This is a genomic window from Nonomuraea sp. NPDC049129, from assembly GCF_040648495.1.
Taxonomy (GTDB): domain Bacteria; phylum Actinomycetota; class Actinomycetes; order Streptosporangiales; family Streptosporangiaceae; genus Nonomuraea.
The window spans coordinates 1-56,352 of sequence record NZ_JBEZDU010000041.1 but is presented as its reverse complement, the minus strand read 5'-3'; the positions used below and the strand labels follow the sequence as shown (position 1 = coordinate 56,352).

Sequence of the window (56,352 nt, the reverse complement as noted above, 5' to 3'; positions counted from 1 at the left end):
ATTTCTGGCGGCCCATGCGCACGTAGTCGTCGCTGTCCGTACGCGAGCGGCCGAACCAGAGCGCTTCCTGGCCCGAGAGCTTGCGGGTGCCGGGGCTCAACAGGCCCTCGCGGTACTTGCCGTAGACGATCGGGTCCTTGATGGTGACCGTCACCCCGCCCATCGCATCGATGATCTGCGCGAAACCCCTCATATCCACCAGGGCGTAGTAAGTGACGGGGATGCCGAGAATTTCGCTGATCGTCTTCTTGAGCAGGGCCGGGCCGCGCTGCCCCTTGCGTACGCCCGGCTCCATCTCGGGATAGTCCTCGGCGTACTGGAAGATCTCGTTGAGCAGGCCGGGAGTGTCGGGGCCCGCGCCGGTGAAGCCGTCAGGGAAGCGGTCCCTGGGCGGGCCTTCCGGAAGTCGTACCCGCTGCAGGTTGCGCGGCAGGCCGAGCAGGGTCGTCGCTCCGGTGGCGACGTCGACGCTGGCCACGGTGATGCTGTCGGTACGCACACCGGGACGGCCGGGGGCGGCGTCGCCGCCGAGGAGCAGGAGGTTGATCCGCCTCGCGCCGTTCCACGGGTCCTGCGACACGATGGGGGAGACGTTGGCGGTGAACAGGGTGTTGACCACGTCCCGCGACACGTAGGCCACGCGGGCCGCGTACACGGCCGGGGCCAGGATGAGCCCGCACAGGGCGATGGTCAGGACGGTGGTCACCGCGCGGCCCACGCGGTTCGCGGGCGCCGGACGTACGAGTAGGTACGACCAGATGATCACGCCCGTCCAGACGACCCCGAGCGTGGCCACCATGATGGTGAGAGCGGTGAGCCAGGCGGGCTGGACGGCCAGCGAGAGCAGCCTGCTGCTGAACACGGTGAGCACGGTGAGGATCGACGCGAGCATCAGCACGTACGTCACCATGAGGGCGAAGCCGGTCTTCCGGCGGTCGGCGGCCAGGTGGGCCACCCCCCACAGCAGGGCTGAGGCCAGGGTGAGCGCGATGCTGAAGCCGAGGCCGAACCCGCGTGTTCTGACTGTCATCCCTGGTCAACCCCTCGTTCTACGAACTATGGCCAAGGTTAGTAACGGTTTGGAGGCGGGCGATTTGGTGAAAAGGCAGTGTCGCGGCAAGTTTCGGTGAAGTCCATCTTGAGATATAACGTGTGTGTGAGACGCGGAAGCTATGGATTCGACGCACCATGGGCCCTCGCCGGACTCTTCTTCGGGGCGGTGGTGCAGCTGGCCCTGGTAGCGGTCTCCTTCGCCTTCGACGTACCGGCGGCTGGGATCGCGTTCCTGCTCGGCGCGCTCTACACGCTGGCCAGCGCGGGGAGTTACCTCTACACGACCCGGCGGGGGAAGTTCGTCGTGTGGGGCGAGGAGCTCGGCCGGATCGAGGGCGACGAGCAGGTGCTCGACCTCGGCTGCGGGCGCGGGATGGTGCTGCTGCTCGCGGCCCAGCGGCTGCGCGGCGGCCGGGCCACCGGCATCGACTTGTGGAGCGGCAAGGACCAGTCGGGCAACGCCGAGAGCGTCACCAGGGCCAACGCCGAGGCCGAAGGGGTGTCGGACCGGGTCGATCTGGTCACGGGGGATATGCGCGAGCTGCCGTTCGAGGACGGGCGGTTCGACGTGATCGTGTCCAGCCTGGCCATTCACAACATTCCGACCGCCGAAGGCCGCGACCAGGCCGTCAAGGAGGCGCATCGGGTGCTGCGTCCGGGCGGGCTGATGCTGATCGCCGATTTCCAGCACACGTCGCGCTACGAGGACGTGCTGCGTGAGCTCGGCGTGGTCGATGTGCGCAGGCGCGATCTGGGGTGGCGGTTCTGGTACGGCGGGCCGTGGTTCAAGTCGGAGATGCTGGAGGCCCGCAAACCAGGTCCGGACGGTGTTGAGTCGCGCTCGGCCGATAGTGAGTCGCGCTCAGCCGACGGTGAAGGCGCGGTGGTGTCGGCGGTGCCGGAGGTAGGGCGGGTTCACCAGGATGCGGCGCCCGTGAAAGACGTCGGCGACGGCGCGTAGCCCAGTCGCTCGCGGGCCGCGGTGATGTCCAGCGTGCGCTCGACGGCCAGATGGCCGACGGCGTAGCGGGTCAGGCGCGGTTCTCGGGCGAGCTTCTCGGAAATCGCGGCCAGGCCGTGGGCGAGATGCCGGGGCAGGTAGAGCGGGGTCGCGTCGATGCCCTTCTCCCTCAGTACGGCCCGGAGCGCGTCGTCCAGGACGACCGGCTCGGCGTCGGTCACGTTGTACGTCCCGAGCGGACCCGTGACGGCCAGCAGGCAGGCCATGGCCAGGTTGGACACCGACGTCAGGCTGACAAGCTGCCGCCCGTCGCCGACCGCGACCAGTCTGCGGCCTCTGACCGCCCGCAGCACCCGGGGGAGCAGCGTGGTGTCGCCCGGACCGTAGACGGCGTGCGGGCGCAGGATCACCGCCCGTCCCTCGACCAGGCGTTCGGCCGCCGCCTTGGACGCGCCGTAGGCGTTGACGTACCGGCTCACCGGGGCCTCGTGCTCGCGGGCCATGATCGTCGGCCGTCGCGGGTCGTACACGCTGGCCGTGCTGACGTGCACGAACCGGGCGTGCGGGAAGGCGGCCATGGCGTTCGCGGTTCCGGTGTGGTTGGCCCGCCAGATCCCGGCCGGCGGGCCCCAGTCGGTGACACTCCCCGCGCAGTGGATCAGCGCGTCGAGGTCCGGCTCTGGACGCTCGTCGCCGGTCAGGTCCCACGTCTGGTACGTCACTCCGGGGATCTCCGCGGGCCGGCGCCCGAAGCCGTACACCTGCCAGCCCCTGGCCACGGCCGCCCGGCAGACCGCGCCACCCACGAAACCGGACGCCCCGGTCACCCCGACCCTCATGCGGCCCTGATCAGCAGGTGCTTGTAGGTCGGGAGGAGCACGCCCCTGGCGGCCCGCCGCGCCACCACCTTGACCGGGCGGGCGAGCACGACCCCGGCCACCGCGCGGATCTCGGCCAGCGCCAGCGGATAGCCGATGCAGAAGTGCGGCCCGGCGCCGAACCACAGGCGGCGCAGCTCGGGCGGGTGCGGGCGAGACGGGTCGAACGGGCCGTACGCGCGGGCGCAGTTGTGCGTCACGATCACCACGCGGTCACCGGGCCGGGCCAGGACCTTGCCCAGGCGTACGGGCTCGGCGACGGAACGCAGCATGACCGGAGTCGGTGTGGTGATCCGCATCGCCTCCTCGATCGCCAGATCCAGGTCGGCGCCGAAGGCGTCGTGGTCGTGCAGCAACGCGACCAGCCTGGGTACGAACGTGGCGACCGTCTCCGTCCCGGTGAGGAAGAACGCCCCGGCCGCCCCGCGGGCCTCCGCCGCCGACAGCCCGAGCTCGCGCATCCGGCCCATCACCGTGGCGGGATCCCCCGCGTCGTAGGCGGCCTGCGCTATGTCGCCGATCCCGTCGAGCACCTCGCGGGCCACGGTGAGCTGGCGGGCGTTCAGTCCCCTGGTACGCAGCGAGACCATCGACACCACCCGCTCCCCATCGGCGAACAACCGCCTGGCCCTGGCGGCCGGCACCTCGCCGAGTCCGATCACCCGGCAGATCACCGCCCCGGCCAGCAGCCGCATCTCGTCCACCAGGTCGACCGTGTCGCCTTTCGCCAGGCGTACACGGAGATCGTCCAGCGGGCCGGCCAGCACGTCGGCGACCAGCGTGGCGACGGACGACGGCGTGAACAGCGGCGCCAGCTTGGCGCGGAGCGCGGCGTGCGGCTCGCCCTCCATGTTGAGCAGCACCGACGGGCCGAGCACGGGCGTCCACAGATCACCGGGCGAGCCGGGGCCGTCCTTGCGGAAGCGGCCGTCCATGAGCACGCGCCGGACCAGGGCCGCGTCGTTCACCACCACACCCAGACCCGGCACCCGCACCACCGGACCCAGCCGGGCCAGCAGGCGCATCAGCGGGTAGGCGAAGGGGTGGGCGGCGAGGTAGAGACGCGTCTCGTGCCGCCGCCGACGCCGGACAGGCCGCTCGTGGCGCTCGGGCGGATCGTCGTGGCTGTTCACAAATCCGCCAGCATGATGCCCAGGCTGATGCCGCCGCCGAGGCCGAGCAGCGCCACGCGGTCGCCGCTGCGGGCGTGGGCGAGTTGGAGCGGGAGCGTGACCGACGCACAGTTTCCGTGCTCGGGCAGCGTGATCACCAGCCGGTCCTCGGGGAGGTCGAGCGCTCGCGACAGTACGTTCAGGTACGGCAACGCCACCTGATGCACCGCGATCACCGCGAAATCATCCCAGGTCAGGCCGGTGCGTTTGAGGGCGTTGAGGAAGAGGTCGGGGCCGACGAGCTGGAACGCCTCCTTCAGCCGGCGACCGTCGCCGCGGAAGTAGGAGTACTCCGGGTCGCGCGGATGCATGGACCCACCACCCGGAAGGGTGCCGATACCCCACGCCGTACTATCCGCCGAAAAATCGCGATAAAAGATGCCACGGAGCGGGTCGGCCTCCACGAGCACCGCCGCGCCCGCGTCCGACAGCGTGTATCCCGCGAACGCGTCCACGAACTGCGCCCGATCCCGCACCCGCCAGCGGATCGCCCGCGACGGCGTCTCGCCCGAGCACACCAGCACCCTGCGGTACGACCCGGAGACGATCAGGCCCTCGGCCACCTGGATCCCGTTGAGCAGGCTGTTGCAGGCGTTCTTGACGTCGAACACCGGGCACGACAGGCCGAGCTTGGCGGCCACGATGTGCGCGGTCGCGGGCTCGACCAGGTCCTGCGAGGCCGAGGCGAAGATCAGCAGATCGACGTCGGCCGCCAGCCCCTTGGCGGCCTCGACGGCCAGGTCCGAGGCCTGCTGATCGTCGGCGGCCACGTGGCGGCGCTCGATGCCGGTCATCCGCTCGATGATCCCGGTCGGCGGCCGGTAGCCCTCGATGCGTCGCTCGACCTCGTCGCTGGTCAGCGTGGCTGCGGGAAGGTACGTGGAGATCTGGGTGATGCGGGCCTTCATCTGCCGAAACCTAGCGGGTCGGCCTTGCAGAACGTTTGCGAGCCGTTCACCGGGCCTGTCAGCCGCGCTCGTCCACCGGGCCCATTTGGCGGGCGTCGCGGCGTGCCGGTGGGCGACCGCTAATCATTTCAATGAATCTCAATTAACGGTGGCCAGGAGAGTTATTTGCGAAACCTGCTCGATGTATGCCGTGGGCAAGGCGTACAGGATGCCGGCTGTTTCGGAATCGTTAATCACCGGCAGGGCGGCGAGCGCGTCGGCGGCCAGCCCGCGGCAGTATTCCAGAGTTTTGTGCACCATGTCACCGGCACGCAGCCGACGCAGGACTTCCGCCACCTGGTCGTCGGTCATATTCCTGCCCAGCAATTCCGACACGTCCTCGCCGGCCATCAGCAGGGGCAGGCTGTAGACGCCCTGGCGCAGGTCGTTGCCCGCGGGTTTGCCGAGTTGCCGGCTGGAGGCGGTCAGGTCGAGCAGGTCGTCGAGCACCTGGAAGATCAGCCCGAACCGCTCGCCGTACGCCGCCATCCTGGCCCGGTCCTCCGGCGAGGCGCCCGCGCACACGGCGGCCACCAGGCACCCGGCCCGGAACAGCGCGGCGGTCTTACCGGTGACGGATCGCAGCGCGCTCTCCACGGTCCGGTGCGGGTCGAACAGGTCGGTGGTCTCCAGATACTGGCCCTCCGCCAGTTCGACGACGGTCGCGGCCAGCACCTCGGCCACCGGTCTCGACACGGCCGTGATGGCCGCCAAACCCGCCCTGGCCAGCATGAAGTCGCCGATCACCAGAGCCTTGCCGGCGCCGAGCTCGGCGTTCAGCGTTCGGGTGCCGCGCCGCTCGGTGGCGTTGTCCATCAGATCGTCGTGTACGAGGGAACCGGCGTGAATCAACTCCACACACGCCGCGGCCGTGATCACCCTGCGGTCGGGCTGCTTGCCCAAGGCGATCGCCGTGGCCAGGGTCATGGCGGGGCGCAGCCGCTTCCCGCCGGCGCTGATGATCCGCTCGGCGCCCGCGTTGATACCCGGCAGTGTGGACGATCCGCTGAGACGGCGGATCCTGGCTTCGACCTTGCGCAGTCCTTGGGCGATGGCGGGGGAGTTCAGCAGTCGGTCCATGGTCACCAGCCTGCTCCGCGGCGGCTGAGCCATCCCTGAGAAACGCTGAGGAAATTCTCAGCCGACTGCCCGAATTGCCGTCGATTACTCGTAAGTACGGTGACTTGGAGAAAGATCTGGGATCTAAAAGTAATTGCGGGAAATGGCAGATCGTCCCACTGGTTAAAATCCTCGAGTGTAAAGAAATCCAGATCGTTCTGGGAGATAGATGCTCCATTGTTGGGGGGTAAGCTCCAGCGGGCCGAAACAACAGCGCATCCATTTCTGGGGGACAGACCTTGTACAAGCACGCGATCACCGCTCTAGCTCTAACCGCCTCCGGCCTTCTGCTGGTGGCGGGGCCAGCGGTCGCCGACGACGAGTTCGACAGCGGCTTCACCAGCTCCCCGAGCAGTGCGATCGGGGCGCGGAACGACAAGGCAGAAGGCCACTTCTTCGCCACCGACTACTGGCGCGGTGTCCAGGCAGGCACGTTCGACCTCAGCCGCTCCAGCCTGACCGGCGTCCGCACCGCCCCCACGGCCGCCTCCACCGCGAACGCGGCCTGCCCCGCCAAGGTGAGCGTGGCCTGCCCCGACTCGGTGACCACGGTCCGGCCGTCCGCCACGACCAGCTCGCCCTGCGCCGCCGCGGTGACCATGGTCCGGCCCATCGCCACGGCCGGCACGCCCTGCGCCGCCGCGGTGAGCAGCGTCCGCCCGGTGGAGGTGACCACGGTCCGCCCGATCGAGGTGACCACGGTCCGGCCCTCCGCCACGACCAGCTCGCCCTGCGCCGCCGCGGTGGCCACGGTCCGGCCGTCCGCCACTAGCAGCACGGCCTGCCCCGCCGCGGTGACCACGGTCCAGCAGGCTCCGATCCAGCAGGCTCCGATCCAGCAGGCCCCGGTCCAGCAGGCCCCGGTCCAGCAGGCCCCGGTCCAGCAGGCTCCGGTTCTGCAGGCTCCGGTTCGGCCGGCCGCCGTTAGCTCGGCGTGCCCCGCCGTGGTGACCATGGCCTGCCCCTCCAGCACGACCACCGTCCGGCCGGCGAACGTGAGCACGACCTGGGCCGCCAACACGACGACCACCATCCGTCCCGTCATCGTGGGCACGCTCTGGGCCGCTAACACGACCACGGTCCGTCCGGTGAACGTGAGCACGACCTGGGCCGCCAACACGACGGCCACGGTCCGTCCCGCCGTCGTGGGTACGGCCTGGACCGCCAACGCGATCACGGTCCGCCCCTCCATCGTGGGTACGGCCTGGGCTTCCGTGTCGACCGCGGTCCGGCCCTCGGTCGCCATCGCCGTGAACACCGGCCGCGCCGAGGACTGCAAGCCGGCCCAGTCCTCTTCTCAGTCCACCGCCTGGAACGGCATCCGTACCGCCGGCTGGAGCGGTTGGATGGCATCGTCGGAGCGCGACTCGGCGCGCGGATCCGAGCGCGCGTGGGCGATCGCCACGAGGTAACTCCGCTGTGAGATGAGCACGGGCGCGGGTCCATCGTCCCTGGTGACGGTCCGAACCGCGACCCCGACGGAACCGCTCCGGGCCTGACCTGGCGCCCGGCGCGGTTCCGGCTCCCACTCTCTCGAGCCGTCTGCTCGCCGCTGAAGCGAGCAGACGGCTCGACTGCGTTGGAAGGTGCCTGGCAGTCCGGAACGATCACAGAGCGCCAAAACTATGATCCGATCAAACTATGACGCGATCATAGTTTCCGAGCCGTGAGCGGACGGCTCGTTGGGGGTGAGGTCCTGGACGGTCTGGCACCATGAGCGCGGTTGACTCTCACACGGTGTCAGGTCATAGACCGGGAAGCCCCAGCGAAGAGGAGGTCGTCATGGCATTGGCGGATCGAGTGGACGCCGTCCTACGGGAGGGCAAGGCGCCGAATCTGCACGGGCTCGTGGTCGTCGAGAACGGGCAGATCATCCTCGAACGCTACGGCGCGGGCCAGGACGTCAAGCTCAACGAACCCCTCGGGCACGTCACGTTCGGGCCGGACACGCTGCACGACGTCCGATCCGTCACCAAGAGTGTGGTCTCGCTCCTGTACGGCATCGCGTTGGCCGAGAAGCTGGTGGCGCCCCCGGCGGAGGGATTACTCGCGCAATTCCCGGAATATCAGGATCTTGCGGCTGATCCCCAGCGGGCCCGCCTCACCATCGAGCATGCCCTGACGATGACGCTCGGCATGGAGTGGGACGAGAGCGTTCCGTACACCAGCACCGCCAACAGCGAGCTCGCGATGGAGTACGCGCCCGACCGCTACCGCTTCGTGCTGGAGCGGCCCATCGTGGAGGAGCCGGGGCGGCGGCGGATTTACTCCGGCGGAGCGACTGCGCTGATCGGGCGGATCATCGTCAAGGGGACCGGCCGGTCGCTCGCCGAGTTCGCCAGGAACGCGCTGTTCGAGCCGCTGGGCATCGGCGCGTTCGAGTGGTCGCAGGGTGACGACGGGGACGAGATGGCGGCGGCGGGCCTGCGGCTGACGCCGCGCGACCTGGCCGCCATCGGCACGCTCGTGCTCGACGGCGGGCGTGGGATCGTGCCGCGGAGCTGGATCGAGGAGCTGTCGCGACCCCGGGTGAAGATCGACGACAGGTCCCACTACAGCTACCAGTGGTACGTCGGCACCGGCGAGCGCCCCTCGATCGCCGCACATGGCAACGGAGGCCAGGTGATCCACGTGGCACCCGAGCGCGGGCTGGTCGTGGCCGTGACGGCGGGCGAGTACAACCTCGAACAGCTCAGCTCCGCGGCCGTGCTCGACGCGGTCCTCGAGGGGGTCTGACCCCGGGCCTGACCCTCGGTGGTTCTCCGAGCGGCCCTGACCCTCAGCGGCCCTCGGAGGGACCTGGCCGACAGTGGTCCTCCGAGGGCCCGACCCGTCTGACCCGTTTGACCGGTTTGAGCGTCAGGGTGTCAGGATCAGCCTGCCCAGTGCCGTGCGGCCTTCCAGGCGGCGGTGGGCCTCGGCGGCCGACTCCAGCGGCAGGGTGGCCTCGACGTACGCGCGGCTGCGTCCGTCGGCCACCCTGGCCAGCATCTCCGGGTAGCTGACGCTGAACACCCCGGCGCCCCACGCGGGCCCGCCGCATCCGATGACCGTCACACCGCTGGCAAGCAGATCGGCGGCGCCCACCGCGGCGGGCGCGCCGCTCAGCAGGCCGTAGCAGAGCATGCGTCCAGAGCCGGGCGTGAGGTGATCGAGCACCTGCCTGGCCGACGGCCCGCCGATCGAGTCGAAGACCACGTCCACGTCGGGCAACTGGCCGGGCCAGTCCGGCTCCCGGTGGTCGATGACCTCGTCGGCCCCCATCTGCCGGGCTCGCTCCCGCTTCGGCTCGGCGCCCGCGGTGGCGATCACCCGTTCCGCGCCGAACTCCTTGGCGTGGCGCAGCAAGTACGTCCCGACGGAGCTCGCCCCGGCCTCCACCAAGACGGTCTCCCCGCCCTTGAGCCCGGCCCGGTGCAGCAGCGCCAGCGCGATGGCGCCCGGCGCGGCGGCGGCGACGGCGTCGACCGGCGACACACCGTCGGGCACCGGGCAGCTCAGTGACGCCTGCACCGCCACGTACTCGGCGTAGGAGCCGACCCCGCCGGTCACGGCGGCGACCGTGGTGCCCAGCAGGGCCTCGTCGACTCCGGCCCCGACCTCGGTGACCACCCCGGCCACCTCGGCGCCGAACACCGCGGGCAGGGGCACTGGCACCGGCATCGGCATCGTGCCCGCCCGCAGCTGGGTCTCGGCGTAGCTGACGCCGATGGCCTGCGAACGGATGACCAGTTGCCCTTCTCCCGCCTTCGGCTCCGGCCAGTCCTCGGCCTTGAGCACCTCGGGACCGCCCAGTTCGTGGACAACGATCGCGCGCATGGGACACACTCCTCGTAAGTGAACCTGTGGTCCAGTTAATATATGGACCAGCGGTCAAGTTTGTCTATGGGGGACAATGATCCGATGGAACGGCGGGAGCGGGCCGACGCGGCACGCAACAGGCGGGCGATCCTGGCGGCCGCCGAGGAGCTGCTGCGGGAGCATCCGCCGGAGGAGGTCTCCGTCGAGCGGGTCGCCGTCGCGGCGGGGGTGGGCAAGGGGACGGTGTTCCACCGGTTCGGCAGCCGCGTCGGGCTCATGCAGGAGCTGATGTCGGAGCGGGCGCACGCGTTGGAGCAGGCCGTCGTGGACGGGCCGCCGCCGCTGGGGCCGGGCGCGCCGGCCGGCGAACGGCTGGTGGCCTTCCTGGACGCGGTGGTCGCGATGGCCACCCGAAACGCGGGACTGATCGCCGCGCACGAGCACGCCCGGCTGACCCAGAAGGCCGGGGGCGGGACGCGGCTGGCCAACCCGATCTACGTGGCGTGGCACCAGCACGTCTCGACCCTGATCGCCGAGGCGCGGCCGGATGTCGACGCCGACCTGGCCGGGCACGTCCTGCTCGGCACGCTGCACACAGAGCCGATCGGCAGCCTGCTGCTCGCCGGGGAGTCGGCCAGGGTCGCCGCCACTCTGGGCGACCTGGCCAGGGGTCTACTCGGCGACGCAGGGGGTCCGCTCAGAAGGACGTAGGAGGCCCGCTCAGAAGAGGGGGCGGGTGACGGCCGCTCAGAGTGGGAGGTGGGTGATCGCTGTGTGGAAGGCCGCGACGGCCGCCTTGATCGCGGGGTGCTCCCCGTACCCCCTGCGAAAGGCGGCCAGGGTGCGGCGGCTGAGCGGCAGTCCGGTCAGCGTCACCCCGTGCGGCGGCGCCAGCGCGGCCAGGCGTGGGACGAGCGCCACGCCCTGACCGGCGGCGACGAAGGCGAGCACGGTGTCGAAGTCGTCGATCCGGTGACGGACCCGCGGCTCGAAACCGGCCGCCTGGCAGGCCCGGATCGCCATCGCGTGGCACAGGGTCCCCGGCTTGCCGACGATCCAGGCGTCATCGCGCGCGTCGGCGATCGTGGCCCGGTCCGTGAGGTACATCTGCTCCCCGAACAGCGGCTCCGTCTCCAGCGACGCGTCCGTGACCGGGGGGACGAAGTCGTACTCGTGCACGAGCGCGACGTCCAGCTCGCCCGCCCGCAGCGCGGCGGACACGTCGGCGGGGTCGATCTCGGAGACCATCGGCCGCAGCCCCGGATGCGCGCGGGACAGCTCGGCGAGCGCGGGCGGCAGCAGCACGCGGGCCGCCGTGGGGAACGCGCCGATCCGCAGCGGCCCCGACGGGCCGCCGCGCACCGCGGCGAGCGCCGCGGACGCCCTTTCCAGCTGTTCGAGTACGTCCTGCGCGTGCTCGACGAGCAGATGGCCGGCGGGTGTCAGGGTGACCGTCCGGCCCGTACGCTCCAGCAGCGGTACGCCCGCCTCCCGTTCCAGGGCGCTGAGCTGCTGGGAGACCGCCGACGGGGTGAAGCTGAGCGCCTCGGCGACGGCGGCGATGGTGCCGCGCTGGGCGAGTTCACGCAGGAGGTGGAGCTTGCGAGGGTCGAGCATCAGACAAGCTTAAGCTCGTCAGCAGAAATCCGCGCTGGACCTAACGTATTGATCCAAGCCAGGCTGAGAGCATGTTGACAGGAATCCATGTGCCGCTGGTCACGCCGTTCACCCAGGAGGGTGAGGTGGCCGTCGAGGCGATCGACAAGCTCGCCCGCCACGTGCTCGACCAGGGCGCCGCCGGGCTGGTCGCGCTGGGCACCACCGGAGAGGTCGCGGCGCTGACGCCCGCCGAGCGGGCTCGGGTGATCGAGGTCTGCGTCGCGGTCTGCGCGGAACGCGAGGTGCCGCTGACCGTCGGCATCACCGGCAACGACACACGCTCAACGGCCGCGGCGTTGAAGGAGCTGCCTTCGGGAGTCTCCGCCGCGCTGCTGACCGTGCCGTACTTCCTGCGTCCTTCGGAGCGCGGTGTCATCGCGCACTTCGAGGCGTTGGCGGAGCAGACGCCGGTGCCGCTGGTGATGTACCACATTCCCTATCGGACCGGGCAGGCCGTCAGTGCCGCGACCCTGCGCCACCTGGGTGGGCACCCGATGATCGCCGGAGTGAAGTACGCGACGGGCGGGATCGACCAGGACGCCGTTGACCTGCTCGGGGACCTGCCCGAGGGGTTCAAGGTGCTCGGGGGCGACGACCTGTTCATCTCGCCGCTGCTGGCGCTGGGCGCCGCGGGCGGCATCCTGGCCTCGGCGCACCTGGCCACCGACCGGTTCGTCGAGCTGGCGGCGGCGTGGCGCGCGGGTGACGTGGCCAGGGCCCGGGCGCTGGGTCATCGGCTCGCCCGGCTGTCGGCCGCGCTGTTCGCCGAGCCGAACCCGACCGTCATCAAGGGCGTCCTGCACGCCAGGGGCCTGATCCCGACCCCCGACGTGCGCCTGCCGCTGCTCCCCGCCAGAGCGGAGACGGTGTCACAGGCTGACCTGGTGGCGGTACATCCAGGACAGTGACTCCTGGCTGGCCAGCTTCTTCAGGAAGATCGGCATCATCAGGTCGCGGAACACCCGGGCGACCGGGCCCGCGGCCTTGTTGTTGCTGATCGTCCGCGAATAGGCGACGACCTTCTCCACCCGCCCGCGCCGCTCACTCTCGAACCGCTCGAACGCCGCCCGGTGGTCCTTGGTCTCACGCAGACACTTGGCCAGCACGACGGCGTCCTCGATGGCCAGCGAGGCGCCCTGCCCGGCGCTCGGCGAGGTGGCGTGCGCGGCGTCGCCGGTGAGCACCACCCGTCCCTTGTGCCAGGTCGGCAGGGGCGGCAGGTCGTGAATCGGTAGCGCCAGCGCCACCTCGCTCCGCTCGATCACCTCGGCGGAGAAGTTCGCGTCGTCCCGGAACGCCGCAACCAGCACCGGCTTCCAGTCCGCGGGAACGTCGCCCAGCTCGCGGGGCAGGTTGGCGAACCACCAGGTCTCGCCGGAGGCGGCCACGGTATAGCCGAAGAAGGCGCGCTTGCCGAAGACCATGTTGTAGACGCCCGGCTCGCCGGTGAACTTCGGGTCGTGGATGAGTCCGCCGAAGCTGTAGAGGCCGCTGTAGCGCGGCTTCGGGGCGCTCGGGTCGAGCTGGGCGCGGGTCCGCGAGTGGACGCCGTCGGCGGCGATCAGTATGTCGCCCGTCTCCTCCGTGCCGTCCTCGAAACGGGCCGTCACCTGGTCGCCCGTGTCGTCGAAGGAGACCAGGCGCTTGCTGTACGAGATCTTGATGCCACGGGAGAGGGCCTCGTCGCGGACGACGCGGTAGAGGTCGGCGCGCAGGATCGTGTGGCTCACCGTGCCGTCGTCCAGGGCCAGGCCGTTGGCCACTTCGCCGAGGCGCTTGCCGGAGCCGCTCCACATGACCATCCGCGGGGTGGGGATGCCGGCGGACAGCACCCGGCGGTGCGCACCCAGTACGCGCAGGGCGTCCAAGCCGTTCGAGGCGACGTTGAGAAACGAGCCGACACTCTCGGCCGTGTCCGGGTAGGCCTCGAAGATCTCGGCGTCGAAACCGGCCTCGCGCAGGGCCATCGCGGTGGCGGGGCCGCCGATGCCGCATCCTATGATCAGAGCTTTCATGGTGATAACCTTTCGTTCGGTCGAACGAAATATATGCCGGGAGGGAGGGCTGTGTCCAGAGATATTTCGGAACACCGAAAGAATTTGCTCGAAGCCCTGTTCGTGGCCGGGCGGGACAACAGCAACGCCGCCGTGATGTTCCACAGCGCCGTCGGCGAGCTGCTGGGGGTGGGGATGACCGAGGAGAAGGCGCTCGACCTCCTGCAACGGCTGGGCCCGCTGACGGCGGGGGAGCTGGCGCAGCACACCGGCCTCGCGCCCGCCTCGGTGAGCGGGCTGATCGACCGGTTGGAGAGCAAGTGGCTGGTGCGCCGCACCCGCGACACCAAGGACCGGCGGCGGGTGATCGTCGAGGTCAACCACGAGGCGCTGGCCGGCGGCGCCGAGGTCTTCGAGCCGCTGGTGACCGGGCTGTCCGAGCTCTACGCCGGCTACTCGGACGAGCAGTTGGAGCTGATCCTCGACTTCCTCACCCGGGCCACGGCCATCCAGCGAGAGTGCACGACACAGCTGACCTCGCCGCGGTGACCCGTGGTGACGCGAGTCAGTCCGTCGTGTTCTCCCTGATGGCCGTGCCGACCTCGCCCACCCGGTCCGCGAGCAGGCCGATGGCGCCCACGGCCCTGGTCATCGGGTCGTCCTCGGCGCCGCCGAGCGCCTTGGCGCGCAGGTAGGCCGCCTTGAGGTCGCTCCAGCGAGCGGCCTGGGCGGGGGTCAGCCGGCCGCGCAGCTCGGCGAGCTTGAGCAGGTTGGCCTCCGCGTCGCTCGTCAGGGTCTGCGCCTCGCCGAGGTAGTGGTCGTCGATGACCGCCTCCAGCTCGGCCTCGTTCATGGCGGGCACGATCCGCTCGGCCAGCTTGTTCATGTTCCGGTACGAGCCCTGCAGGCGGAACGGCGGCTCTGTGCGGGCGGCGTCCGACTGCCCGGCCGAGGCGATGTACGCCTGGTTGTTGGCCAGCACGACCTCCTGCACCCGCACCAGCTTGCGCAGCACGCTGAGGATCTGGTCCAGCTCGGTCTTGGCGTACGGGTGCCGGAGCTGGTCCGGCCGGGCGCTCTGGTCGCCGCGCGCCAGCCGTACCAGGAGCTCGACGTCGGCCCGATCACGGGCGGAGAGCGGCGCGAGCACCGGGTTGGAGGTGAGCGCGTTGTCGATGTAGCTCAGCGCGAACAGCTCGTCCTTGCCCGACAGCACGTCGCCGAGGTTCCAGACGTCGGCGCGGTTGGCGAGCATGTCGGGGATGCGGAAGCGCTGCCCCGACTCGGTGTACGGATTGCCCGCCATGCACACCGCGAACCGCTTGCCGCGCAGGTCGTAGGTGCGGGTGCGGCCGTTCCAGACGCCCTCGATCCGACGCTGGGCGTCGCACAGCGAGATGAACTTCTGCAGCAGCTCGGGCGAGGTGTGCTGGATGTCGTCCAGGTACAGCAGTGTGTTGTTGCCGGTCTCCAGGGCGAAGGAGATCTTCTCGACCTCCTGCCTGGCCGTCGCGTCGGGCGCCTCCGCCGGGTCGAGCGAGGTGACGGCGTGGCCGAGCGCCGGGCCGTTCACCTTGACGAAGACCAGGCCGAGCCGGCTGGCGACGTACTCCATCAGCGTCGTCTTGCCGTAGCCCGGCGGCGAGATGAGCAGCAGCAGGCCCATCTGGTCGGTCCGCTTGTCCCCTCCGGCGGCGCCGAGCTGCTTGGCCAGGTTGTCGCCGATCAGCGGCAGGTACACCTCGTCGAGCAACCTGTTGCGGACGAACGCGCTCATGACCTTGGGCCGGTATTCGTCCAGCCGCAGCCGGGCCCGCTCGGCGGTCACCAGCTCGGTGCGCCGCTTCTGGTAGGCCCGGTAGGCGGGGACGCGTTCGGTGCGGAAGCGGCGGGTCCTGGCCAGGGTCTCGTCCAGGCGCAGCTCCAGCTTGCGGTCGGCGACGCGCGGGTGGGTGCCCAGCAGGCCCTCCACCGTGGCGGTCAGTGTGGCGCTGGAGTCGTGGCGGGGCAGGTCGCAGAGCTGTACGGCGATGGACTCGGGCACCTCGGGGCCCTTGCCGAAGGCGCCGATCCAGGCCCGGGCCAGCTCCAGCCGCTCGGGCAGCGCCACGGCCTTAAGATCCTCCTCGAACTCGCGTGACCTGGCCGGGCCGAGCGTCTGGTGGAAGCCTTGAAGGAGGGCGCGGGCCGCCGCGCTGGTCACGAAGCCGGTGGGTTGAGTGGCGAGCTCCTCGACGAGGTACTCCCCGGCGAGCGCGGCCGTTTCGCCGGGCCCATGGTGGAATGCGGCGATGTTCGAGCCCAGTTCCGTTGCCAGAGCGGCAATCTCCGGTGTGGGGCCGAAGACCGTGCGGGCGCGCACCAGCGACACGGCCCGTGTGGCCAATGTTTTACGTGAAACCTCGTCCACCCCGAACGCCCAGTACAGCTGTGCCGCCGCCCGAGAGTCCGGCGGATACCGCAGCAGCCCCGCTCCCTCCCGGAGCCGCAGCAGCGTGTCGAGGATGGCGGTCGCGTCATGGTCGTGGACGCCGCGTTCGTACCCCTCGTCGTAGCGCTGTTCGGCCGCCTGTCGTACGAGGTCCTGGAGCGGCCCGCCCGGCACGGCCACGTCGAGCAGCGAGGCGGCCAGGTGCTCGGCGCGGTAGACCTCCGGGGTCTCCGAGGCGAGCAGCTGGTCCCAGAAGGGGCGGGTGTCGGCGAACGCGGCGGGGGCGGGCGAGCGGTAGTCGGTCCCGGTGATGGCGAAGTGCATGTCGCCGTCGTGCGGCACCAGCGTGAGGTCGATCGGCTGGGTGTTGACCGCGAACCGGTGCCGCCCCAGACGCAGCGTCTCGCCGCCGTCGGAGAACAGGTCGAGGCGGTCGCGCAGGGCCCGGCCCGCCTCCTGCTGCGCGGCCTTGACCCTGCCGTCGAGCTCCTCGGCCCGTACCGCGTCGCCGAGCCCGCGCAGCTCGGTGGCGACCGAGCGGAGCTTGGCCACCATCGGGTCGGTGGCGAAGAAGGTGTTGACCTCGTCGAGCGAGCCCAGCGACGGCAGCCGCCTGGTGATGCTGCCCAGGATGCGCTCGGCCGAGGCGAAGATCCGGTCGGCCCGGCGGGCGAGCTCGTCCAGCTGCGTCTGCTTGCGGGCCGAGAACGCCTCGTAGACGTCGTCCCGCTTGGCCGCGAGCCGGGTGGCGAAGTCGTCGAACTCGCCGAAGCGCGTCTCCAGCGCCTCCAGTCGCAGCATCAGCCTGCCGAGCTGCTCGTCGCACCGCTCAGGCGTGTCCGCCACCGCAAGCGCGCCGGTGATGGCCTGCCCGAGCAGCGCGAACTCGGCCGCGAACGCCGCCCGCCCCTCGGCTCCGAGCAGTTCTCGTCGGCGGCCGTCCAGGAGGGCCCGCGCCCGGTTCACCCCGCCGAGCACCTCGGCGATGCGCTCCAGGATGGAGGTGCGTACGGTGGCGTCGGCGATCTCCAGCGAGCCCACGACCTCGGTGACGACCTCCAGCCCCTCGGACTGGGTGGCCAGGCGTTCCGTGACCGGCTCGGCCTCGGCGACGGTGGTGATCGCGGCGGCCTCGGCGGCCAGACGCTCGACCGCCTCGTGGTAGCCGGTGAACGCCTCGGCCCCCTGGAGGAACCCGACGGCCCGCTGCCCCACCGAGACCAGCTCGTCGGCCAGCGATTTGGTCAGCGTGTCCAGCTGGGCGAGGTCGAGGTAGCGGACCTCGCGCAGCGTCACCAGGCGGCCCTGGGCCCGGCGCAACGTGGCCAGCAGCGTCACCCAGGCGTCGGCGGTGGCGGGGGTGTCGCCCCGGGCCTGCCGGACGAGCCGGGTGGTCTCCTCCGTGGCCTCGGCGAGAGTACGGGCGGCCTGGCGGGTGAGCGCCTCCACGTGCTCGTACTCGTCGAGCACCTGCTCAGCCGTGGCCCGTACCTCGGAGAGCGGGGCGCGCAGGCCCTGCTCGCCGAGCCAGTGGTAGTGGTCGAAGGCTCGTGTGCAGGCGGCGATCAGCGCCTCGAACGTGGCGGCCGACGGCGCCATCTCGCCGATCATGCGGGCCACCGACAGGCAGTCGGAGATGCCGCGCACCAGCTCGGCGTTGCCGATGCGCTCCAGGGGGCCGTTGCCGGTGGGCTGGGCGGCGGCGTAGGTGTCGGAGACGTACGGCGTCTGCCAGACCTGCATGGGGTGGACCCGCGTCGGCTCCTCGGAGGTGGCGCGGAAGACCACCATCGTGCCGTCGTCGAACAGGGAGTAGCCGTGGCAGACGATGGGGTTGGCCACCTCCTTCCTGATGACGTTGTACGGCAGGAGCAGGGAGCGGCCGTCGCCCCTGGCGTGGAAGACGTACAGGACGTCCTCGCCGTTGGGGGAGCGGACCACGCGGTCGAACTCCAGGTCCGTGACGTCCGTGTCGAACGTCTTGCTGACCCCGGTGGCCAGGTAATAGCCGCCAGGGAAGATCAACCCCTGGTCCTCGGGGAGGCGCTGACAGGCTTGGCCGATGCCGTCGAGCCTGGTCACGGCCTTGGTGCGGGTGTTGAAGACCAGGTGGCGCCAGTCGGGCTCCTTGTACGGCCGGATCCTGATCAGGATGAGCGGGCCGATGACGGCGTGCTCGACGTCGGCGTCGGCCAGGCTCTGGAGGGGCTCGGCCACGGGCTCGGCGTAGATGCCCTCGCCGGTCTCGGTGTTGTTCTCGATCTTGATGGTGAGGTCGCCGCCGACCGTTTCGACGAACACCTCGTCGCGGATGGAGATGTGCGGGTGACGGCCGAGCACGTGGTCGTCGCGGGTGGCCGGGGTCCAGACGAAGTCGTGCGAGGGCGGGAAGGCATGGTCCCGCTCACCCCTGTTGTCCTGATATTTCGTGACTCCTTGGGAGTCGACCGTCCATCTGAAGACCCGGGTGTCGGCCGGGCCGGTCTGGAAGACGGCCAGCAGCTTGCCCTCGACGCGTCTCAGGTGGTGGAGCCTGGACTCCTTGTAGTAGCGGTACAGCTCGGCGAAGTCCTTCTGGAACGCCGGCTCCTCCAGGGCGGGGAGACGGTCGGGGTCGAACCTGAAGACGTCGCCGTCCCTGGTGAAGCGGTGCACGGAGAAGACGTCGGCGACCGTGGTCTCCGGCTTCAGCCCGATGAAGACGTTGTAGCCGAACAGCATGACGCCGCCCAGCGAGACGATGTCCCGGGGAACGCAGTTGTTGTCCGTACGGATGCGCTCGGTGCCGAGCAGGCGGAGCTCCGTGCCGCCGAAGACGGTCAGGCGCTGCGCGTTGACCCCTTCAGTGGCCGCGGCGAGGGCCTTGGCCTGGGCTTCCAGCCGGGACTTGAGCACCTCGTAAGTCCCGGCCTCGAGCCCGCTGGTTTCAGGTTCTGCCGTCTGTACGTCGTCGGTCACGCGCGATCAGACCTTCGCGGCGGTGAGCGCGGCCACCGGCGAGTCGGCCACGCCCAGGCGGCGGGCCGTCTCCAGGAGCTCGCCCAGCGGGCCCGAGTCGGGCCCGCCGTTCTGGATGAGCCGCAGCAGCAGCGCCGACACGGTCAGGTTCTTCAGGTCCTCGGTGCTCACCCCGTTGACCAGCGCGCTGAGGTCACCCGCGAGACTGGCCGACCCGTTGAGGTACGGCGCCGCCAGCGTGCCCGCCACCTGCGAGTGCTCCACGAACCCGTCCACCACCTTGCCCGCGGTGATCGAGCCCACGACCTTGTCGAAGAACATCGTGTCGCCGCCGACGATGTCGATGTTCGCCTTGGCCAGACCGGCGGCCAGCACGCTCGCCTGCGACTCCGCCACCTGCCGCGTGACGTCGATCTGCTTGAGGCGTACGTCCTTGTCGGCCTCCAGCCGCAGGCGGAACTCCTCGTGGCCCCGGCTCGCGTCGTCGAGCGCGGCCATCGCGGCGGCCTTCTCGGTCAGACCCTCGGCCTCGGCCTTGAGCTTCTCGCCCACCGCCGTCGCGGCGGCCAGGGCCATCGCCTGCTCGCCCTCCGCCTGCGCCTTGAGCCGGTCGCCCTCGACCATGGCCATGGACCTGGCGCCCTCCGCCTCGGCCCGCAGCCTCTCGGCCAGGACCGCCGCCTCCGCGCGGCCGACCTTCTCGATCGCCTCCGCGTCCCGCTCCTTGACCTGGACCTCGGCCAGCCCGGCAGCCGCCGACTCGGCCTGGATACCCTCGGCCAGCCTGATCTTGGCTCGGGTGTCGAGCTCGGCGGCCTGCTGCCTGGCCTCGGCCAGCGTCAGCTCCTCGCGGGCCTTGAACTTCGCGGCCGCTTCCGCGGCCTCGGCCGCCTTGATGCCCTTGACCAGGTTCTCCTGCGCCTCGGCCTCGGCGGCGATGATCACGCTCTGGCGGGTACGCTCGGCCTCCTCGACCACGCGCAGCCGCTTGATGCTCTCCTCCTGCTCGGCCACCGTCTTGTCGACGGCGATCCGCTCGCGCACCACCTCGGCGATCGACCGCTTCTCGGTCTCGACCTCTTTGTCCTTGGCGATGCGCGACAGCTCGGTCTCCCGCTCGCGGGCGATGATCTCCAGCATGCGGTCCTTCTCGATCCGCTCGGTCTCGATCGCGATCACCCGCTCGCGGTTCTTCTCCGCGACGGCGACCTCACGGGCCCGGTTCTCGTGCTGTACGCCGAGCTGCTCGTCGGTCTTGATGTTGGCCGACTGCGACTTCAGCCGCTCCTCGGCCGCCACGCGGGCGATCTCCGCCTCCTCGCGGGCCTTCATCGTCTCGATCTCGCGCCGCTGCTTGACCTCGGCGTCGGCCTGCCGGCGCTGCAGCTCCAGGATCGCCTCGCGGGCGTCCACGTTCTGGCGGGTGATCTCCTTCTCCTCGCGGCGCTGGAACTCGTTGGTCCGTACGTGCTCGATCGCCGTCAGCTCGGTGATCTTGCGAATGCCCTGCGCGTCGAGGATGTTGCTCTTGTCCAGCGCGGCCAGCGAGGTCTGCTCCAGGTAGTCGATGGCCGCGTCCTCCAGGCTGTAGCCGTTGAGGTCGGTGCCGATGAGCCGGACGATCTGGTCACGGAACTCGTCACGCTTGGTGTAGAGATCGACGAAGTCGAGCTGCTTGCCGGCGGTCTTGAGCGCCTCCGAGAACTTCGCGTTGAACAGCGCCTGCAGGGTCGACTCGTCGCTGGCCCGGACGGTGCCGATGGCCTGGGCGACCTTGATGACGTCCTCGGCGGTCTTGTTGACGCGTACGAAGAAGGTGATCTTGATGTCGGCCCGGATGTTGTCCCGGCAGATCAGCCCCTCGCGGCCGGTCCGTTCGATCTCGATGGTCTTCACCGAGATGTCCATGATCTCGGCCTTGTGAAAGACGGGGAGCACGGTGGCCCCGGTGAACGTCACGTCGACCTTGTTGACCTTCGAGATGATCAGGGCCTTGCCCTGTTCGACCTTCCGGAAAAGGCGGCTGATGACGGCAAGCAGGCCGATCACGATGACCAGCACGACGGCGAGGAATATGCCGAATCCGGTGGAGATGACGTCCATCAGTGCTCGCTTTCGTAAGGCATGACCCAGAAGAATTCGCCGTTGGCGTCGTATTCGAAGATGAGCGCGTTGTCGCCGCGCGCGAGCCGGTCCTGGCCCGTCGTCCTGACCTGGACGACGGCCGAAGAGCCGTCGGGCGCGGTGACCTCGGCCTGGCCGAAGTCGGCGGTCGCCTGGCCGGTGCGGATCACGCACATCTGGCCGACGAAGTCACCGCGCGACGGGCGCCGCGCGTCAGGGAGAAGCCGCCGCAGCGGGCTGAGCAGTGCCCGCGTGCCCAACCAGGCCCCGATCAGGGCGAGGATGGGTACGACCGGCAGCGCGATCCCCGGCGCCACCTGACTGCCGATCAAGGCGAGCAGCCACGCGAACGCGATCAGTAGTGACAGTGCGATCCCGGCGGGCACTCCGCCCAGTCCCAGCCAGGGCGCCTCGCCGTCTTCGAAGTCGAAGAGGCCGGTTATGACAATGAACCAGTAGCCGGCGACCACGACGAGAAGGAAGGTGAATACCACCGTCGGGAAGCTCAGCACGACATGTAAGAACTCGGTCATCGAACCCCGGATACCCCGTCCCCCTGTGATGTCCGTCGGACTCTATACAGATAAAGCGGGACTAAAGCCGAAAGTTCCCGAAATGCGATCTGGTTTGACCTCAAGTGCGGTTGAGGGTGCACAGTCGTCCCCATGAGTGGAAATTTCATGAAAGCGGCGGCGTTTGCTGAGTTCGGCGGACCCGAGGTGCTCACTGTGATGTCCCGGCCCATGCCGGAGGCCGGGCCGGGCCAGGTCCGGGTACGGATCAAGGCCGCCGGGATGCAGCCCTTCGACACGGCGGTGCGGGCCGGTTGGACACCGCCCGCCGTGACCGACCCGTTGCCGCGGATCCCGGGCAACGAGTTCGCGGGCGTGGTCGACCAGGTGGGGCCGAGAGTGGCGGACCAAGGAAGTCCGGGCGGCCAAGGAGAGCCGGGCGTGCGCCTCGACGTTGGCACGGAGGTGCTCGGCTTCTCGCTGCTGAACAGCTACGCCGAGTACATCGTGGTCCCCGCCACCGACGTGACACCCAAGCCCCCGGGCCTCCCCTGGGAGGTGGCCGGCGCGTTGACCGCCGCGGTGCAGACCGCCGACATCGCCATCAGCCAGCTGAACCCGACCGCGGGCGAGACGCTCCTCGTCCACGCCGCCGCCGGAGCGGTCGGCACGGTCGCCGTACAGCTCGCCGTCCGTAGGGGCGCCACCGTGATCGGCACCGCTCGCGAGGAGAACCACGCCTACCTACGCGACCTCGGCGCCATCCCTGTCGCCTATGGGGACGGCCTCGCCTCCCGGGTACGCGCGCTCGCGCCCGGCGGGGTGGACGCGGCCCTGGACGGAGCGGGCGGCGCGGCGCTGGACGTCTCCTTGGAGCTGGTCCCGGACCGTGGCCGCATTCTGACCATGGTCGACCACGACAAGGCGGACGAGCTGGGCATCATGGTCACGAAGGGCGTCCGCACGGCTGAGCGCCTCGCTCGGTATGCCGCCCTTTGCGCGAAGGGGGAGCTGAAGTTCCTGATCCGCCGGACGTACCGGCTGGAGGAGGCGGCGGACGCGCACCGCGAGATCGAGACCCGCCACGGTCGCGGCAAGCTCGCCCTCCTCATCTGACCCAAACGCTGCTCTTTCGGGCCGGTCAGCCCATGGTGCGCTGGCGTTGGTTGAACCGGCCCACCTTCGCCCGGTTGCCGCACGCCTCCATCGAGCACCAGCGGCGGCTGCCGTTCTTGCTCGTGTCGAGAAACCACAGCACACACTCCGGGTTCGCGCACTTGCGCACGCGCTCGGGCCGCTCGCGGAGGATCCGTACCAGGTCCGCCGCCGCCACCCACGCCGCATGCCACGCCGCTTCGTCCACGACGACCAGCTCGTACGGCTCATGCGGCTGGTGCGGGTCGCCGGTGCGGATCAGTGGGCGGCGGCTGCCGTGGCCGAGCACGGCGTTGAGCCGCTCGGGCCCGCGCCCGTCCAGCACGGCCCGCAGGGCGGCACGAGCCTCCACCAGCCGATCCCGTACGCGCTCCAGCTCGTCGCCACCCGGCAGCCCGTGATCGTCGAGCCAAGCCCGCACGCCATCGAGGTCGTCGAACTGATCGACCGGCACCCCATGCTCCTTCCACACGGTGTCCACCAGATCGAACGCCACAGACTCCCCACGAAGCGGCCGCACTCTCACAGGACCTAACCCCTCAAATAAGTTTGACCGGTTAATCAACCTCATGCTATCACTTAACCATCAAAACTAATTTAGCCGGTTAAGAGGAGTCGCCATGACCACCCGCTACCGCACCACTGTCATCGACGGCCTGGACGTCTTCTACCGTGAGGCAGGCGACCCGTCGGCCCCTACGCTCGTACTGCTCCACGGCTTCCCCACCTCCTCGATCGCCTACCAGGAGCTGATCGCCGACCTAGCTGATGAGTTCCACCTGATCGCCCCCGACTACCCCGGTTTCGGGCACAGCTCGGCCCCGGCCGCCTCGGAGTGGGACTACACCTTTGACCATCTCGCCGACGTCGTCGACCGGCTGCTCGACTCGCTTGGCCTGACCAGGTACGCCATTTACGTACACGACTACGGCGCCCCCGTCGGCTTCCGTCTCGCCCTGCGCCACCCCGAGCGGATCACCGGCATCATCAGCCAGAACGGCAACGCCTACGAGGACGGACTGGCCCCCTTCTGGCAGGACCTCCGCGCGATCTGGGCGAACCCCTCCGAAGCCGACCTCGCACCGCTGCTCGCCAACTACACGCGTGAGGCCACGCACTGGCAGTACACGCACGGCGTCTCCGACGTCTCCCTGGTCAACCCCGACAAGGAGGCTCTCGACCAGGCCCTGCTCGACCGTCCGGGCAATCACGAGATCCAGCTCGCGATCTTCATGAACTACGCCACCAACGTGGCCGCGTACCCGCAATGGCAGGACTACCTGCGCACCCACCAGCCCCCGGTGCTCGCCGTCTGGGGTCGCAACGACGAGATCTTCGCCCCGGAAGGTGCCAAGGCGTTCGCTCGCGACGTGAAGGACGCCCGTGTCCACCTCCTGGACGCCGGCCACTTCGCCCTGGAAACCCGCCGTCCCCAGATCGCCGCTCTCGTACGAGCCTTCCTCCACAGCCTGTCGGATTGACCCCGGCGGCTGTCCTACAGGCGGTGACGGACCGCCTCGGCCACGGCGAGCTGGATCTCGTTGAGCTCCGGCTCGCCCCGGGCCACGTCCCAGAGCGAGTTCTGCAGCACCCGGCCGAGCGTCCAGCCCGCGGCCCGCCGCCGATCCAGCCCGAGCCCGTCAACCATGAAGTCGAACCGCCGCAACACCGCCCGACGCACATCCCCGGTCGCCACGGCCTCCTCCCACCGGTTGTGCAGCGCGGGCATCAGGTCGAACCCGGGGTCCCCGGCGAGCGGCTTGGGATCGATGGCCAGCCACGGCTCCCGTACCCCGGCCAGCACGTTGTCGTAATGCAGATCCCAGTGCAGCAACCGATCGCCCGGCTCGCCCGCCAGCTCACGAACCGCCCCCGCGCAGACCTCCAACCAGCGCCGATCCCGCTCCCTGGGCAGCACCGCCACCGCGTCGGAAACGCGGTCGAGCATGCCACCCGCGATGTCCCCCAACTGGCGCATCCCCTCGGGAGCGGGCAGCACCACCAGCCGCCGGAGCAACTCGGTGAGGATCCCGAGCGCCTTCATGACATCGGGTTCGGACGACAGCGGCCGCTCGGCGTCGAGCCGTTCGAGCAGCAGGGTGCCGGTGGCGGGGTCCTCGTCGAGCAGCAACACCGACCCGTCACCCGCCCAGGCCCGCAGCCCCGGCCCCTCGCCGGCGTTCTCGTCACTCACGGGCTGCAGCTTGAGCGCCGCCTGTGTCCCATCGCCCCGCACCACGGGCAGCACCAGCGACACCACCCCGTGCGCGGGCGAACCGTCCAGCCGCAGGTCCCATCGCTTGAGATAGCGCTCGGCCAGCGCCGGTAACCCGGCAGACCAGGACCGCCCGGCTTCTCCGTCGTACTTCACGTGAGACTCGGTCAAAGCGGCAGGCACCACGATCTTCACCCACCCAGTCTGCCGCAAGCCGTCTCCACCTACGTGGACGAAGCCGTCGCCGAGAAACTCGATCGAGATCGCGGAATGGCCGTCTGGCGCGAGCTCGTCGGCTACAACCTCAATGACGCCCCCGCCGCCACGCTCGCGCGCGTCCGCGCCCCCGTCAGGTCTGTACCCAACCCGCCCGCGAACGCCTGCAGGGCCTGCTGTACATGATCGTCCACCACGTCGACCCGCTCGACAGGGATGACGCCGTCACGGTCGGCTCACTGGCGGCGGAGCACGATGGAACATGACAGCGCACGCGCGGCATGCGTGGCGTTCCCAGGCGCTCGGTCGTCTCTCAGCAGCAGACGTTGGTCGATCGTCCGGGTGAGGCGCTCGCGGCGCCTGAAGACGTGCCGGAGCTCGCCTCCTGGTCTTGGACGATGCGGCCGCGCAGCATGATCTCCATGACCTTCATGAAGCGCTGCGTCCTGGAACGGCCGATGACGAACGGATTCGCCGCTCCCGTGGACCCGGCCCGCAACTCCTCGATGCGCGCCAGGCTGTTGTCGCAGCCTCCATGATTGTTCAGCTCGACGTCCACCCCTGCCTGCCTCATCCTGGAGGCGAAGGCGAGCACAGAGGAGAGATTGGTGCGCTTGTCCGCGGTCGCGGCGGGTGGCGCGGTCCCGCCCCACAACATCGCGGTGTGTCGTAGGCCCTTCCAGCGCACCGGGAAGATCGGCGAGACGGTGCCCGGCGTGTGCCCGGGCGTGTGGTGGAACGCGACTGTGGTGTCGCCGAGGGTGAGCCGCTGTCCGTCGGATATCTCCAGGTCTCGCTTGGGCGCATTGGCCGGACGTTCGGCAGCGATGACATTCCAGTCGGCTCGGCTCATCATGACTCGGGCGCCGTACTGGTCGGCGAGGAACTGGGCGCCGCCGAAATGATCGCTATGGCCGTGGGCGACCACCACGTACTTGATCTTCGCTGGATCCACTCCCACAGAGCGCAGCCCGGGAACGATGATCTTTTCGGCGTCGTCCGGTGATCCCATCGCGTCGATGAGGATGACACCCTGGGAGGTGAGCAGGGCCGTGGCCTGGACGAAGCTGGTGCCCACCACCGCGACATCGTCGAAGATCCTCAGTGGCGCGAGGGGCTTCGCCGACGGCATCGGGAGGCCCGGCGTGAGCACTTTGACGAGGGCCCGCAGCACCGGGTCGTCGCCGGCCAGCTTGGCCGCGCGGTCGTAGTAGTGCTGTGCGCTCTTGGGAGCGGCGGCCGATGCCGCCGATGCCTCGGCCTCGCCTCCCGCCAGCGGCAGGAGGGCCGCGGCGGCCAGCAACGCGCGGCGGGACGGGCTGGACTGCCCGAAGGACATGGGCGAACACCTGCTTTCACGGGCCAGAGACCTGGAGGCGATCACGACCCCGATGGACGTCAATGCCCGCTTAGCAGACCAGAACCGATCTCCTTGCGTCCAATATTGCTATCTATCGTCCATCGATAAGGAAGTAGATATCAAAGCTGATCAGGCGCACCAGTCAGCCGCCGGCCAGCGGGACGAGCTTGACGAAGGAGGCGACGGGGTCGGCGATCAGGTCGATCTCGGTGTCCAGGTCGTCGATCGAAAATGGTGCCTCCGTTCAGGGCCTGGTCGCGGAGCGGCGGCGCATGAGGAGGCCGCCCGCGCCCGCCGCTGCTATCAGAGCGGAGCCCGTCAGTACGAACAGGCGGCCGTCCGGGCCGGCGTCGCCGCCCGCGCCCGTGTCGGCTCCCGCCTTCGGAGTGGCGGAAGGCTCAGACTTGTAGGAGGTCTTGGTCGATGACTTGGGGGTCGGGGACTTGGACTTCGTGGGGGTCGGCGAAGGGCTGCTGCCGCTGCCTGCCCCGATGGTGAGGGGGTACGTCTTGAGGCTGGTGTCGCTCTGAACCTCACACTCGATGACCGGGGCGGTCGGTGAGGTGCCGATGTTGATGGCGGCCGGCTTCACCGTCGCCGAGCCCGAGTTCTTCGATGTGGTCTTCATGTCGACGCTGGTGGGCAGCGTGATGGGCGCGCTCGCGGTGACCGCGGCCAGCTCGCCCACTCCGGTCGCGGAGGTCAGCTGGGTGATGCCGGAGATCGAGGCGTAGGCGTACAGCTTGCTGCCAGTGGGCAGCCCGGTCGACGGGGCCTCGAGTTCGTAACCTGTCTCATAGGTGCCCGACCAGCCGATCGAGAACTGTTCGCCGGTCTTGGGGGTGGTCGTGGGCATCGTCAGCGTGACCTTGACCTTGACGGTCTGCGGGCTGGCCTCGGTGCCGGTCTTGCAGGAGTAGGTGACCACGTCGCCGGTACCGGTCCCGGTGCCGCCCTGGCCGACCGTGATCACCACGCTGGTCGTGCTGGTGGTCGTGCACGAGGTCACGTCCGACGGCGCGCTGGCCAGGCTGAGCTTCAGGCTGCCCTGCTCGGTGGAGCCCTGGACCGTCACCTCGCCACCCGTCGTGGCGGTCACCGACACCGTGCTCGTCACCTGTCCGGCCAGCACGGAGGTGGATCCGGAGGTGACGCTCGCGCCGGTCTTGCTGAGATCCGTGTGCGTTCCGCCGGTCACCATGAGTTTCCCGGCGACGTGGACCTGCGTGGTGGTGGTCGGTGCCGTGCGCAGCGTCAGGGCGGGAATGCGCCACTTGACGTCGAACGTGCCACTCGCCGTATCGGGCATGGTGAGCGGCACGCTGAGCGAGGTGTCGCTGAACGGGCCGCCTGTACAGGTGTAGGCCAGGGTGAGGGTCTTGTCGGCCATGGCCTGCGCTTGCGCGGGAGATGGCAGGCATAACGCGATCACCGCGCCGACGAGCCACAGAGCGGACGCGTGCCTGACGAAGCGGCGCCACACCCCGGATGCCGGCAACTGTCTCATCCCCATCCCACGACTAAGTCAAAGGACGTATCAGAATTCCAGCTCTTGGTCACGATTGGGTAGAGAAGGGCAAATGTCGCAAAGGATCTTCAGCCCTGCGGCCGGGCTGGTCACCACCGCCAGCGCCAGAAGCGGCGCTGGTGCCGAACGAGCAGCCGGCCGGCTCGCTGAGAGCGGATCAGTAGTGCCAGGGGAAGGGGGACCAGTCGGGTGCGCGCTTCTCCAGGAACGAGTCGCGGCCCTCGGCGGCCTCGTCCGTCATGTACGCCAACCGCGTCGCCTCGCCGGCGAACACCTGCTGCCCGACCAACCCGTCATCGACCATGTTGAAGGCATATTTCAACATCCGCTGGGCTGTGGGTGACTTGCCATTGATCTTGCGGCCCCACTCCAACGCCCGCTCCTCCAGCTCGGCATGAGGAACGACGGCGTTCACCATCCCCATCCGGTGCGCGTCGGCGGCGGAGTAGGTGTCGCCGAGGAAGAAGATCTCGCGGGCGAACTTCTGCCCCACCTGCCGGGCCAGGTACGCCGACCCGAAGCCGCCGTCGAAGCTGGCCACGTCGGCGTCCGTCTGCTTGAAGCGGGCGTGCTCCTCGCTGGCCAGCGTGAGGTCCGACACGACGTGCAGGCTGTGCCCGCCGCCCGCGGCCCAGCCGGGCACCACGCAGATGACGATCTTTGGCATGAAGCGGATCAGCCGCTGCACCTCCAGGATGTGCAGCCGGCCGGTGGACGCCGAGCCGTCGGCGTACTGGTAGCCGTCCTTGCCCCTGATCCGCTGGTCGCCGCCCGAGCAGAAGGCCCAGCCGCCGTCCTTGGGCGAGGGGCCGTTGCCGGTGAGCAGCACGCAGCCCACGTCCGTGGTCTGCCGGGCGTGGTCGAGCGCTCGATAGAGCTCGTCGACCGTCTGCGGCCGGAACGCGTTGCGTACCTCGGGGCGATTGAAGGCGATCCGTACGGTGCCCTGGTCGACCGCCCGGTGATAGGTGATGTCGGTGAAGTCGAATCCCTCGACCACCTGCCATGCCTTCGGATCGAACAGTTCGGAGACCATGGGGCGAGCCTAACGGATCTGCCCTTCGGCCCATTCGGCCCAGTCCCGCGCCGTGGTGCTGAGGTGGTGGCCGTACTCCAGCACGAGCCTCCCGTACACCGACAGATTGTCCTGCCCGGACTCCACGAATTCCCTGATGCTCTCTAGGTGCGCCAACCGTTCGGCCGCCATCTCCGCCTGCCGCCGCAGGTAGTCCTTGGCCTGCGACGGATCCACCTGGGCCAGGAAGAACACGCGCAACAGCATGTCGCTGCGTACGTTCCGGACCGGCTCCACCTCGATGAGCCAGTGGCGGAGCTCGGCCAGGCCCTCTTCGGTGATGGCATACTCCTTGCGGCCGCGCGGTCCCTCGGCCGCCACGCTCACCAAACCGGCGTCGGCCAGCTTGCCGAGCTCGGCGTAGAGCTGGCTCTGCGTGGCCGGCCAGACGTTCGCGAGGGAGACGTCGAACATCTTCATCAGGTCATAGCCGCTCGCCGGTCCCTCGGAAAGCAGGCCGAGCGCGGCATGTCGAAGACTCATATTCCTATATTGACATATCGAGCTCGCAGGTTCTACCTTCGACATGTCTATATAGGAACGTCGTAGGGAGCTCGACATGCGCGGCCTGCTGGGATTCGCCCCCTGGATCCTCTACGCGATCATCGCCACCGGCGACGAGTGGCGCTGGGGCGCCATCACCGGCCTCGTCATCGCGCTGGTCCTCGTCGTCGTGGACCGCCGAGCGGGGCGGGCCTGGGACGAGATGGTGATCGAGTCGAGCGCCGCGGTGTTCTTCGCCTGCCTCACGGTCCTTTCGCTGATCGATCCGCATTCGTTCCTCACGCCGTACGGCCCGGCGCTGGTCAACGTCTGGCTGGCGGGCACCGCCTGGGGCTCGCTGGCCATCCATCGGCCGTTCACGCTCGGCATCGCGCGCACCATGGCGCCCAAGGAGGTCTGGGACACCCCGGGCTTCTACCGGGTCAACGCGGTCATCACCACGGTCTGGGCGAGCGCGTTCACCGTCGCCGCCGTGTCGCTGACGTTCGTGCTGGCCGCCGCGCCGCACGCGACGGCCGTGGTCATCGCCATCAAGGTGATCACGTTCGCCGCCCCGGCCGTCTTCACCGCCCGCTACCCCAAGGTCGTCCAGGCCCGCGCCCGCCGCGCGGCCGCCGCCGGCGCCGCTGCCGACAAGTAGGAACAAGCAGGAACAAGCAGGAGCGTTCTCAACGCGGTTCCAAGGGGTTCTGGAAAGAGACCTCGGGGTTGGCGGTGGACGGGCCGTCCAGCAACTGCTGGTGTTCGCCACGTAGGTGCTGGTCGAAGAAGGCGCCCACGTACGCTGTGGTGATCTCGCCCCGGCTGCGGCGTTGCGGCGCGTTCTGATCATGGGCAGCAGCGTAGGAAGGTCCCGAAGCGCCCGACACTGCGGAAAGACCAGCTCGTCCCCCGACTTTCGTCGAATTGACGGTGCTCATCGTCATAGACGGTGACGCTCCACGGTCAGGGGACCTCGGCTCGTAGCTCCGCGAGCAGTTCGCCCTGGTCGGCGAGCATGTCGGTGAGGATGCGGCGGGCGGCCCCGAGCAGGTCGGCCAGCTCAGGGGTGGCCAGCGTGTAGACGACGGTGCTGCCCTCGCGGATGGCGCTCACGATCCCGGCTCTTCGCAGCACGGCCAGCTGCTGGGAGAGGCTCGACGGCTCGATGTCGATCTGGGCCAGGAGTTCCCGGACGGGGAGCGGGCCTTCCTGGAGTAGCTCCAACACTCTGATGCGAGCGGGGTGGCCGAGAGTTCGGAAGAAATCGGCCTTGGCCTGGTAGACCTCCACGTGCATAGTGTCAGACTAATCCAGCGCACTTGCATAATTCTTCAAGTCGTAACGTTGTTGGCTAGGATGACAGCGGGGACTAGGGAGTAGCCATGGGCCGAGGAAGAGCCAAGGCGAAGCAGACGAAGGTCGCTCGCCAGCTTAAGTACACCAATCACAACATCGACTACGACCGGCTCCGCAAGGAGCTGGGCGCCGACTCGCCGCATGACGAGATGCACCCGACTACGGCGTCCGAGCAGGAGTCCGAGCACGCGCGCTGACGCGTGTCAGCTTCGCAGGGGCAAGGGTGACGAGCTTGAGCCGCCTGGCCTCCGGCGCCGGATCCGGCGCGGAGAGCTCCAGGCGGCCCAGCACCTCTCGGAGGATGACGCGCATCTCCAGGAGGGCGAGCTGGGCGCCGACGCAGAAGCGCCGGCCGCCGCCGAAGGGCATCCACGCCTTGCCGTGGGCGTCCGCGCCGTCCAGGAAGCGTTCGGGCCTGAATTCCTCGGGTGACGGCCAGATCGACGGGTCCTGGTGGATGAGCGCGATGAGCGGTGCCGCGTACCATCCCGCGGGCACCTCGTAGTCGCCCAGCCGCAGCGGGGCGTCGACCAGCCGGGGCGCCTCGAAGACGACCGGCCTGACGCGCAGTGCCTCCTTGACCACGGCATCGAGATACTGCTCGTCCTGCGGCAGCCGGTCGAGCGCGTCCGGGGTGCGCAGCAGCCGCTCGAACGCCCATGCCAGCCCCGTGGCCGTCGTCTCGTGACCGGCGATGAGCAGGGTGATCAGCTCGTCGCGCACTTCCTGGTCCCCGAGCTCGGTCTCGAGCAGCCTGCCCAGCACGTCGGTGCCGCCCGGCTCGGCGCGCCGCCGGCCGATCTCGTCGAAAAGGATCTCGTCGACGGCCGCGCGCAGCCGCAGGAACCGCGCGTACGGCGTGAACGGCAGACGCCGCGAGGCCTCGCGCAGCCGGGGCGGCAGCACCATCATCGCCGGCGAGCCGCCGACCTCGATCATCTTCGGCAGCAGTACGCGTAGCCGGTCGAGCCGCTGGGCGTCGCGGATGCCGAAGACCAGCCGGAGTATGACCTCCAGCGTGATCTCCTGCATGCGGTCGCGCAGCCCGAACGGGGTGCCGAGCGGCCAGGTCGCGATCTTCTCGGCGGCGATGGCGGCGATCTCGCCTTCGTACCCGGCGATCTGCTTGGCGCGCAGCGGCGGGGTGAGCAGCCGCCGGTGCCGCCACCACGGCTCGTCGTCCAGGGTGAGCAGGGAGTGCGCGCCGACCATCGGCTCCAGGAAGTCGCGCCGGACGCGACCGGCCCGTCCGCCGCCCTGGTCGAGCCGGTAGACCTGCTCGGCCAGCTCGGGGGTGGCGACGTAGACCTCGGGCGGGAAGCCGAAGAGGCGCACGGTGAAGATCGGGCCGTATTTGCGGCGGCACTTCTCGAGCGCGCCCATCGGGTCGCTCAGCAGCCAGGCGGTCTGGAGCAGCGCGGGGAGTCTCGGTCCAGGGGGGAGCATCGTTCGGCCTTTCGTGTGTATATATACGTACGTCATAGACGGTCGTATACATCGATAGCATAGAACGCGTGTCGAGAACAGAGCTCGGTGGATACCGGGAGAGACTTCTGGCGGCGGCGGTCAACTGCCTGCAGGAGAAGGGCTACGCCCGTACGACCGCCCGCGACCTGGTCGCCGCGTCAGGCACCAACCTGGCCTCCATCGGCTACCACTTCGGCGGCAAGGACGCCCTGCTCAACGAGGCCATCGTGGCCGCCTACGACGCCTGGATCGAGCACGTGGAGGAGTCGGTCTTCGGGGGACCGCTGGCCAGCCCGAAGGAGATGCTCGAACGCGCCATGGTGGCCCTGGTCGACGTCTTCGCGGAGATGCGGCCGCAGCTGGTCCTGGCCGTGGAGGCATACCCGGCCGCCCTGCGTGAGGACGTGCTGAGGGAGAAGCTGGCCGCCGTCTACGCCAGAGCCAGGAAGGCGGGCGTCGACATGATCAACAGGGCGGCGTCGGAGCTGGGGGTGGAGCCGGGGTTCGCGCCGGACGCCCTGATCGCGGTCCTGATCGCGATCTCGGACGGCCTGATGATCCAATGGCTCCTGGACCCGGAGAGCACCCCGGACGCCCACCAGGTGGTGGAGGCCCTGGCCGCACTGTCGGCCTTCATCGCCTGACCCCTGATCGCCTGACCCCTGATCGCCTGATCAGGACGTGCGGGTGTCGTGGGTCGCGAGTCGCGTGGTCAGGGCGCGTACGCGTCGGGAGCCGCGCGATCAGGACGCCGCGCAGGTGTCGTGGGTCGCGTCGAAGCCCTTCAGTGCCTCGGTGTCGTCGGTGCGGATGGGCTTGGTGCCCTTCCAGTCGTCACCGATCACCAGCACCAACCGGCTCGTCTGCGCCCCCGCCACCAACCGCGTCGTGGACGTGAGCAGGTCCTTGGTCAGGGTCGGGACGCCCGTCTCACCCTTGGGCCCGTAGAAGATCGTCGTCTTGGCGTTCGGCTTGCGGGCCGTGTCGCCGATCTTGGTGATGTGGTAGCCCCGCTGCTCCAACGAGGCGGCCACCTGCGTGCCGAGACCGGTGCGGTAGGTGCCGTTGCGCAGTTCGATCTGCATCTTGGACCTGGACACCTTGGTCTGCCCGCCCTTGACGCCCTGCACGCTTTCGTCCTTGGACACGATCTGGAACAGCTTCCCGGCCTGCGGCTGGACCCACTCCACCCGGCCCGGCTGGGTGAGTGAGTAGTGCCACGGGGTGGTGATGAAGCGGATCTGCCCCGCGTTGAGGCCCTGCAGGCTGGTCGCCAGGTCCTTCATCACGCCAGGGGTGAGGTCGGGGTCGGTGGTGACGGCCTTGGTGCCGGCATCGAGGAAGTTGAAGAGCTTGGCCGGGTCGGTGAGCGTCTGCCCGCTCATGACCTTCTTCACCATCGACGCGATGAACATCTGCTGGCGCTGGATCCGCCCGATGTCGGAGCCGTCGCCCATGCTGTAGCGGGCACGGACGTAGCCGAGCGCCTGCTCGCCGTTGACCGTCTGCCGCCCGGCGGCCAGGTGGAGCAGCGCCTTCTTGTCGTTGACCGCCTCGGGCAGGCAGATCTCCACTCCGCCCACGGCGTCGACCATGCTCTTGAAGCCGGTGAAGTCGACCTTGACGAAGTGGTCGATGTGGATGCCGGTGAGCGACTCGATCGTCTTCCAGGTGCAGGCGATGCCGCCCGAGTTGAACGACTCGTTGATCATGCCCAGGTGCGGCTGCTGGCCGGTCAGTCCGGCCTTGGCGCGGCAGGCGGGCAGCTGCACGAGCGAGTCGCGCGGGAAGCTGACGACCATGGCGTTGTCCCGCTTCGACGAGACATGTGCCAGCATGATCGTGTCGGTACGCTCACCCGCGACACGGCGGCCGTACTTGGCGTTCTTGCCGTCGCGCTGGTCGGAGCCGACGATCAGCACGTTCATCGCGGTGTCCGCCACCTTGGGCGGACGGCTCGCGCCGAGGTCCTCGGCCGAGACGGCGTCGTGCTTCACGTTGCCGTACAGCTTGAGGTAGACGCCGACCGCGACGCCCGCGATCACCAGCACGATCGTCATCACGATCGCGATCGTCCACCTCAGCCAGCGTTTGCGGCCGCGTGCCGGAGCTTGTGGGGATGGTGGCGCGTCCAGCAGCCCGCGGTTCACGTGACTCCCATGGGACAGGGCCAACGGGCCGCCGCCCATGGCCAAGACCTCCGCCGTACAGATCTCGGCCGGTTGGACCTGCCGAGTGTACTAAGCCGGATCGAGTGAGAACCGCTATTCAGGCAGTCGCACGCGCAACGACACGGCACCGCGCAGGTCGAGCCAGGCCGTGCCCGGCCCGCGTACCAGGCGTAGCACGACCTCCTCGCAGCCGGGGCAGCGGGCGACCAGCCCCGGTTCGGGGCCATACACGCGGAGTTCGGCGACGGGGCCGGTCAGCCCGCAGCTCGCGCACCGTCCGACGGCCGCGGTGACGTCCACGGCGAAGATCTCGCTCAGCGGGCCGGCGAGGACGTTGCCGTCCAGGTGTTCAGCGGTCATGTCAGCCTCCGGTCGGGCCGAAGCGTTCGGTTCTGATGCGCTCGGGCGCGTGCCCGAGCGCGAGCAGCAGGTCGGCGGTCGCCTCGACGAACCCCGTCGGCCCGCAGACGTAGCACTCCGGCTCGAAACCGGCGGGCCAGCCGCCTTCCGCCAGGTCGTCCAGCAGGATGCGACCGGCCGGGCGGGGCCAGCCGTCCGGCACGGCCCGCGTGTAGATGTAGCCGACGTCGAGCCCGGCGTCGGGACGGCGCAGCTCCTCGGCGTAGTAGCGGCTGCCGGGCTCGCGCAGTGAGTACAGCAGCCGGAACGGCACCCGGCCGCCCGCCCGGCGACGCTCGCGGATCATGGCCATCAGCGGGACGATGCCCGAGCCCCCGCCGACCAGCAGCACCGGCGAGGTGCTCTCGGGCCGCCAGACGAACCAGCCGCCGACCGGCCCACGGATCTCCACCTGGTCACCGGGCGCCATGACCTCCGTGAGGTACGGCGAGACCTCCCCGTCGGGTACGCGTTCGACGGTGAGCTCGACCGTGTCGCCGTCGGCCGGGGCGGACATCGAGTAACTGCGCTGGGCGCTGTAGCCGTCCTCTGCGGTCAGCTTCACGTCAACGTGCTGACCGGCCAGGTGTCCCGGCCAGCCCGGCACCTGGAAGACCAGCGTGCGGGCGCTGGCGGTCTCGTCGCGCAGCGCGGTCAGCCTGGCGGGTCGCCAGGTCAGGCGGCGCACCTAGTCGCCCTCGTAGCGCTGCTCGCGCCACGGGTCGCCGTAGTTGTGGTAGCCGGCGGTCTCCCAGAAGCCCGGCCAGTCCTCGTCGAGCAGCCGGATGCCGTGGATCCACTTGGCCGACTTCCACAGGTACAGGTGCGGCACCAGCAGCCGGGCCGGGCCGCCGTGCTGGGGTGCGAGCTCCTCGCCGTCGAACTTGTGGACGATCCACGCCTTGCCGTCGAGCAGGTCCTCCAGGGGGAGGTTCGTGGTGTAGCCGCCGTACGAGTAGGCCAGCGCGTATTCAGCGGCCGACTCGACGTTCTCGAACAGCGTGTCCAGCGAGACGCCCTGCCAGCCGGTGCCGAGTTTGGACCATTTGGTGACGCAGTGGATGTCGACTGTCGGCGTCTCCTGCGGCAGCGCCATCAGCTCCGGCCAGGTCCACCGGTGGGTCTGCGCGGTCTCGGTGTCGATGGCGAACTCCCACCGCTCCAGCGGGATCCGCGGCGTCGGCCCGGTCGAAAGCACGGGGAAGTCGTCGACCAGGTATTGGCCGGGCGGCAACCGGTCGTCGTCGCCCCTGCGCCGGCCCTGGAAGCCGCGCGAAATGATGCCCACCGGCACTCCCTTCAGCGATGCACCAGATCACGTTCGCACGTTCGGGTACGAGGTGCACTTCTCCTCGCTTTGGTTATGCCAAGTCATATGTATTGAGTACCGTTGGGGGACGTAAAAAGAGAGGAGCACGGGTGCCCAAGCAGGTGGACCACGAGGCCCGGCGTACCCAGATCGCCAAGGCGCTGTGGCGGGTGGCGCAGGCCCGGGGGCTCGACCGGGTGAGCCTGAGAGAGGTCGCCGCGGCGGCGGACATGTCGCTCGGCCAGCTCCAGCACTATTTCACCAACCGTGAGGACATGATGGTCTTCGCGGTCGAGTTCATGAACAGGAAGAACGTCGAGCGCGTGGCCGAGCGCATGCTGGCCGCCGGATCGCAGGCGCCGCGGGCCAGGCTCCGGGCCATCGTCCTGGAGATGCTCCCCGTCGACCGGGCGGCGGAGGCGGGCAGCCTGATCAACATCAGCTTCCTGCTGGAGGCCGCGCGCAGTGAGCCGCTGCGCGACTACGCCCGCAAGCGCGCGCTCGCGCTACGTGGCGTGCTGGAGGGCCAGATCGCGCTGGCCATGCGGGCGGGCGACATCGACGGGTCCCGCGATCCGGCGGCCGAGGCGGCGCTGCTGGTCAGCCTGGCCGACGGGCTGCGCGCCAACTTCCACCTGGGTGTGCACACCGCCGAGGAGACGGTGGCGCTGATGGACGGGCAGCTGGCCCGGCTTTTCGGCGGTTGATCCAAGTCAGCTGTCTTGCTATGGTCAAAGTAATACAGCTGACTTGGAAAGGACGCGCCGCGTGAACAACCTCCGCCCTCCGCTGCACAGGGTCGATCCCAGGGCCAGACGATGGTGGACGCTCCAGGCGCTGGTGGTCCTGTCGGGGCCGGCGCTGCTGACGGCGCTGTGCCTGTTCGTGCTGTCGCTGCTGTTCTTTCCCGGGGCGCTGGTCTGGCTGGGGCCGCTGCTGCTGGTCGTCCTGGTGCTGCCCGCGGTCGTCTACCTGACGGTCATGCCGCGCTGGCGCTACCGGGTGCACGCGTGGGAGCTGGGCGAGCTCGCCGTCTACTCGGCCAGCGGGTGGTTCTGGCAGAAGCGCCGGATCGCGCCGCTGTCGCGGGTGCAGACCGTCGACACCATGCGCGGCCCCATCCAGCAGTCGCTCGGGCTGGCCACGGTGACCGTGACCACCGCCTCGACGGCCGGCAACGTGAAGATCGCCGGCCTGGCCGACGCCGACGCCGAGGAGCTCGCCCGCCGCATCGGCGCCGCGGCCCAGGTCGTACCGGGTGATGCCGCGTGAACGGACAAGACACGCAGTGGCGGCGGCTTGATGGGCGCGTCATCGCGGCGCACTGCTTCTGGCTGGTCGCGCCACTGGCGTCGGTCGGGCTTACCGCGCTCGCCACCGGCGGCCGGTTCGACCTGCGGGCCTGGATCACGCTCGGCTCGATCGCCCTGACCTTCGCCGTCATCAGCGCGAACGGCCTGGCGCGCTGGCTGCGCACCCGATACCGGGTGACCGGCGAGCACTTCGAGGTGCGATCGGGGCTGTTCGTCCGCAGGCTCCGCTCGGTGCCGCTGAGCCGGATCCGCAACGTCGACCTGACCGCGAACCCCGTACACCGTCTCCTCGGCCTCGCCGTCGTGCGCGCGAGCACCGCCGACCGCGACGAGCTCCGGCTGGAGGCTCTGTCCCGGCAGGACGCGGCCCGGCTGCGCGGTGAGCTGCTGCGGCGGGCCGATACGCGGGAGAGCGCCGATCCGGTGCTGGCCATGTTCGACCCGCGGTGGGTGCGCTACGCGCCGCTGACGTTCTGGACGATCGGCGGCGTGTTCGTGGTCCTCGGCACCGCGTACCGGATCCTGAACGACATCGGGATCGAGCCGTGGCGCCTCGGCTTCCTGCGCGACCTCGCGGCCGGCGCGGTCTGGGTGACGATCCCGCTGACGTTCCTGGCCTTCCTGGTCGTCGGCAGCGTGGGGGCGACCGCGCTGTACGCCGAGAACTGGTGGAACTACCGCCTGGAATGGGCGGACTCCGGCACGCTCGCGGTGCGCCGCGGCCTGTTCACGACCCGATCGGTGTCGATGGACCACGAGCGGCTGCGTGGCGTACTGCTGCGCGAACCGCTGCTGCTCCGGGCCGGTGGCGGCGCCAAGGTCACCGCCGTGGCCAGCGGGCTCGGCGACGACGAGGAGAACCGGCGGCGCAGCTCGCTGCTGCCGCCCGCGCCCCGCGCCGAGGCCCTGCGCGTGGTCGAGCGGCTCACCGGCAAGGCGGCCGACCGGACCCTGCTCCGCCATCCCCGCGTCGCGCTGCGGCGCCGCGTCATGCGCGGTCTGACGCTGATCGTGCTGCCCGTGGCCGTCGTCCTGGCCGCGCTCGGCCTGCCGCTCGTCGCGGGGATCTTCCTGGTCGTGACGGCGCCGATCGTCTGGTGGCTGGCCCGGGACGCCTACCGCAACCTGGGCCACGCCGTCGATGGCGACTATCTGGTGGCGCGGTCCGGCACGTTCAGCCGCGACACGCTCGCGCTGCGCCGTACCGGCATCGTCGCCTGGACCTTCAGCTCCTCGCCGTTCGGCCGGCGGGCCGGTGTCGTGACGCTGACGGCCGCGGTGGCGGCGGGCGAGCAGGGCTACCGCATCCCCGACCTCGCCGCGGGCGACGCTCCCGCGCTGGCGGAGGGGGCCGCGCCGGGCATCCTCACCGAATTCCTGGTTTAGGGCACCACGGGCATCCAGGCCAGGGGTTTCGCGGCGTGTGATGGCCTTCACGCTGAGCAGCCGTTGAATGCGGCTTTTCCAGGGCAGAAAGAAAGGTGACGCTACTGGAAGTGAGTGCGAACCATGAGCGCGCGTGCGGTGCGAATCGACACTATCCGGCACGTTCATTGCACAGTCCTTCGAGCGAGCGGCGAGCTGGATCACGCCGGCCGTGCACGCCTGAGCGCGCGCATCCGGGAGGTATGGGACTGGTCCGAGGGCCCCATCCTGGTGTTCGACCTGACTGATGTGGTGTTCTACGACTCTTCCCTGATCGGGGCGCTGGCGGTGGCGTTGCAGCGCGTACGGGCCACGCACAGCGGCCGCATCATCCTGGCCAGCCCTCCCGACCGGCTGCTCACCGCTCTGGAACGTACTGGTCTGCTGGAGTACGTGGAGATCCGCGGCGGCGTCCAGGAGACGGTGGCGGAGATCATGATCGAGCGAGAGCGGGGACGGAAGCGTAGGGCGGGTTCCGGCGGCGCGTCCGTCGAGGAGGGCCGCGGTGCGCGGGACTTCCGAACCGTCCTGCCCTATCTGCGGTAGCTGTCCATAGACGTCAGCCCTCGGGGATGCCGGACTCGGCGCGATCAGCGTCGATCAGGTCGCTGAGCAGGGTGACGGTGGCCGCGGCGAGGTCGCGCAGCCTGGCCTCGGGGATGACCGCCTCGCTCTCGAAGGCGCGTTGGACGGTCCGCGCGAGCAGGTCCGCCCGTTGCTCCGGACCATCGGCGGAGGCATCGCCTTCGGCGCGCAGGAAGCCCTCGAACGTGGCCTGGTAGGCGTAGCCGATCTCGTCGGTGCGCATGTCGTCGCGGAGCAGTCCGTACTCGGTGAGCAGATTGAGATAGTCGCGCGCCATGGAGCCGTGCCGCTCGTCGCGGGCGGTGTCGGGCGAGCTGGTCAGCTTGCCGAGCAGGTGGGGATCGGCCAAGAGGAACCCACGCAGCAGCGGGCGGTTGGTGATGGCCAGGAAGTAGGCGCGCGCGAAGTTGTGCAGCAGGCATGCCGACGCGTCCTGCCGCAGCGCCTGCCGTAGCTCGTCCATGGCGTAGAGCACCTCGCGGGCGAAGACCACGCTGAACAGCTGCTCACGGGTCTTCCAGTGCAGATAGACCGTGCCCTTGCCGATGCCGGCTCCCTCGGCCACGTCGTCGATGGTCACCCGCCGGTAGCCGTGGCGCAGCAGCAGGTCGGCTGCCACGTCGAGGATGCGGGTGGCCCGTTCGGCGCGCTGCTGCGGGTCTCGGAGTCGTTCGGCGTTGGCGCTCACGTAGGGACCGTATGACCCCATGCGAGATCTGGTCAACTCACATTTGTCGATTGACTAACTTTCAAATTTCGTCATACAGTCATCTCGACACAGCGGCAACACCTGGAGCGAGTCATGAACAGCACCCTCGACAAGACCGTCCTCGTCACCGGCGCCACCGGGAACCAGGGCGGCGCCACCGCCCGCCACCTGCTCGCCGACGGCTGGCGGGTCCGCGCTCTCGTCCGGGACGAGAGCGCCCCCGCGGCCGTCGCGCTCGCCGCCGCCGGCGCCGAGCTCGTCCGCGGCGACCTGGACGACCGCTCTTCCATCGACGCGGCGGCCCGCGGCGTGTACGGCATCTACAGCGTCCAGTCCGCGAACGACAACGAGATCGCCCAGGGCAAGAACGTCGCGGACGCCGCCAAGGCCGCGGACGTACGGCACCTCGTGTACTCCTCGGTCGGCGGCGTCGAGAGCCAGAACAGCTTCTACGTGGAGCACGGATGGGGCGCCATCGACAAGTGGCAGATCGAGGAGCGCATCCGCGAGCTGGGCGTGCCCGCGACGATCCTGCGCCCCGCCGGGTTCATGGAGGACTTCACCAGCCCGGCCCGGTTCTTCCAGAACGGCTCGCTCAACGTGCCCTGGGACGACGACCTGGTCATGCAGCTCATCGCCATCGACGACACCGGAGCCTTCGCCGCGCTGGCCTTCGCGGATCCGGACGCTTATCTGGGGCAGGCGATGGAGATCACCGGCGACCGGCTGACCGCCCCGCAGATCGCCGCCGCGCTCGGCAAGGCGGCCGGGCGCCAGATCCCGCACACCCGGATTCCGCTGGACGTCCTCTGGGAGCACGACTCCGAGGTGGCGAAGGTCTTCACCTGGGCGAACGAGACCTACTACGACACCGACCTTGAGCCCCTGCGCAAGGCCAACCCCGCCCTCACGGATTTCAGCACCTGGCTGGACCGCTCGGGCAGGGCGCGGCTCCTGGCGCAACTGGACTCCCAGCCGGCCTGACTGGGCTCGCCCACCGTCACTGGTCCGCCGTCACTGGCCTCGGCAGGCCGCCTGCTGGGGTCCCTCGCCAGGTGGAGCGAGGGGCCGTCGACGCAGGCGGCCTGGCGGGCTCGGGCCTGAGCGTTCCGGCGAGTGTGCTGGAATTTGCGGGTGACTTCGGAGACGCGGCGCGGAAAGGCGCCAGGACGGCTCGCCCAGTCGGCCACGGCGGCGATCGGTGCCTCGGTTCTGCTGACGATCGCCATCAGCCTCCTCGGCCCGTCCGTCATGGTCCCTGCCTTGAGTGGCCCCGCCTGGCAGCCGCCGTACTCCCTGAACGTGCACCCCGCCCCCCACCTTGTGGTGGGGCTCGGCGCGGCGGCGATCGTGCTCGGGGCGCTCGGCTCGCTGGGCCTGCTGCTCGCCCTCTCTCGTGCGTCCGCGCTACCCGCCAACTCCTCGCCCGCCAACTCCTCGACCGCCACCTCCTCACCTGTCACCCCCTCACCCGCCGCCCCGCTATCCGCCAGCGGCGGATTCACGTCGTTCGGCGGTGGTCAGTGGTCGTTCGGCGGCGGTCAGTGGTTGCCGGATCCTCGGTTGCTGGTGCGTCTCGGCTGCCTGGCCGCCGCGCTGCTGGCGTTCCTGCCTCCGTCGGGCTCCGGCGACCACCTCAACTACGCCGCCTACGGACGCATGGTGACGTTGGGCGTCAACCCGTACACCCACGGAGCCGTCGACCTGCCCACCGATCCCATCGCCCGCGCGGTGGAGGCCCCCTGGCGTGAGGAGCCGAGCGTCTATGGCCCGGTGGCGACGGCCGTGCAGGCCCTGGCGAGCTGGATCGGCGGCGACTCGCTCCGGCTGACCATCTTCGTCCTGGCGCTGGTCAACGCGGCGGCGTTCATCGCGACGGGCCTGCTGATCGACCGTTTCACCCGGGACGATCCCGCCAGACGGCTGCGGGCGGCCCTGCTCTGGACCGCCAACCCGCTGCTGCTCTACCAGTTGGTCGCCGGTATGCACGTCGACACCCTGGCCATCGCCTGCATGGTCGCCGCCCTCCTGGCCCGGAGCCGCCCGGTCGGCTCCGGGCTTCTGCTCGGCCTCGGCGTGGCGGTGAAGATCAATGCGGGCCTTGTGGCGCTCGGCCCCGCTTGGGAGCTGCGCCGGCGGCCCGCCCGCCTGGCCCTGATGGCGGGCACCGCGCTGGCCGTGGTGGTCGTCGGCTACGTGATCGTCGGTTCCGAGGCGATCGGCCCGATGACCCGTACCAGCAAGTCGATCTCGCTGGCCTCGTTCTGGAAACTCGTCCAGGGCTGGCTGCAGTCGATCGTCGGCGCGGGCAGCGCCTACCGGGGCGAGATCCAGATCGGCTCGCTGCTGGTGCTCGCCCTGGTGGCGTGGTCACTGTTCCGCCTGGTGTCCAGGCGCGAGGGCTACCAGGGCTATGCGGATGCCCACGGGCCGGTCGGGCTGAGTGCCCCCGTCGTGGGCGCCGTGATCGTCATCGCCTACCTGTTCGCGACTCCGTACATCCTGCCCTGGTACGACGGCCTGGCGTTCGGGATGCTCGCCCTGATCGGGGCGTCGGCGCTCGACGGGCTGCTGTTCACGCACCTGCTCGTGCTGTCCCTGGCGTACCTGCCCGCCCGTGTCCTCGACGGTGTCATGCCGCAGGATCTCGACTGGCTCCGTACGGTGGTCAGGTCGCGGATCGCTCCGTGGGCCCTGTTCGCGCTGACGGCGGCTCTGGTGTGGTGGTCGTGGCGAGCTGCAAGGCGCGTACGGACGCCGCGAGCGTCAACGGCACCGCCACGGTGAGCGCCATGGCCGGGATGGCGATGCCCGAGTCGTTGATGAGGAACCCGATGAACGCGCACGTCAGCGCCCCGAACAGGCCCGCCCGGAGCGTCGGCGCGAGCGCGTACGCCTGACCGAGCGCCGGAGCACCCCAGCGGGACGGCCGGTTGAGGACCCAGAAGAGGAACGCGAGCGCGACCAGCGTGAGCAGCGTGAGAGACCAGTTCCCGACGGTGACGCCGATCATCGCGCTGAACTTGCGCCCGATCACCGTCCACGCCTGACCGTCGATGATCTGCTGAACGAAATTCCCCAGATGGGTACGCTGCGCCGCCGGCCGCAGCCAGTCGAACAGCGAGATGCCCCCGATGAGCACCGCCCCCGCCACCCCGACCAGCAGCAGCTTCACGACCGAGACCCGCCGCCCGGCGAGCAGGATGAGGAAGACGGCCAGCCCGATCACGAAGGCCGGGACCCCGCCGAAGTCCGCCCCCCACGACGGCCACCCATCGGCGAACACCGCCAACGCCCCATACGCCCCGCACACCAGCACCGTCACGAACCTCGACACCCTCCTCCGGAGCAGCCACTGAGCGACTCCGGCCAGCGCGAGCACGGTCCCCGTCGCGTACACGGCGAAGGCGATGTTGGAGAACCCGTAGAACCGCCCCCCGGTGACAGGCTCGTAGCCGGTCACGGCGTTGACCTGCAACTTCGAACCGGTCATCACGTCGATGAGCAGGGCGACGGAGGTGATGCCCGCGACCACGGTCAGGGGCCCGAGCACGTGCGTCCGCCACGGCCCTGCGAAGGCCAGCCCGGTGATCAGCGCGGCGAAGGCGAGGATGGTCACGATCACGCCGAGCATCGGCAGGGGGAGGGCCCACCACGGCACCAGCTGCGCCAGGAACGTCGAGACGGCGATGGACCCACTCACCACGGCCACGACCTGCACGACGGCCAGCAGCCGAGAAGCACTCGCCGCCTCGTACCCCGGCAGAGCCCCCGCCGACGGCCCTCCAGCGTCACCGTGAGTCCCTGCGGAGGTGGGTTCCACGGCCCCGGCCTCAGCAGATGCGGCTATACCGGACCCGCTCTCAGCGGGCCGGGCGTCAGCGGACCCGCCCTCAGCGGCCCTGGCCACATCGGACTCGCTCTCGGCGGACCCGCCCTCAGCGGGCGTCGCCTCACCGGACGCGACTCCCGCAGGCGTGGCGTCGGTGGTCGTTTCCCCGGCGGAGACGGCGGCGGAGCGGCGACGGCGGCGCAGGGCCAGGGCGGCGAAGGCGTAGAAGAGCAGCTGTAGCGTCACGAACACCGCGAAGAACGGCCCCCGGACCTCCCGAAGCACCTGGCTGGCCAGGTCGCTGTCCGACAGCTCGTTGACCGTGTCGACGGGTGGGGCCGCGCTCGCCGTACCGTCGGTCTGCCAGGCGCGCCCGACCACCTCGCGCGGCGCCTCCAGACCCAGCAGTTGGATCGCGGTGGCGGTCAGGTCGGTGATCGTTACCAGGGCGTCCTGGCGGGTGGAGGTCGCCGTCAGGAAGCCGTGCTGGTACGGCCGCCCGCTCGGGGAGGGGCCGGTGGCGATGGCGGCGTGGAGGTGGGGGTCCGGGGTGATGTCGGAGACGCCCGCCACCAGGACGGTCGTGTCGCCCGGCAGCCTGACGAGCAGGTCGCCGATGCGGCGGTCCGCCTGCGCGGCGGCGGCCTGACGCGTCGCGGTGGGGAGTGGGGTCGGCACGCCGTGCTCGTCGAGCGGCTGGTGGGCCCAGGCATCGGCCAGGTCGGCGGCGTCCATGACGATCAGGTTGTAGGGAGTCGGGTCGCTGAAAGCTTCCGGCGTGTCGACGTATGTGGCGACTTTTCCGGTCGCGTCGGCGGCGGCCACCGCGGCGCCCGGCCCGATGGCGGCGACATGGCCGCCCGAGGACGTGACCAGCTGGCCCAGGGTGCCGAGCCGCGCGTCGTACCCGGTCTCGGCCTGGTACGCGGCCAGCTCCGACCAGCCCGGAACCGTGGCGCCCCCGCCGCTGACCTGGGGCGTCGGGACAGCTGGGCACCCACGCTCGGGCGTCCCGGCCCGCTGGCCCGCCGACACGGTCAGCCACCCGGCTATCGGGCAGGTGATGCCGCGGTCAGGCGGTGGCACGGCGCGCGTGGACAGCGACGCGGAGCCGCCGTGGGCGACCAGCTTCCACAGGTTGGGGGTACGGGTTTCGTCCAGGTCACTCCACTGGAGCCCCGGCACCCCGATGAGCGCCACACGGCCCCGCGCGGACGACGTCGAGGGGGAACTGAAACCGGATGCTGAGGCTGCGGCGGCCGGGCCGGCGCCGAAGAGGGGCGTCAGGACGGTGGCGAGGAGCATCGCGACAAAGACCAGCACGGCCGGACGATGGCCGCGACGTCCGGGGGCTTCTTGAGACAGCCGGGCGGAGCCTTCTTGAGGCAGTTGTCCAGGCGATTCTTGCGGCATGGGAGGGCGGTCCGAGGTGGGGGAGGCCGCGCTGAAGGTGGCGTGCGGCATGTGCGGGACCCCCAGTATCGACGCGCTCGATCAACAACAGCCACGGTAACGTGCCACACCGTGACAGGTGGCAGGGCGACGACGATCCGGCGGCAGTGGTGGGCGTGGGCGATTGCCGCCCTGGTCATCGCGGTGGCCGTCGCACCGCTGGTGCAGCAGTGGCTGACCAATCCCGACGACCAGCGGCTGGTCGATCTGGACGTGTACCGGACCGGCGGGCAGATGATCCTCGACGGCCGGGCCGTCTACGAGTTCGCCACGCCCGCGCCTCAGCTGCTGCCGTTCACCTACCCGCCGGTCGCGGCGATGCTGGCCGTCCTGCTGGCCAAGATGTCCTGGGAGACCGCCCAGTGGGTGTGGACCGCCGGGGTCTTCGTGTCGCTGGCCGTCGTGGTGGCGTACTCCTTCAGAGGGGTGCTGTCGGCACACCGCGAGGGGTGGGCGCGGTACGCGCCGTGGCTCTTCGCCTTCCTCATGGTGGCCTGCACGTACTTGATGCCGATCCGCGACCAGGTCCGGTTCGGGCAGGTGGACATTCTGCTGGTCGCCTTGTGCCTGGCCGACTGTGTGGCCAGGAGGCCGTGGTGGCCTCGGGGGTTCCTGATCGGGCTGGCCACGGCGGTGAAGCTCACGCCGGGCGTCTTCCTGATCTACCTGCTGGTGACGCGGCAGTGGCGGACGTTCTTCATGGCGGCGTTCGCCGCGGCGCTGCTCACGTTGCTGCCGTTCGTGGTGATTCCGCAGGATGCGGCTGATTTCTGGTTCTCCGCGCTGTTCGATCCCAATCGGCTCGGCGCGAACGCCGCCACCACCAACCAGTCGATCCGCGGCATGCTGATCCGCCTGTACCTGCCCGACGCGGTGACGTCCGTGATCTGGATCGCCCTGGTGGCGGTCGTGGGCTGGTACGGCTTCCGCGGGGCGCGGGCCGCCTACCAGGCGAAGGACCCGATCACCGCCGTCGCGCTGGTCGGGCTCATGGCCGTGCTGCTGTCCCCGGTCGCCTGGATCCACCATCTCGCCTGGGTGGTCGTGGTGCTCGGGGCGATCGTGGGTGACGGGCGCGATCCGGTCAGGGTGCGGGTGGCCGTTGGGGTGTGGTTGTACTACGTGCTGCCCATTCCTTGGTGGGGCGTGGCGTTGAAGGTGGCGGGGGTGCCGGTGCTCGACAAGATCGTGCAGGACGGCTACGGACTGGGCGCGCTGGGTCTGGTCTGGTTGTTGGTCTCCTGGTTGCCGAAACGGCGCGACGTGGTGTGACAAGCGATTACCCTCTGTCACGTGCTGATTACCGTATGGGTCATGGTGGGGCTCGTTGCCGGGGTGAGTGGCGTAGTCATTGGCTACAGAGCGCTCAAGCAGGCCAGGGCCGCTCTCGACGAGTGCCGGGAGACGCTGGTCATGCAGACGAGCGAGGGCAAGGGCGATCTCAAGGCCATCCGGGACGTCGCCGTGTGCCGTTACGACGCGCTGGAGGAGATGACCGGGCGGTTGTCGTTCTCGATCGCGATGATCAACGGGCTGGGCGACGGCATCGTACTGACCTCGATCAACGGACGAACCGAGACCCGCACCTATGTACGCCCGGTGGTGAGCGGCAAGGGAGAGGAGCCGCTGTCTCCGGAGGAGGAGCAGGCGGTGCGAGCCGCCCGGCTGGGTCACGGGCCGCTGATCGACGCGCAGGCGGCCCGATGGTAAACGGCGGACGTTAAGGAGAGGAAAGGTCCGCACTACCCCGCTACCTGCGGATACTTTGTAAGCATGCCCAGACTCGCCTATCTCGGGCCGGAAGGCACCTTCACCGAAGAGGCCCTGCGGCTCCTGGCGCCCGAAGCCGAGCGTCTGCCCCGCGCCAACGTCAGCGCCGCCCTGGCCGCCGCCCGTAATGGGGAGGCCGACGGCGCGGTCGTCCCGCTGGAGAACTCGATCGAGGGTGCGATCACCACGACGCTCGACGAGTTCGCCTGGGGCGAGCCGCTGCTGATCACGGCGGAGCTGCTGCTGCCGGTGCGTTTCTCGCTGCTGGCCCGGCCCGACACCGAGATCGTGCACATCAAGCGGGTCTACACGCATCCCGCGGCCATCACGCAGTGCCGCGCGTTCTGCGCCCGGGAGTTGCCCGACGCGGTCGTGGTGGCGGCGCCTTCGACGGCCGCCGCGGCTCAGGAGGTCGCGCTGCCCGGCTCGCCGTACGACGCGGCCATCGCCGCGCGCATCGCGGGCGAGCACTACGGGCTGGTGGAGCTCGCCGACGACATCGGCGACCGCAACGACACCGTGACGAGGTTCGTACGGGTGAGTCGTGGGGGAGAGTTGCCCGCGCCGACCGGCTACGACCGCACCACGCTCGTCGTGTTCCTGGCCGACGACCACCCGGGCGCGCTGCTGGAGATGCTGACGGAGTTCTCCGTACGCGGGGTCAACCTGACCCGCATCGAGTCGCGGCCCACCGGAGGCGGCATCGGCCGTTACTTCTTCCACTTCGACTTCGAGGGACACGTCGCCGACGCGCGCGTGGGCGAGGCGATCTCGGGCCTGCACCGCATCTGCGGCGACGTGCGCTTCCTGGGCAGCTACCCGCGTGCCGACGGTGTCGCGCCGCAGATCAAGAAGGGCACGGCCGACCCGGAGTTCGCCGAGGCGGGCGAGTGGCTGGCGCGAATCCGCGCCGGACGCATCTAATCCTGAGGCGGGCGGTAGCCGGGCGCCGGTAGCCTTTATCCGTGATTGACCTGCGTACCCTTCGTGAGCATCCCGACCGGCTACGGGCCTCGCAGCGTGCCCGCGGCGAGGACGACTCGATCGTCGACACGCTGCTCGACCTCGACGAGCGCCGCCGCGCCGCGCTGACCTCGTTCGAGTCCCTGCGCGCCGAGCAGAAGAGTCTGGGCAAGTCGGTCTCCAAGGCGCAGGGCGACGACAAGGCCGCGCTGCTTCAGCGGGCCAAGGACCTGGCCGGCCAGGTCAAGGCCGCCGAGGCGGAGGCTGAGACGCTGGGCGCCGAGCTCGACGAGCTCGTGCAGTCGGTGCCCAACATCGTCGACGAGGAAGCGCCCCACGGCGGCGAGGACGACTATGTCGTGCTCGAGACCCATGGCGAGCCCCGCGTGTTCGACTTCGAGCCGAAGGACCACCTGGAGCTGGGCGAACTGCTCGGCGCCATCGACATGGAGCGCGGCGCCAAGGTGTCCGGCTCGCGGTTCTTCTTCCTCAAGGGCGTCGGCGCGCGGCTGCAGCTCGGCCTGCTCAACATGGCCATGCAGCAGGCGATCGCCAACGGGTTCACCCCGATGATCACTCCGGTGCTGGTCAAGCCGGAGACCATGCAGGGCACCGGCTTCCACGTGGCCCACGACAAGGAGATCTACCGCCTCCCCGAGGACGACCTCTACCTGGTCGGCACCTCTGAGGTGGCGCTGGCGGGCTACCACGCCCAGGAGATCCTGGGCGGCGACGAGCTGCCGCTCCGCTACGCGGGCTGGTCGTCGTGCTTCCGCCGCGAGGCCGGCTCCTACGGCAAGGACACCCGCGGGATCATCCGTGTCCACCAGTTCGACAAGGTGGAGATGTTCTCCTACGTACGTCCTGAGGACGCGCGCGAGGAGCACCAGCGGCTGCTCGCCTGGGAGCGGGACATGCTCGCCAAGATCGAGGTGCCCTACCGCGTCATCGACACGGCGGCCGGAGACCTGGGGATGTCGGCGGCACGCAAGTTCGACTGCGAGGCGTGGATCCCGACCCAGGGGCGCTACCGGGAGCTGACCTCCACGTCCAACTGCACCGAGTTCCAGGCCCGTCGGCTGGGCGTGCGTTACCGCGACAAGGACGGCAAGCCGCAGCACCTGGCGACGCTCAACGGCACGCTGGCGACCACCCGCTGGATGGTCGCGATCCTGGAGAACCACCAGCAGGCCGACGGCTCGGTCGTGGTGCCCGAGGCACTGCGCCCGTATGTCGGCCTCGACGTCCTGGAGCCACCCAAGTAAACCCACTGCCGGCTCAGGCGATAGGGGCCTGAGCCGGCTCAGGCGGTCAGTAGGTGGCCGTGCGGCGATATAGGTCGCGTCTGATGAGCGCGCCGCTCGCCGCCACCACTCCCGCCGTCATGACGACAGCGGCCCCCACCGCCACGGCGTACGAGCCCGGCATCCCGTGGGCCCAGCCGTAGAAGGGCATGTACACGGCCGCGTACACCAGCGGCGCCGCCCCGAACCCGACGGCCACCGCCACACCCCTGGCCTGCCCGGCGATGGCGACGAGGAAGCAAACCATGGCCCCGAGCACTGTCACGTCGGCCGCCGGATCGCTGTCCGCCCCGAGCATGGCGTACAGCCCCACGCACACCACCAACGCGGACACGGCGTAGACGCCGCCGAGCCGCCGCATCCCCGTCCCGACGGCGCCGAGCAGCATCAGGGCGGCGAGGACCAGCGCCACGCGCTGTTCGGGGTCCAGGTTCGCCGTCTCGTCCCCGGTGAACGCGAGCGGCTCCGGCCATCCCACCCGCCGCCACGTTCCTTCTACGTCCCGTACGAGCACGCCGTCGAGCCCGTTGGCGACGACCACGACATGACCTCCGGGCCGAGCCTGTACGGCCAGCGCCAGAGACTTGGGGCCGCCCGTGGAGTACCGCCTGGCCAACCGGTCGTACTGATCGTCCGACAGGCTCCAGGAGGGCCGCCACGTCTTGCCCCCGTCGTCGGACTCGGCGACCGCCGGCCGCCCAGGGAGCACCCGGTAGCACCGCTGCGCCTGTCCGGGGACGCAGGCGGCGGTCTGCGGCGGCCGCACCTGTCTGCCGTAGTACTCGGACCAGGTGACCCCGCCGTCCACGGAGGAGATCCCTGTAGCAGCGCCTTGATCGCGGCCGGCGATCAGCACGATGATCTGATCTCCGTCCACCTGTACGGAGCCGACGGCGGAAGGCGGCTCAGCGGCCGCCGCCATGGCGAACAGGGCCAACGGCACAATCGCCGCCACCCGCCACCGCTCCGGGGGCCTCTTCAGCCGTTCGGGGAACCCCCTCAGACGCTCCGGAAATCCAGCCAGACGCTCCGAGAGTCCCAGAAGCCACCAGTGATCCGCCCGACGCTCCAGCGGCGCTGTCAGGCGCTCTGAGGGGCTTACCAGGCTCCTCCGGTGAGCACGCCAGGCCGGCAGGGGCTTGAACAGACGGTCGGTGAGTACCAGTACGAACACGGCGACCAAGGTCGCTGGGTGACATAGCCACGCGTACCTCATATATGGGCCGATGGCGGTGGAGGATCAGTGGTTCGACGGCTGTGTGAGTTGAGTCACACCTGTGACCGGGCTGTCACCACAGCGCGTGTCGAGGCCCAGGAACGCGAAAGACCGAGGCCCGCTGGAAGCGAACCCCGGTCTGTCTCGCTGCTACAGGTCAGATGGCACGGACCTGCGAGGCCTGGGGCCCCTTCTGTCCCTGCGTGATCTCGAACTCGACCCGCTGGCCGTCTTCAAGGCTGCGGTAGCCGTTGCCGACGATCTCGGAGAAGTGCACGAACACGTCCGGCGCACCGCCGTCCGGGGCGATGAAGCCGAAGCCCTTCTCGGCGTTGAACCACTTGACGGTTCCCTGAGCCATAAAAGCTCTCCCTCAGGATGTGAATCTATGGGACCCGCACCTCGCGAGTCCCGGTGTGTCGTACAGCAAGCACCCGGGGTGGCTCAGACAAAGTCATGCTGGTTTTCACTACGGGATCAGCTAATACAACGCCATCACATCTAACACCATTCTGGCGCGTTGGTGTTCCCGTCCCTAGGAAGATTTCTGGCCGGCGGCATGACCGGGCAAACTGGAACCTGTTATGCGAAGCCTTGCAACGCCGCGTCTTGTGGCCACCGACCTCGACGGAACCGCTCTGCGGACCGACGGAACCGTCTCTCCCCGTACGGCAGCGGCGTTCGCGAGAGTCGAAGAAACTGGTGCCGTCCTCGTGTTCGTCACGGGTCGCCCGCCTAGATGGATGAGCAGTGTGGCGGGTGCGGTGCGTCACCGAGGGTTGGCAATCTGTGCAAACGGTGCGTTGATCTACGATCTGCATACCGAACAGATAGTGGAATCTCACCTCATCACGGTCGAGGTACTGGAGCAAGTCGTCGCTCAGCTAAGAGCGAACGTGCCCGAACTCGCATTTTCGGTCGAGTATGAAGGTGGTTTTGCGCATGAGTCCGATTTCCCACTCGGTGGTTGGGACAGCAAGGCCATCGGCGGCCTGCGCGTCGGCGCGGCGACGCTGACCTCACGACCCTGCGCCAAACTGCTGGCCCTGCACCCGAACATGGCTCCCGACCCGCTGCACGAGGCCGTGTGCGGGCTCGTCGGACACCTGGTGACCCCCACGCACTCCAGCGGCCGAGGGCTGATCGAGATGAGCGCCCATGGTGTGACGAAGGCCACGGCCCTGGCCGCGCTCGCCGAACAGTATGCGATCAAGCCATCACAGGTGGTGGCGTTCGGTGACATGCCGAACGACCTGCCCATGCTGGGCTGGGCTGGTACGTCCTACGCGGTCGCCAACGCGCACCCTGACGTACTGGCCGCCGTGGACCATGTGACGGCGGCCAACAACGACGACGGTGTCGCGCTCGTACTCGAAGAGCTTTACAGGTAGGGGCCAGAGCCGCCGTGCGGCCGCTGTGAGTCGTCACCGTGGGGCACGCCGGGCAGCGCCCTGCGCATCTGCTCCAACTGGGCGCGCGCCGCCATCTGCTGCGCGAACAGCGTCGTCTGGATGCCGTGGAACAAGCCTTCGAGCCAGCCCACGAGCTGGGCGTGCGCGATGCGCAGCTCGGCCTCGCTGGGCGGCGTGCCGTTCTCGTCGGTGAAAGGCAGCGACAGCCGCTCCAGCTCGTCGACCAGTTCGGGGGCCAGGCCGTCCTCGAGCTCCTTGATGGACGACTCGTGGATCTCCTTCAACCGCTTACGGCTGGCCTCGTCGAGAGGAGCCGCCCGGACCTCTTCGAGAAGCTGCCGGATCATGCTGCCGATGCGCATCACCTTGGCGGGCTGCTCGACGAGGTTCGTCACCGAGCGCTCATCCTCGCCGTTATCGCCCTGACCCTGGAAGTCCGGGCCCACCACCACGATGTGGGGGGTGTTGTTGTCCTCAGCATTCATAACACTCACCGTACTAGCAGGATTTTGCCGATGTGCTGTCCCGATTCCATCATTCGGTGCGCCTCCGCCGCCTCCGCCATGGGCACCTCCGCGTACACCACAGGGCGGACGGCACCCGCGCTGATCAGCGGCCACACGTTGTCGACGACGCCGCGCACGACGACGCCCTTCTCATCGGCCGGGCGGGCGCGCAGTGTGGACCCGTGGACGGACGCCCGCTTGCCCATCAGAGCGCCCAGGTCGATCTCGGCCTTGGCGCCGCCCTGCAGTCCGATGATGACCAACCGGCCGCCCGTCCGGAGTGCCCGGATATTTCTGGACAGGTATTTGGCGCCGATGATGTCGAGGATCACATCGGCCGTCACCCGCTCGGCGAAGTCCTCCTCGTGGTAGTCGACCGTCTCGTCGGCGCCCAGCTCCTTGAGGCGCTCCAGCTTCGCCGCCGACCCGGCCGTCGCGGCCACCCGCGACCCGAACGCCTTGGCCAGCTGGATCGCGAACGTCCCGATCCCGCTCGCCCCGCCGTGCACCAGCAGCGTCTCGCTGCGCCGCAGCCGGGCGGTCATGAACACGTTGGACCAGACCGTGCACGCCACCTCGGGCAGCCCGGCCACCTCGACCAGCCGTACGCCCTCGGGCGCGGGCATCACCTGCTGCCACGGGACGGCCACCCGCTCGGCGTAGCCACCCCCGGCCAGCAGCGCGCACACCTCGTCGCCCGGTGTGACATGTTCCACGTCCTCGCCGATCTCGGCCACCACGCCGGAGACCTCCAGACCCGGGTACGGAGGCGCGCCGGGCGGCGGATCGTAAAATCCTTGGCGTTGGAGGAGGTCGGCCCGGTTGACCCCGGCGGCCACCACGTCGATGAGGACTTCCCCCCGGTCAGGACGTGGATCGGGTACCTCCCGCCACTCCAGAACCTCTGGTGGTCCGGGCCTGGTGATCTCGATGGCTCGCATGCAATCACCGTAGCCGGGCAAGGAAGTTATAGGTTGGCGACCACTGCCGCGAGTCATGGCGTTAACCTGCAATGTATTTGCTGCCCCTTTACACCCACCAGGGGGAGAAACACGGTGGCAAGACACGATCGAGAGGAATCTCTCGAGGAACAGCTGGCCTGGCTGGACGCGATCAAGGAGACGGAAGAGGCTCCGATCTCGGTCAGCGCCTCTGCCTCGGAGGACTCCGTCGCTTCGCCGTACCCCCAGGACCCTTGGCTCTCGGTGCCGACCCAACACGAGACGCCGACGCCGCTGTTCAGGGCCGCGGTCGACTCCGTGTACGGCACGCCGCCCGCGGAGGACCTCGCCGACGGGGGGAGTTCGCCGTCCGGCACGAGGGACCTCGGCAAAAAGGACATCGGGACGAAGGACGACGTCCAGCCCGTCTCGCCACCGGTGAGCCTGGGCAAGGCCGACGACGGGTTCCTGGCGCCGCTCAAGCCGCTGCCCCGGCCCGACGACACCGACTCCTACTCGCTGCTGTCGTTCCCGGAGCCGGCGAAGAAGCCGGCGGTCGAGGAGGCGGAGGAGGAGACGAAGTCCGCCTGGCCCGTGCCGCCGGAGTGGTCGCGCCCGGCGGAGACGTTCGACGAGCCGCGCCCGGCCGAGAAAGCCGAAAAGGTCGAGGAGCCTCCTCAGGGCACCTTCGAGCCGCCCCCGGAGGACGCCACGGAGCCACGGCTGGAGGTCCCGCTGACCTTCGACAAGCCGGTGAGCTTCGACAAGGCAGCGAGCTTCGACACGCCGCCCGCGTTCGACCCGCCTGCCTTCGACAAGCCCGCGTCCGAGAAGCCCTTGTTCAACAAGCCGGGCTTGGACAAGCCGCTGAGCTTCGATCTGCCGCTGAGCTTCGACAAGCCACCGGCCGTCGAGAAGCCCCCGGCCGTCGACCAGCCGTCCGCCTTCGACAAGCCGTCGGCTCTGGACAAGCCGTCGGCCCTCGACCAGCCGTCGGCCCTCGACCAGCCGTCGCAGCCGCGCGCGTTTGAGGAGCCCCGCGCCTTCGAGGAGTCGCGGACCCTCGACGAGCCGCCCTCCCGTGCCTTCGACGAGCCGAAGCCGCCGTCCCGGCTGTTCGACGAGCCGAAGCCGTACGAGCGGGACCGCGGTTACGAGCAGGACCGCTCCCATGAGCCTGAGCGTTCCTTCGAGCAGGACCGTTCCCACGAGCAGGACCGCTCGTGGGACCGGCCGCGCACCTACGACCAGGACCGCGCCTACGACCAGGACCGCGCCTACGACCAGGACCGCGCCTACGACCAGGACCGCGCCTACGAGCAGCCGCGCCCCTTCGAAGCGCCGCAGCCGCGCGCCTTCGAAGAGCCAGAGCCCCCCGCTCCGCGCCGCCGCCCCGCCCCCGTCCCGGTTTTCAACGCCCCGCCCCGCCCTCCGATCACCGGCAGGCCCACGGCCGACAGCCTCGACCCCGAGTCGCTCCTGCGCGGCCGCCGCAACGCCCCCTCCAAGGGCTGGCGCCGGCTGATCTACAAGGCGTCGGGCGGCTGGATCAAGCCGGGCGAGCCGCCAGAGGTCCGTCGCCGCCGTGAGCTGCTGGCCAGGGCCCGCACCCCGGTCGCCACCGGTCACCACCGCGTGGCCGTACTGAGTCTCAAGGGCGGTGTGGGCAAGACCACGACCACGGTCGGCCTGGGCGCCACCCTCGCCGCGATGCGCGGCGACCGGGTGATCGCGGTCGACGCGAACCCCGACCGCGGGACGCTGTCCGACAAGCTCACCCTGGAGACCTCGGCGACCGTACGCGACCTGCTCAACGAGAGCGACCAGGTCAAGAGGTACGTGGACATCAGGGCGTTCACCTCGCAGGCGCCTTCGCGGCTGGAGGTGCTCGCGTCGGACCGCGACCCGTCGGTGTCCGAGGCGTTCAGCGGCGCCGACTACCAGGCCGTCTCACAGGTGCTGGAGAACTTCTACTCGATCTGCATCACCGACTGCGGCACCGGCCTGCTCCACTCGGCCATGGGCGGCGTGCTCGGCCTCGCCGACCAGATCGTGCTGGTCAGCTCGCCCTCGGTGGACGGTGCCAGGGCCGCGTCGGCGACGCTCGACTGGCTGGAGGCGCACCACTACGGCAACCTGGTCAGGGAGGCGACCGTGGTGCTCTGCAGTGTCCGGCCGCGCTCGAAGTCGGCGGTCGACCTCTCCAAGCTGGAGGCCCACTTCGCGGCGCGGTGCCGCGCGGTGATCCGCGTGCCGTACGACCCGCACCTGGAGGAAGGCGCCGAGATCGACCTCGAACGCCTCCAGGAACCGACCAGGGAGGCCTACCTACAGCTGGCCGCCTGCGTCGGCGACGGATTCGCCGCACAGGGGGAATGAGCGCCGGGCCGGCCGCCATCCGTCACACGCGCAGAACGGTGACCTGGCGGCCGGACGGTGTGGCCGCCTGCTCGAATCCGCCTCGTTCTTTCCAGGATGGGGCCTCGGGGCGCCGGTCGAAGATCACCAGCACGCCGGTGGTGAGGGTGAGGCGGTCCAGGTATCGGTCGAGCTGCGCGAGTCCGTCAGGCTTAGGGTC

General features: G+C 69.6%; 54 protein-coding genes (1 of these 54 only partly in view). 22 read left to right on the top strand and 32 right to left on the bottom strand.

The window, feature by feature from the left end:
* A protein-coding gene (locus tag AB0B64_RS56885) for an LCP family protein (protein ID WP_357960898.1) crosses the window boundary here: on the bottom strand, positions 1–1,030 show its 5' portion. 338 nt of this gene lie to the left of the window's left edge; only the first 1,030 of its 1,368 coding nucleotides appear in the window; the start codon lies at positions 1,028–1,030; its stop codon lies off the left edge, out of view.
* A 126-nt stretch (positions 1,031–1,156) separates the two neighbouring features.
* On the opposite strand from AB0B64_RS56885, the gene AB0B64_RS56880 reads away from it, so the two are divergent.
* The gene (locus AB0B64_RS56880; protein WP_358204076.1) at positions 1,157–2,014 is read left to right on the top strand and encodes a class I SAM-dependent methyltransferase; all 858 of its coding nucleotides are present in this window, start codon (positions 1,157–1,159) and stop codon (positions 2,012–2,014) included.
* Here AB0B64_RS56880 and AB0B64_RS56875 read toward each other — a convergent pair.
* The 6 genes from AB0B64_RS56875 to AB0B64_RS56850 all read right to left on the bottom strand — a co-directional run bounded on the left by AB0B64_RS56875 (position 1,969) and on the right by AB0B64_RS56850 (position 7,562).
* Positions 1,969–2,853 carry an NAD(P)-dependent oxidoreductase gene (locus tag AB0B64_RS56875; RefSeq protein WP_358204071.1) on the bottom strand — a complete coding sequence of 295 codons (885 nt, stop codon included), beginning with the start codon at positions 2,851–2,853 and terminating at the stop codon, positions 1,969–1,971. The two genes, AB0B64_RS56880 and AB0B64_RS56875, sit on opposite strands and share 46 nt — an antisense overlap.
* Positions 2,850–4,025 (bottom strand): cytochrome P450, encoded by a 1,176-nt coding sequence (locus AB0B64_RS56870; RefSeq protein WP_358204067.1) that lies wholly within the window; start codon positions 4,023–4,025, stop codon positions 2,850–2,852. Before AB0B64_RS56870 ends, AB0B64_RS56875 begins: the two co-directional genes overlap by 4 nt.
* Complete coding sequence (locus AB0B64_RS56865) at positions 4,022–4,972, bottom strand: ketoacyl-ACP synthase III (protein ID WP_357960910.1); 951 nt, start codon at positions 4,970–4,972, stop codon at positions 4,022–4,024. Before AB0B64_RS56865 ends, AB0B64_RS56870 begins: the two co-directional genes overlap by 4 nt.
* Before the next feature lie 138 nt (positions 4,973–5,110).
* Positions 5,111–6,091 carry a polyprenyl synthetase family protein gene (locus AB0B64_RS56860; protein ID WP_358204060.1) on the bottom strand — a complete coding sequence of 327 codons (981 nt, stop codon included), beginning with the start codon at positions 6,089–6,091 and terminating at the stop codon, positions 5,111–5,113.
* Between the two features lie 445 nt (positions 6,092–6,536).
* A complete protein-coding gene (locus AB0B64_RS56855; RefSeq protein ID WP_358204055.1) occupies positions 6,537–7,409 on the bottom strand; it encodes a hypothetical protein in 873 nt (290 codons plus the stop codon).
* Between the two features lie 18 nt (positions 7,410–7,427).
* Complete coding sequence (locus AB0B64_RS56850) at positions 7,428–7,562, bottom strand: hypothetical protein (protein ID WP_357960919.1); 135 nt, start codon at positions 7,560–7,562, stop codon at positions 7,428–7,430.
* 350 nt (positions 7,563–7,912) lie between these two features.
* Between AB0B64_RS56850 and AB0B64_RS56845 the strand changes: the two genes are divergently transcribed.
* Complete coding sequence (locus tag AB0B64_RS56845) at positions 7,913–8,866, top strand: serine hydrolase (protein WP_358204048.1); 954 nt, start codon at positions 7,913–7,915, stop codon at positions 8,864–8,866.
* Between the two features lie 123 nt (positions 8,867–8,989).
* Here AB0B64_RS56845 and AB0B64_RS56840 read toward each other — a convergent pair whose 3' ends face one another.
* The gene (locus tag AB0B64_RS56840) at positions 8,990–9,949 is read right to left on the bottom strand and encodes a zinc-binding dehydrogenase (RefSeq protein ID WP_358204042.1); all 960 of its coding nucleotides are present in this window, start codon (positions 9,947–9,949) and stop codon (positions 8,990–8,992) included.
* 84 nt (positions 9,950–10,033) lie between these two features.
* Here AB0B64_RS56840 and AB0B64_RS56835 point away from each other — a divergent pair, with 84 nt between their 5' ends.
* Positions 10,034–10,642: a helix-turn-helix domain-containing protein gene (locus AB0B64_RS56835; RefSeq protein WP_358204037.1), complete on the top strand. Its 609-nt coding sequence runs from the start codon at positions 10,034–10,036 to the stop codon at positions 10,640–10,642.
* 36 nt (positions 10,643–10,678) lie between these two features.
* On the opposite strand, the gene AB0B64_RS56830 is transcribed toward AB0B64_RS56835, so the two are convergent.
* Positions 10,679–11,548 carry a LysR substrate-binding domain-containing protein gene (locus tag AB0B64_RS56830; protein WP_358204030.1) on the bottom strand — a complete coding sequence of 290 codons (870 nt, stop codon included), beginning with the start codon at positions 11,546–11,548 and terminating at the stop codon, positions 10,679–10,681.
* A 71-nt stretch (positions 11,549–11,619) separates the two neighbouring features.
* On the opposite strand from AB0B64_RS56830, the gene dapA reads away from it, so the two are divergent.
* Positions 11,620–12,498, top strand: a complete 879-nt coding sequence (gene dapA, locus AB0B64_RS56825) for a 4-hydroxy-tetrahydrodipicolinate synthase (RefSeq protein WP_358204024.1) — start codon at positions 11,620–11,622, stop codon at positions 12,496–12,498.
* On the opposite strand, the gene AB0B64_RS56820 is transcribed toward dapA, so the two are convergent.
* The gene (locus AB0B64_RS56820) at positions 12,460–13,605 is read right to left on the bottom strand and encodes an FAD-dependent monooxygenase (protein ID WP_357960936.1); all 1,146 of its coding nucleotides are present in this window, start codon (positions 13,603–13,605) and stop codon (positions 12,460–12,462) included. The genes dapA and AB0B64_RS56820 overlap by 39 nt on opposite strands.
* Before the next feature lie 84 nt (positions 13,606–13,689).
* Here AB0B64_RS56820 and AB0B64_RS56815 point away from each other — a divergent pair, with 84 nt between their 5' ends.
* Entirely contained in the window at positions 13,690–14,133 is a 444-nt protein-coding gene (locus tag AB0B64_RS56815; protein WP_357960939.1) for a MarR family transcriptional regulator, read from the top strand.
* A gap of 16 nt (positions 14,134–14,149) precedes the next feature.
* On the opposite strand, the gene AB0B64_RS56810 is transcribed toward AB0B64_RS56815, so the two are convergent.
* Genes AB0B64_RS56810 through AB0B64_RS56800 form a run of 3 tightly spaced genes read right to left on the bottom strand, consistent with a single transcriptional unit; the run spans position 14,150 to position 21,630 of the window.
* On the bottom strand, positions 14,150–18,973 hold the full coding sequence (locus tag AB0B64_RS56810) for a DNA repair ATPase (RefSeq protein WP_358204014.1): 4,824 nt from the start codon (positions 18,971–18,973) through the stop codon (positions 14,150–14,152).
* Between the two features lie 6 nt (positions 18,974–18,979).
* Positions 18,980–21,076: a flotillin family protein gene (locus AB0B64_RS56805; protein ID WP_358204008.1), complete on the bottom strand. Its 2,097-nt coding sequence runs from the start codon at positions 21,074–21,076 to the stop codon at positions 18,980–18,982.
* Positions 21,076–21,630: a hypothetical protein gene (locus AB0B64_RS56800; protein ID WP_357960948.1), complete on the bottom strand. Its 555-nt coding sequence runs from the start codon at positions 21,628–21,630 to the stop codon at positions 21,076–21,078. Before AB0B64_RS56800 ends, AB0B64_RS56805 begins: the two co-directional genes overlap by 1 nt.
* Positions 21,631–21,762: 132 nt before the next feature.
* Here AB0B64_RS56800 and AB0B64_RS56795 point away from each other — a divergent pair, with 132 nt between their 5' ends.
* Positions 21,763–22,725 carry an NADP-dependent oxidoreductase gene (locus tag AB0B64_RS56795; RefSeq protein WP_358203998.1) on the top strand — a complete coding sequence of 321 codons (963 nt, stop codon included), beginning with the start codon at positions 21,763–21,765 and terminating at the stop codon, positions 22,723–22,725.
* Positions 22,726–22,750: 25 nt separating this feature from the next.
* Here AB0B64_RS56795 and AB0B64_RS56790 read toward each other — a convergent pair whose 3' ends face one another.
* Positions 22,751–23,260, bottom strand: coding sequence for a CGNR zinc finger domain-containing protein (locus AB0B64_RS56790; RefSeq protein ID WP_357960953.1), 510 nt, complete (start codon positions 23,258–23,260; stop codon positions 22,751–22,753).
* Positions 23,261–23,384: 124 nt separating this feature from the next.
* Between AB0B64_RS56790 and AB0B64_RS56785 the strand changes: the two genes are divergently transcribed.
* On the top strand, positions 23,385–24,245 hold the full coding sequence (locus AB0B64_RS56785; RefSeq protein WP_357960956.1) for an alpha/beta hydrolase: 861 nt from the start codon (positions 23,385–23,387) through the stop codon (positions 24,243–24,245).
* A 14-nt stretch (positions 24,246–24,259) separates the two neighbouring features.
* Here the strand turns inward: AB0B64_RS56785 and AB0B64_RS56780 are convergent, their stop codons facing one another.
* The 5 genes from AB0B64_RS56780 to AB0B64_RS56760 form a co-directional block, all read right to left on the bottom strand.
* Complete coding sequence (locus tag AB0B64_RS56780; protein WP_358203989.1) at positions 24,260–25,174, bottom strand: aminoglycoside phosphotransferase family protein; 915 nt, start codon at positions 25,172–25,174, stop codon at positions 24,260–24,262.
* Positions 25,175–25,508: 334 nt separating this feature from the next.
* Positions 25,509–26,534: an MBL fold metallo-hydrolase gene (locus AB0B64_RS56775; RefSeq protein ID WP_358203984.1), complete on the bottom strand. Its 1,026-nt coding sequence runs from the start codon at positions 26,532–26,534 to the stop codon at positions 25,509–25,511.
* A 265-nt stretch (positions 26,535–26,799) separates the two neighbouring features.
* Positions 26,800–28,062 carry a hypothetical protein gene (locus AB0B64_RS56770; RefSeq protein WP_358203979.1) on the bottom strand — a complete coding sequence of 421 codons (1,263 nt, stop codon included), beginning with the start codon at positions 28,060–28,062 and terminating at the stop codon, positions 26,800–26,802.
* Between the two features lie 178 nt (positions 28,063–28,240).
* Positions 28,241–29,119 carry a 1,4-dihydroxy-2-naphthoyl-CoA synthase gene (locus AB0B64_RS56765; protein ID WP_225301384.1) on the bottom strand — a complete coding sequence of 293 codons (879 nt, stop codon included), beginning with the start codon at positions 29,117–29,119 and terminating at the stop codon, positions 28,241–28,243.
* 9 nt (positions 29,120–29,128) lie between these two features.
* Positions 29,129–29,641: a PadR family transcriptional regulator gene (locus tag AB0B64_RS56760; RefSeq protein ID WP_358203967.1), complete on the bottom strand. Its 513-nt coding sequence runs from the start codon at positions 29,639–29,641 to the stop codon at positions 29,129–29,131.
* 76 nt (positions 29,642–29,717) lie between these two features.
* On the opposite strand from AB0B64_RS56760, the gene AB0B64_RS56755 reads away from it, so the two are divergent.
* Positions 29,718–30,302 (top strand): hypothetical protein, encoded by a 585-nt coding sequence (locus tag AB0B64_RS56755; protein ID WP_358203956.1) that lies wholly within the window; start codon positions 29,718–29,720, stop codon positions 30,300–30,302.
* A 28-nt stretch (positions 30,303–30,330) separates the two neighbouring features.
* Here the strand turns inward: AB0B64_RS56755 and AB0B64_RS56750 are convergent, their stop codons facing one another.
* A complete protein-coding gene (locus tag AB0B64_RS56750) occupies positions 30,331–30,582 on the bottom strand; it encodes a hypothetical protein (protein WP_358203950.1) in 252 nt (83 codons plus the stop codon).
* Between the two features lie 25 nt (positions 30,583–30,607).
* Positions 30,608–30,940 (bottom strand): metalloregulator ArsR/SmtB family transcription factor, encoded by a 333-nt coding sequence (locus tag AB0B64_RS56745; protein WP_225301381.1) that lies wholly within the window; start codon positions 30,938–30,940, stop codon positions 30,608–30,610.
* Positions 30,941–31,026: 86 nt separating this feature from the next.
* Between AB0B64_RS56745 and AB0B64_RS56740 the strand changes: the two genes are divergently transcribed.
* A complete protein-coding gene (locus AB0B64_RS56740) occupies positions 31,027–31,197 on the top strand; it encodes a DUF3073 domain-containing protein (RefSeq protein WP_357960973.1) in 171 nt (56 codons plus the stop codon).
* On the opposite strand, the gene AB0B64_RS56735 is transcribed toward AB0B64_RS56740, so the two are convergent.
* Positions 31,160–32,446 carry a cytochrome P450 gene (locus tag AB0B64_RS56735; protein WP_358203941.1) on the bottom strand — a complete coding sequence of 429 codons (1,287 nt, stop codon included), beginning with the start codon at positions 32,444–32,446 and terminating at the stop codon, positions 31,160–31,162. The two genes, AB0B64_RS56740 and AB0B64_RS56735, sit on opposite strands and share 38 nt — an antisense overlap.
* A gap of 68 nt (positions 32,447–32,514) precedes the next feature.
* On the opposite strand from AB0B64_RS56735, the gene AB0B64_RS56730 reads away from it, so the two are divergent.
* Positions 32,515–33,111: a TetR family transcriptional regulator gene (locus tag AB0B64_RS56730; RefSeq protein WP_357960979.1), complete on the top strand. Its 597-nt coding sequence runs from the start codon at positions 32,515–32,517 to the stop codon at positions 33,109–33,111.
* Between the two features lie 99 nt (positions 33,112–33,210).
* On the opposite strand, the gene AB0B64_RS56725 is transcribed toward AB0B64_RS56730, so the two are convergent.
* The 4 genes from AB0B64_RS56725 to AB0B64_RS56710 form a co-directional block, all read right to left on the bottom strand.
* Complete coding sequence (locus AB0B64_RS56725; RefSeq protein WP_357960983.1) at positions 33,211–34,617, bottom strand: LCP family protein; 1,407 nt, start codon at positions 34,615–34,617, stop codon at positions 33,211–33,213.
* 114 nt (positions 34,618–34,731) lie between these two features.
* Positions 34,732–34,998, bottom strand: coding sequence for a DUF6510 family protein (locus AB0B64_RS56720; protein ID WP_357960986.1), 267 nt, complete (start codon positions 34,996–34,998; stop codon positions 34,732–34,734).
* Position 34,999: 1 nt separating this feature from the next.
* Entirely contained in the window at positions 35,000–35,725 is a 726-nt protein-coding gene (locus AB0B64_RS56715) for a ferredoxin reductase (RefSeq protein WP_358203929.1), read from the bottom strand.
* Positions 35,726–36,325: a sulfite oxidase-like oxidoreductase gene (locus tag AB0B64_RS56710; protein ID WP_358203923.1), complete on the bottom strand. Its 600-nt coding sequence runs from the start codon at positions 36,323–36,325 to the stop codon at positions 35,726–35,728. It abuts the gene before it with no gap.
* 131 nt (positions 36,326–36,456) lie between these two features.
* On the opposite strand from AB0B64_RS56710, the gene AB0B64_RS56705 reads away from it, so the two are divergent.
* The 4 genes from AB0B64_RS56705 (at position 36,457) to AB0B64_RS56690 (ending at position 39,630) form a co-directional block, all read left to right on the top strand.
* The gene (locus AB0B64_RS56705; protein WP_357960995.1) at positions 36,457–37,053 is read left to right on the top strand and encodes a TetR/AcrR family transcriptional regulator; all 597 of its coding nucleotides are present in this window, start codon (positions 36,457–36,459) and stop codon (positions 37,051–37,053) included.
* 61 nt (positions 37,054–37,114) lie between these two features.
* Complete coding sequence (locus AB0B64_RS56700) at positions 37,115–37,618, top strand: PH domain-containing protein (RefSeq protein WP_357960997.1); 504 nt, start codon at positions 37,115–37,117, stop codon at positions 37,616–37,618.
* Positions 37,615–39,045: a PH domain-containing protein gene (locus tag AB0B64_RS56695; protein WP_357961000.1), complete on the top strand. Its 1,431-nt coding sequence runs from the start codon at positions 37,615–37,617 to the stop codon at positions 39,043–39,045. The genes AB0B64_RS56700 and AB0B64_RS56695 overlap by 4 nt, the downstream gene beginning before the upstream one ends.
* 138 nt (positions 39,046–39,183) lie before the next feature.
* Positions 39,184–39,630: an STAS domain-containing protein gene (locus AB0B64_RS56690; protein WP_357961003.1), complete on the top strand. Its 447-nt coding sequence runs from the start codon at positions 39,184–39,186 to the stop codon at positions 39,628–39,630.
* Between the two features lie 13 nt (positions 39,631–39,643).
* Here the strand turns inward: AB0B64_RS56690 and AB0B64_RS56685 are convergent, their stop codons facing one another.
* Positions 39,644–40,357 carry a helix-turn-helix domain-containing protein gene (locus tag AB0B64_RS56685; protein ID WP_358203906.1) on the bottom strand — a complete coding sequence of 238 codons (714 nt, stop codon included), beginning with the start codon at positions 40,355–40,357 and terminating at the stop codon, positions 39,644–39,646.
* A 114-nt stretch (positions 40,358–40,471) separates the two neighbouring features.
* Between AB0B64_RS56685 and AB0B64_RS56680 the strand changes: the two genes are divergently transcribed.
* Both AB0B64_RS56680 and mptB read left to right on the top strand, forming a co-directional pair.
* Positions 40,472–41,362, top strand: coding sequence for an NmrA/HSCARG family protein (locus tag AB0B64_RS56680; protein ID WP_358203901.1), 891 nt, complete (start codon positions 40,472–40,474; stop codon positions 41,360–41,362).
* Between the two features lie 150 nt (positions 41,363–41,512).
* The gene (mptB, locus tag AB0B64_RS56675; protein ID WP_358203896.1) at positions 41,513–43,165 is read left to right on the top strand and encodes a polyprenol phosphomannose-dependent alpha 1,6 mannosyltransferase MptB; all 1,653 of its coding nucleotides are present in this window, start codon (positions 41,513–41,515) and stop codon (positions 43,163–43,165) included.
* Here mptB and AB0B64_RS56670 read toward each other — a convergent pair.
* Complete coding sequence (locus AB0B64_RS56670; protein WP_358203890.1) at positions 43,047–45,533, bottom strand: hypothetical protein; 2,487 nt, start codon at positions 45,531–45,533, stop codon at positions 43,047–43,049. The genes mptB and AB0B64_RS56670 overlap by 119 nt on opposite strands.
* Positions 45,534–45,734: 201 nt before the next feature.
* Here AB0B64_RS56670 and AB0B64_RS56665 point away from each other — a divergent pair, with 201 nt between their 5' ends.
* The 4 genes from AB0B64_RS56665 (at position 45,735) to serS (ending at position 49,660) form a co-directional block, all read left to right on the top strand.
* A complete protein-coding gene (locus tag AB0B64_RS56665) occupies positions 45,735–46,934 on the top strand; it encodes a glycosyltransferase 87 family protein (RefSeq protein ID WP_358203883.1) in 1,200 nt (399 codons plus the stop codon).
* Between the two features lie 21 nt (positions 46,935–46,955).
* The gene (locus AB0B64_RS56660) at positions 46,956–47,372 is read left to right on the top strand and encodes a DUF4446 family protein (RefSeq protein ID WP_357961020.1); all 417 of its coding nucleotides are present in this window, start codon (positions 46,956–46,958) and stop codon (positions 47,370–47,372) included.
* Positions 47,373–47,435: 63 nt separating this feature from the next.
* Entirely contained in the window at positions 47,436–48,356 is a 921-nt protein-coding gene (gene pheA / locus AB0B64_RS56655; RefSeq protein ID WP_357961023.1) for a prephenate dehydratase, read from the top strand.
* A gap of 41 nt (positions 48,357–48,397) precedes the next feature.
* Positions 48,398–49,660, top strand: a complete 1,263-nt coding sequence (serS, locus tag AB0B64_RS56650; RefSeq protein ID WP_357961026.1) for a serine--tRNA ligase — start codon at positions 48,398–48,400, stop codon at positions 49,658–49,660.
* 46 nt (positions 49,661–49,706) lie between these two features.
* On the opposite strand, the gene AB0B64_RS56645 is transcribed toward serS, so the two are convergent.
* Entirely contained in the window at positions 49,707–50,654 is a 948-nt protein-coding gene (locus tag AB0B64_RS56645) for a hypothetical protein (RefSeq protein WP_358203871.1), read from the bottom strand.
* A gap of 418 nt (positions 50,655–51,072) precedes the next feature.
* Positions 51,073–51,276, bottom strand: coding sequence for a cold-shock protein (locus AB0B64_RS56640; RefSeq protein WP_043619750.1), 204 nt, complete (start codon positions 51,274–51,276; stop codon positions 51,073–51,075).
* Between the two features lie 223 nt (positions 51,277–51,499).
* Between AB0B64_RS56640 and AB0B64_RS56635 the strand changes: the two genes are divergently transcribed.
* On the top strand, positions 51,500–52,306 hold the full coding sequence (locus AB0B64_RS56635; RefSeq protein WP_357961032.1) for an HAD family hydrolase: 807 nt from the start codon (positions 51,500–51,502) through the stop codon (positions 52,304–52,306).
* Here AB0B64_RS56635 and AB0B64_RS56630 read toward each other — a convergent pair.
* A complete protein-coding gene (locus tag AB0B64_RS56630; protein WP_225301362.1) occupies positions 52,297–52,812 on the bottom strand; it encodes a bacterial proteasome activator family protein in 516 nt (171 codons plus the stop codon). The genes AB0B64_RS56635 and AB0B64_RS56630 overlap by 10 nt on opposite strands.
* Before the next feature lie 5 nt (positions 52,813–52,817).
* Positions 52,818–53,774: an NAD(P)H-quinone oxidoreductase gene (locus tag AB0B64_RS56625; RefSeq protein WP_357961035.1), complete on the bottom strand. Its 957-nt coding sequence runs from the start codon at positions 53,772–53,774 to the stop codon at positions 52,818–52,820.
* A 114-nt stretch (positions 53,775–53,888) separates the two neighbouring features.
* On the opposite strand from AB0B64_RS56625, the gene AB0B64_RS56620 reads away from it, so the two are divergent.
* Positions 53,889–56,153 (top strand): AAA family ATPase, encoded by a 2,265-nt coding sequence (locus tag AB0B64_RS56620; RefSeq protein ID WP_358203860.1) that lies wholly within the window; start codon positions 53,889–53,891, stop codon positions 56,151–56,153.
* Positions 56,154–56,352 lie beyond the last annotated feature (199 nt).

Coding starts and splice junctions, on each gene's coding strand:
- AB0B64_RS56865 (WP_357960910.1), bottom strand. CDS start 4,972: ATGAAGGCCCGCATCACCCAGATCTCCACGTACCTTCCCGCAGCCACG.
- AB0B64_RS56845 (WP_358204048.1), top strand. CDS start 7,913: ATGGCATTGGCGGATCGAGTGGACGCCGTCCTACGGGAGGGCAAGGCG.
- AB0B64_RS56830 (WP_358204030.1), bottom strand. CDS start 11,548: ATGCTCGACCCTCGCAAGCTCCACCTCCTGCGTGAACTCGCCCAGCGC.
- AB0B64_RS56750 (WP_358203950.1), bottom strand. CDS start 30,582: ATGAGCACCGTCAATTCGACGAAAGTCGGGGGACGAGCTGGTCTTTCC.
- AB0B64_RS56755 (WP_358203956.1), top strand. CDS start 29,718: ATGCGCGGCCTGCTGGGATTCGCCCCCTGGATCCTCTACGCGATCATC.
- AB0B64_RS56745 (WP_225301381.1), bottom strand. CDS start 30,940: ATGCACGTGGAGGTCTACCAGGCCAAGGCCGATTTCTTCCGAACTCTC.
- AB0B64_RS56680 (WP_358203901.1), top strand. CDS start 40,472: ATGAACAGCACCCTCGACAAGACCGTCCTCGTCACCGGCGCCACCGGG.
- dapA (WP_358204024.1), top strand. CDS start 11,620: ATGTTGACAGGAATCCATGTGCCGCTGGTCACGCCGTTCACCCAGGAG.
- AB0B64_RS56640 (WP_043619750.1), bottom strand. CDS start 51,276: ATGGCTCAGGGAACCGTCAAGTGGTTCAACGCCGAGAAGGGCTTCGGC.
- AB0B64_RS56760 (WP_358203967.1), bottom strand. CDS start 29,641: ATGAGTCTTCGACATGCCGCGCTCGGCCTGCTTTCCGAGGGACCGGCG.
- AB0B64_RS56775 (WP_358203984.1), bottom strand. CDS start 26,534: ATGTCCTTCGGGCAGTCCAGCCCGTCCCGCCGCGCGTTGCTGGCCGCC.
- AB0B64_RS56795 (WP_358203998.1), top strand. CDS start 21,763: ATGAGTGGAAATTTCATGAAAGCGGCGGCGTTTGCTGAGTTCGGCGGA.
- AB0B64_RS56820 (WP_357960936.1), bottom strand. CDS start 13,605: ATGAAAGCTCTGATCATAGGATGCGGCATCGGCGGCCCCGCCACCGCG.
- AB0B64_RS56785 (WP_357960956.1), top strand. CDS start 23,385: ATGACCACCCGCTACCGCACCACTGTCATCGACGGCCTGGACGTCTTC.
- AB0B64_RS56770 (WP_358203979.1), bottom strand. CDS start 28,062: ATGAGACAGTTGCCGGCATCCGGGGTGTGGCGCCGCTTCGTCAGGCAC.
- AB0B64_RS56840 (WP_358204042.1), bottom strand. CDS start 9,949: ATGCGCGCGATCGTTGTCCACGAACTGGGCGGTCCCGAGGTGCTCAAG.
- AB0B64_RS56625 (WP_357961035.1), bottom strand. CDS start 53,774: ATGCGAGCCATCGAGATCACCAGGCCCGGACCACCAGAGGTTCTGGAG.
- AB0B64_RS56875 (WP_358204071.1), bottom strand. CDS start 2,853: ATGAGGGTCGGGGTGACCGGGGCGTCCGGTTTCGTGGGTGGCGCGGTC.
- AB0B64_RS56720 (WP_357960986.1), bottom strand. CDS start 34,998: ATGACCGCTGAACACCTGGACGGCAACGTCCTCGCCGGCCCGCTGAGC.
- AB0B64_RS56835 (WP_358204037.1), top strand. CDS start 10,034: ATGGAACGGCGGGAGCGGGCCGACGCGGCACGCAACAGGCGGGCGATC.
- AB0B64_RS56635 (WP_357961032.1), top strand. CDS start 51,500: ATGCGAAGCCTTGCAACGCCGCGTCTTGTGGCCACCGACCTCGACGGA.
- AB0B64_RS56860 (WP_358204060.1), bottom strand. CDS start 6,091: ATGGACCGACTGCTGAACTCCCCCGCCATCGCCCAAGGACTGCGCAAG.
- AB0B64_RS56740 (WP_357960973.1), top strand. CDS start 31,027: ATGGGCCGAGGAAGAGCCAAGGCGAAGCAGACGAAGGTCGCTCGCCAG.
- pheA (WP_357961023.1), top strand. CDS start 47,436: ATGCCCAGACTCGCCTATCTCGGGCCGGAAGGCACCTTCACCGAAGAG.
- AB0B64_RS56630 (WP_225301362.1), bottom strand. CDS start 52,812: ATGAATGCTGAGGACAACAACACCCCCCACATCGTGGTGGTGGGCCCG.
- AB0B64_RS56735 (WP_358203941.1), bottom strand. CDS start 32,446: ATGCTCCCCCCTGGACCGAGACTCCCCGCGCTGCTCCAGACCGCCTGG.
- AB0B64_RS56805 (WP_358204008.1), bottom strand. CDS start 21,076: ATGGACGTCATCTCCACCGGATTCGGCATATTCCTCGCCGTCGTGCTG.
- AB0B64_RS56765 (WP_225301384.1), bottom strand. CDS start 29,119: ATGGTCTCCGAACTGTTCGATCCGAAGGCATGGCAGGTGGTCGAGGGA.
- AB0B64_RS56800 (WP_357960948.1), bottom strand. CDS start 21,630: ATGACCGAGTTCTTACATGTCGTGCTGAGCTTCCCGACGGTGGTATTC.